This is a genomic window from Frankia sp. AgB1.9 (genome assembly GCF_016786355.1).
Classification (GTDB): Bacteria; Actinomycetota; Actinomycetes; order Frankiales; family Frankiaceae; genus Pseudofrankia.
Genome location: NZ_JADWYX010000053.1, coordinates 1 through 57,671, shown reverse-complemented (window position 1 = coordinate 57,671; position 57,671 = coordinate 1). Strand labels below are relative to the sequence as shown.

48 protein-coding genes and 1 pseudogene (1 of these 49 running past the window's edge) are annotated in these 57,671 nt (G+C 72.1%); 33 read left to right on the top strand and 16 right to left on the bottom strand.

Features of this window, described 5'->3' with window-relative positions:
• Together I6A60_RS21725 and I6A60_RS21720 are read left to right on the top strand one after the other, a co-directional pair.
• Window positions 1-627 carry the 3' portion of a TetR/AcrR family transcriptional regulator gene (locus I6A60_RS21725; RefSeq protein ID WP_203015834.1) on the top strand. It extends 90 nt beyond the left edge of the window, so the window shows 627 of its 717 coding nt (coding positions 91-717); the start codon falls outside the window, past its left edge; its stop codon occupies window positions 625-627.
• A 26-nt stretch (window positions 628-653) separates the two neighbouring features.
• Complete coding sequence (locus tag I6A60_RS21720) at window positions 654-1,880, top strand: amidohydrolase family protein (protein WP_203015836.1); 1,227 nt, start codon at window positions 654-656, stop codon at window positions 1,878-1,880.
• Between the two features lie 251 nt (window positions 1,881-2,131).
• Here the strand turns inward: I6A60_RS21720 and I6A60_RS21715 are convergent, their stop codons facing one another.
• Window positions 2,132-2,905, bottom strand: a complete 774-nt coding sequence (locus I6A60_RS21715) for a class I SAM-dependent methyltransferase (protein WP_203015838.1) — start codon at window positions 2,903-2,905, stop codon at window positions 2,132-2,134.
• 378 nt (window positions 2,906-3,283) lie between these two features.
• Between I6A60_RS21715 and I6A60_RS21710 the strand changes: the two genes are divergently transcribed.
• Window positions 3,284-3,697, top strand: coding sequence for a nuclear transport factor 2 family protein (locus I6A60_RS21710; RefSeq protein ID WP_203015840.1), 414 nt, complete (start codon window positions 3,284-3,286; stop codon window positions 3,695-3,697).
• Window positions 3,698-3,890: 193 nt separating this feature from the next.
• Window positions 3,891-4,766, top strand: a complete 876-nt coding sequence (locus I6A60_RS21705) for an SDR family NAD(P)-dependent oxidoreductase (protein WP_203015843.1) — start codon at window positions 3,891-3,893, stop codon at window positions 4,764-4,766.
• A 42-nt stretch (window positions 4,767-4,808) separates the two neighbouring features.
• On the opposite strand, the gene I6A60_RS21700 is transcribed toward I6A60_RS21705, so the two are convergent.
• Complete coding sequence (locus I6A60_RS21700; protein WP_203015845.1) at window positions 4,809-5,471, bottom strand: TetR/AcrR family transcriptional regulator; 663 nt, start codon at window positions 5,469-5,471, stop codon at window positions 4,809-4,811.
• A 374-nt stretch (window positions 5,472-5,845) separates the two neighbouring features.
• On the opposite strand from I6A60_RS21700, the gene I6A60_RS21695 reads away from it, so the two are divergent.
• A complete protein-coding gene (locus I6A60_RS21695; RefSeq protein WP_307873797.1) occupies window positions 5,846-7,948 on the top strand; it encodes a PKD domain-containing protein in 2,103 nt (700 codons plus the stop codon).
• A 69-nt stretch (window positions 7,949-8,017) separates the two neighbouring features.
• Here the strand turns inward: I6A60_RS21695 and I6A60_RS21690 are convergent, their stop codons facing one another.
• Window positions 8,018-8,545, bottom strand: coding sequence for a PadR family transcriptional regulator (locus I6A60_RS21690; protein WP_203015847.1), 528 nt, complete (start codon window positions 8,543-8,545; stop codon window positions 8,018-8,020).
• A 113-nt stretch (window positions 8,546-8,658) separates the two neighbouring features.
• Here I6A60_RS21690 and I6A60_RS21685 point away from each other — a divergent pair, with 113 nt between their 5' ends.
• Window positions 8,659-9,495, top strand: coding sequence for an SDR family NAD(P)-dependent oxidoreductase (locus I6A60_RS21685; RefSeq protein ID WP_203015849.1), 837 nt, complete (start codon window positions 8,659-8,661; stop codon window positions 9,493-9,495).
• A gap of 59 nt (window positions 9,496-9,554) precedes the next feature.
• Here the strand turns inward: I6A60_RS21685 and I6A60_RS21680 are convergent, their stop codons facing one another.
• A complete protein-coding gene (locus I6A60_RS21680) occupies window positions 9,555-10,376 on the bottom strand; it encodes a hypothetical protein (protein ID WP_203015851.1) in 822 nt (273 codons plus the stop codon).
• Window positions 10,373-12,112, bottom strand: coding sequence for a bifunctional lysylphosphatidylglycerol flippase/synthetase MprF (locus I6A60_RS21675; protein ID WP_203015853.1), 1,740 nt, complete (start codon window positions 12,110-12,112; stop codon window positions 10,373-10,375). The genes I6A60_RS21680 and I6A60_RS21675 overlap by 4 nt, the downstream gene beginning before the upstream one ends.
• Before the next feature lie 215 nt (window positions 12,113-12,327).
• Between I6A60_RS21675 and I6A60_RS21670 the strand changes: the two genes are divergently transcribed.
• Entirely contained in the window at window positions 12,328-13,077 is a 750-nt protein-coding gene (locus I6A60_RS21670; RefSeq protein ID WP_203015855.1) for a hypothetical protein, read from the top strand.
• Window positions 13,078-13,083: 6 nt separating this feature from the next.
• Here I6A60_RS21670 and I6A60_RS21665 read toward each other — a convergent pair whose 3' ends face one another.
• From I6A60_RS21665 to I6A60_RS21650, 4 genes are all read right to left on the bottom strand, one after another.
• Complete coding sequence (locus tag I6A60_RS21665; RefSeq protein ID WP_203015857.1) at window positions 13,084-13,962, bottom strand: DNA-3-methyladenine glycosylase; 879 nt, start codon at window positions 13,960-13,962, stop codon at window positions 13,084-13,086.
• A complete protein-coding gene (locus I6A60_RS21660) occupies window positions 13,959-14,408 on the bottom strand; it encodes a MarR family winged helix-turn-helix transcriptional regulator (RefSeq protein ID WP_203015859.1) in 450 nt (149 codons plus the stop codon). The genes I6A60_RS21665 and I6A60_RS21660 overlap by 4 nt, the downstream gene beginning before the upstream one ends.
• 3 nt (window positions 14,409-14,411) lie before the next feature.
• Complete coding sequence (locus tag I6A60_RS21655) at window positions 14,412-14,828, bottom strand: SRPBCC family protein (RefSeq protein ID WP_203015861.1); 417 nt, start codon at window positions 14,826-14,828, stop codon at window positions 14,412-14,414.
• 139 nt (window positions 14,829-14,967) lie between these two features.
• Window positions 14,968-16,455 (bottom strand): ATP-binding protein, encoded by a 1,488-nt coding sequence (locus I6A60_RS21650; protein WP_374113382.1) that lies wholly within the window; start codon window positions 16,453-16,455, stop codon window positions 14,968-14,970.
• Between the two features lie 187 nt (window positions 16,456-16,642).
• Here I6A60_RS21650 and I6A60_RS21645 point away from each other — a divergent pair, with 187 nt between their 5' ends.
• The 5 genes from I6A60_RS21645 (at window position 16,643) to I6A60_RS21625 (ending at window position 22,311) form a co-directional block, all read left to right on the top strand.
• Window positions 16,643-17,749: a SpoIIE family protein phosphatase gene (locus I6A60_RS21645; RefSeq protein ID WP_203015865.1), complete on the top strand. Its 1,107-nt coding sequence runs from the start codon at window positions 16,643-16,645 to the stop codon at window positions 17,747-17,749.
• 258 nt (window positions 17,750-18,007) lie between these two features.
• The gene (locus I6A60_RS21640; RefSeq protein WP_203015867.1) at window positions 18,008-19,285 is read left to right on the top strand and encodes a cytochrome P450; all 1,278 of its coding nucleotides are present in this window, start codon (window positions 18,008-18,010) and stop codon (window positions 19,283-19,285) included.
• Window positions 19,285-19,506, top strand: a complete 222-nt coding sequence (locus I6A60_RS21635; protein WP_203015869.1) for a ferredoxin — start codon at window positions 19,285-19,287, stop codon at window positions 19,504-19,506. The genes I6A60_RS21640 and I6A60_RS21635 overlap by 1 nt, the downstream gene beginning before the upstream one ends.
• A gap of 220 nt (window positions 19,507-19,726) precedes the next feature.
• Window positions 19,727-20,869 (top strand): lipocalin family protein, encoded by a 1,143-nt coding sequence (locus tag I6A60_RS21630; RefSeq protein WP_203015871.1) that lies wholly within the window; start codon window positions 19,727-19,729, stop codon window positions 20,867-20,869.
• Between the two features lie 107 nt (window positions 20,870-20,976).
• Window positions 20,977-22,311 (top strand): hypothetical protein, encoded by a 1,335-nt coding sequence (locus I6A60_RS21625; RefSeq protein WP_203015873.1) that lies wholly within the window; start codon window positions 20,977-20,979, stop codon window positions 22,309-22,311.
• Window positions 22,312-22,348: 37 nt separating this feature from the next.
• On the opposite strand, the gene I6A60_RS21620 is transcribed toward I6A60_RS21625, so the two are convergent.
• From I6A60_RS21620 to I6A60_RS21610, 3 genes are all read right to left on the bottom strand, one after another.
• Window positions 22,349-23,581: a nucleotide disphospho-sugar-binding domain-containing protein gene (locus tag I6A60_RS21620; protein ID WP_203015874.1), complete on the bottom strand. Its 1,233-nt coding sequence runs from the start codon at window positions 23,579-23,581 to the stop codon at window positions 22,349-22,351.
• Window positions 23,582-24,023: 442 nt separating this feature from the next.
• A complete protein-coding gene (gene katG / locus I6A60_RS21615) occupies window positions 24,024-26,258 on the bottom strand; it encodes a catalase/peroxidase HPI (protein ID WP_203015875.1) in 2,235 nt (744 codons plus the stop codon).
• Window positions 26,259-26,284: 26 nt separating this feature from the next.
• Entirely contained in the window at window positions 26,285-26,698 is a 414-nt protein-coding gene (locus I6A60_RS21610) for a Fur family transcriptional regulator (protein WP_203015914.1), read from the bottom strand.
• A 267-nt stretch (window positions 26,699-26,965) separates the two neighbouring features.
• Here I6A60_RS21610 and I6A60_RS21605 point away from each other — a divergent pair, with 267 nt between their 5' ends.
• The 3 genes from I6A60_RS21605 to I6A60_RS21595 all read left to right on the top strand — a co-directional run bounded on the left by I6A60_RS21605 (window position 26,966) and on the right by I6A60_RS21595 (window position 29,813).
• Window positions 26,966-27,745, top strand: coding sequence for an SDR family oxidoreductase (locus I6A60_RS21605; protein ID WP_203015876.1), 780 nt, complete (start codon window positions 26,966-26,968; stop codon window positions 27,743-27,745).
• Between the two features lie 81 nt (window positions 27,746-27,826).
• Window positions 27,827-28,036 (top strand): hypothetical protein, encoded by a 210-nt coding sequence (locus tag I6A60_RS21600; protein WP_203015877.1) that lies wholly within the window; start codon window positions 27,827-27,829, stop codon window positions 28,034-28,036.
• Window positions 28,037-28,391: 355 nt separating this feature from the next.
• A complete protein-coding gene (locus I6A60_RS21595; protein ID WP_238435936.1) occupies window positions 28,392-29,813 on the top strand; it encodes a flotillin family protein in 1,422 nt (473 codons plus the stop codon).
• A gap of 82 nt (window positions 29,814-29,895) precedes the next feature.
• On the opposite strand, the gene I6A60_RS21590 is transcribed toward I6A60_RS21595, so the two are convergent.
• Window positions 29,896-30,750, bottom strand: coding sequence for a LysR family transcriptional regulator (locus I6A60_RS21590; RefSeq protein ID WP_203015879.1), 855 nt, complete (start codon window positions 30,748-30,750; stop codon window positions 29,896-29,898).
• A gap of 541 nt (window positions 30,751-31,291) precedes the next feature.
• Between I6A60_RS21590 and I6A60_RS21585 the strand changes: the two genes are divergently transcribed.
• From I6A60_RS21585 to I6A60_RS21520, 14 genes and pseudogenes are all read left to right on the top strand, one after another.
• Complete coding sequence (locus I6A60_RS21585) at window positions 31,292-32,056, top strand: alpha/beta hydrolase (protein ID WP_203015915.1); 765 nt, start codon at window positions 31,292-31,294, stop codon at window positions 32,054-32,056.
• Entirely contained in the window at window positions 32,049-33,959 is a 1,911-nt protein-coding gene (locus I6A60_RS21580; RefSeq protein WP_203015881.1) for a rhodanese-like domain-containing protein, read from the top strand. The genes I6A60_RS21585 and I6A60_RS21580 overlap by 8 nt, the downstream gene beginning before the upstream one ends.
• On the top strand, window positions 33,956-35,101 hold the full coding sequence (locus tag I6A60_RS21575) for an LLM class flavin-dependent oxidoreductase (protein WP_203015883.1): 1,146 nt from the start codon (window positions 33,956-33,958) through the stop codon (window positions 35,099-35,101). The genes I6A60_RS21580 and I6A60_RS21575 overlap by 4 nt, the downstream gene beginning before the upstream one ends.
• Window positions 35,102-35,193: 92 nt before the next feature.
• The gene (locus I6A60_RS21570) at window positions 35,194-36,411 is read left to right on the top strand and encodes an LLM class flavin-dependent oxidoreductase (RefSeq protein WP_203015885.1); all 1,218 of its coding nucleotides are present in this window, start codon (window positions 35,194-35,196) and stop codon (window positions 36,409-36,411) included.
• A complete protein-coding gene (locus I6A60_RS21565) occupies window positions 36,408-37,607 on the top strand; it encodes an acyl-CoA dehydrogenase family protein (protein WP_203015887.1) in 1,200 nt (399 codons plus the stop codon). The genes I6A60_RS21570 and I6A60_RS21565 overlap by 4 nt, the downstream gene beginning before the upstream one ends.
• 196 nt (window positions 37,608-37,803) lie before the next feature.
• Entirely contained in the window at window positions 37,804-39,501 is a 1,698-nt protein-coding gene (locus tag I6A60_RS21560) for an ABC transporter substrate-binding protein (protein ID WP_203015889.1), read from the top strand.
• Between the two features lie 86 nt (window positions 39,502-39,587).
• Entirely contained in the window at window positions 39,588-40,580 is a 993-nt protein-coding gene (locus I6A60_RS21555) for an ABC transporter permease (RefSeq protein ID WP_203015891.1), read from the top strand.
• Complete coding sequence (locus I6A60_RS21550) at window positions 40,577-41,581, top strand: ABC transporter permease (RefSeq protein ID WP_203015893.1); 1,005 nt, start codon at window positions 40,577-40,579, stop codon at window positions 41,579-41,581. The genes I6A60_RS21555 and I6A60_RS21550 overlap by 4 nt, the downstream gene beginning before the upstream one ends.
• Complete coding sequence (locus tag I6A60_RS21545; RefSeq protein WP_203015895.1) at window positions 41,578-43,362, top strand: ABC transporter ATP-binding protein; 1,785 nt, start codon at window positions 41,578-41,580, stop codon at window positions 43,360-43,362. Before I6A60_RS21550 ends, I6A60_RS21545 begins: the two co-directional genes overlap by 4 nt.
• On the top strand, window positions 43,352-45,208 hold the full coding sequence (locus I6A60_RS21540) for an ABC transporter ATP-binding protein (protein WP_203042362.1): 1,857 nt from the start codon (window positions 43,352-43,354) through the stop codon (window positions 45,206-45,208). The genes I6A60_RS21545 and I6A60_RS21540 overlap by 11 nt, the downstream gene beginning before the upstream one ends.
• On the top strand, window positions 45,186-47,063 hold the full coding sequence (locus tag I6A60_RS21535) for an ABC transporter ATP-binding protein (RefSeq protein WP_203015899.1): 1,878 nt from the start codon (window positions 45,186-45,188) through the stop codon (window positions 47,061-47,063). The genes I6A60_RS21540 and I6A60_RS21535 overlap by 23 nt, the downstream gene beginning before the upstream one ends.
• Window positions 47,060-47,803 (top strand): annotated as a pseudogene (locus I6A60_RS21530) (LLM class flavin-dependent oxidoreductase); the annotation flags it as partial. The gene I6A60_RS21535 and the pseudogene I6A60_RS21530, both read left to right, overlap by 4 nt.
• A 91-nt stretch (window positions 47,804-47,894) precedes the next feature.
• Window positions 47,895-49,499: an FAD-binding oxidoreductase gene (locus tag I6A60_RS21525; RefSeq protein WP_203020305.1), complete on the top strand. Its 1,605-nt coding sequence runs from the start codon at window positions 47,895-47,897 to the stop codon at window positions 49,497-49,499.
• A gap of 378 nt (window positions 49,500-49,877) precedes the next feature.
• Window positions 49,878-50,036: a hypothetical protein gene (locus tag I6A60_RS21520; protein WP_203042246.1), complete on the top strand. Its 159-nt coding sequence runs from the start codon at window positions 49,878-49,880 to the stop codon at window positions 50,034-50,036.
• Window positions 50,037-50,413: 377 nt separating this feature from the next.
• On the opposite strand, the gene I6A60_RS21515 is transcribed toward I6A60_RS21520, so the two are convergent.
• The 3 genes from I6A60_RS21515 to I6A60_RS21505 are packed head-to-tail and all read right to left on the bottom strand — an operon-like array spanning window position 50,414 to window position 52,456.
• Entirely contained in the window at window positions 50,414-51,409 is a 996-nt protein-coding gene (locus I6A60_RS21515) for a bifunctional lytic transglycosylase/C40 family peptidase (RefSeq protein WP_203021191.1), read from the bottom strand.
• Window positions 51,410-51,425: 16 nt separating this feature from the next.
• Window positions 51,426-52,175: a hypothetical protein gene (locus tag I6A60_RS21510; protein WP_203021194.1), complete on the bottom strand. Its 750-nt coding sequence runs from the start codon at window positions 52,173-52,175 to the stop codon at window positions 51,426-51,428.
• Complete coding sequence (locus tag I6A60_RS21505) at window positions 52,172-52,456, bottom strand: helix-turn-helix domain-containing protein (protein ID WP_013428217.1); 285 nt, start codon at window positions 52,454-52,456, stop codon at window positions 52,172-52,174. Before I6A60_RS21505 ends, I6A60_RS21510 begins: the two co-directional genes overlap by 4 nt.
• A gap of 292 nt (window positions 52,457-52,748) precedes the next feature.
• Between I6A60_RS21505 and I6A60_RS21500 the strand changes: the two genes are divergently transcribed.
• The 4 genes from I6A60_RS21500 to I6A60_RS21485 all read left to right on the top strand — a co-directional run bounded on the left by I6A60_RS21500 (window position 52,749) and on the right by I6A60_RS21485 (window position 57,536).
• Window positions 52,749-54,815, top strand: coding sequence for a hypothetical protein (locus I6A60_RS21500; protein WP_203021196.1), 2,067 nt, complete (start codon window positions 52,749-52,751; stop codon window positions 54,813-54,815).
• A gap of 61 nt (window positions 54,816-54,876) precedes the next feature.
• Window positions 54,877-55,299, top strand: a complete 423-nt coding sequence (locus tag I6A60_RS21495) for a DUF6112 family protein (RefSeq protein ID WP_203021198.1) — start codon at window positions 54,877-54,879, stop codon at window positions 55,297-55,299.
• A 120-nt stretch (window positions 55,300-55,419) separates the two neighbouring features.
• On the top strand, window positions 55,420-56,163 hold the full coding sequence (locus I6A60_RS21490; protein WP_307873794.1) for a hypothetical protein: 744 nt from the start codon (window positions 55,420-55,422) through the stop codon (window positions 56,161-56,163).
• 122 nt (window positions 56,164-56,285) lie between these two features.
• Complete coding sequence (locus I6A60_RS21485) at window positions 56,286-57,536, top strand: hypothetical protein (protein ID WP_238435929.1); 1,251 nt, start codon at window positions 56,286-56,288, stop codon at window positions 57,534-57,536.
• Window positions 57,537-57,671: the final 135 nt, after the last annotated feature.

Genomic DNA, 57,671 nt, shown 5'->3' with positions numbered 1-57,671 from the left:
GATCGCGGGGTGGACCGCGCGTCACTGGCCAGCATCGGTGACCGGGCCGGGGTGAGCCGCGGTCTGCCAACCCACCTCTTCGGCTCGAAGGACACCCTGGTGGCCCGGCTGGCCGCGCGGGCCCAGGAACGCATCGCGGCGCACTCGCTCGCCACGCTCGACAGGCAGTCGCGCCGGGCCGAGGAGTTGTCCGGGCTGGAAATGGTGCTGCTGACGGTCGACTGCTACCTCGAGCTGTTCGGGGAGCCGGGTTTCGACGAACGGGCCTTCCTCGTCATGTGGGGGTCGCTGTTCCCCGCCTCGTCGTCCGTGCAGGGGATGGCCGAGGCGGAACGGCACAGCCACGACTCGCTGTCCGGGGTGATCACCTCAGGCCAGCGGGACGGGTCGATCAGGGCGGACGTCGATCCGACCACCTCGGCGGTGCTGGTCCTCGGTCTGATGCGGGGCGTCGCGGGACTTCAGCTGGCCGGCACGGCGGTCGTCGACATGGCCCGCGTCCGCGACACCTGCGCCGGCTGGATCGTCTCGTCTCTGGCCACCGTCCAAGGCGCGGCAGCTGCGGGACGCGATCGCGCCCCGTCCTCGATCTTTCCGCCTCTCGGTGTGGTGCCCGACTCCCACTGAAGCCCTCGCAGAGCGAAGGAATCGCCATGACGCAACCCGCCGAGCAGATCAGCGTGTTCGACGTTGACAACCACTACTGGGAGACGAGCGACGCCTTCACCCGGCATCGCAACCCCAAATACGCCGACCGCGGCGTGCAGGTCAAGGAAGTCGACGGACAGATGCGCTACGTGGTCCGCGGCGAGCTGCATCCCTGGATCCCCGGTCCCGGCGACGTCAACCCGAGGCCTCGGCCCGGCGCGCTGTTCGACTACTTCGCCGGCAAGGGCACCAAGGCCGACGTCGCCGGCTCGCTGACCAGCGAGGACCCCGCCGACCACCCGGAGTGGTACGACCACGACGCCCGGATCAAGGTCATGGACCAGCAGGGCGTCGAAGCACTCTGGCTGTTCCCCTCTCAGGGCGTCTGCATGGAAGGCCCAATGCAGCCGGACATCGAAGCGTCGGTCGACATCTTCCGCGCCTTCAACCGCTGGATCGACGACGACTGGGGGTTCGCCTACCAGGACCGGATCTTCGCCGTGCCCTATCTGACGCTCTCGGACCTGCCCAGCGCGATCGCCGAACTCGAATGGGCCCTCGGCAGAGGAGCGCGGGTCGCGGCCCTGCGACCAGGGCCCGTGTTCACCGCGGATGGCTTCAAGTCGCCAGCGGACCCGCTCTTCGACCCGTTCTGGGCGCGCGTGGCCGAAGCCGGTCTCGTCATGACGGCCCACGCCGGTTTCGATGACGGCTACCGCGACGTCGAGGACGCGGTCGCCCGCGCCTGGGGCTACCAGAGCCGCCGTCGCCAGGGCTCGGTGTCCTCGCTGGCGTTCTACGAGCCCTTCGTGGACGCGATCATGCATCATCGCCTGATTCACGACTTCCTCGCCGCCGTCATCACGCACGGCCTCTTCGAGCGGCATCCCACCCTCCGACTGGCCAGCATCGAGAACGGCGCCACCTGGGTGCCCGAACTGGTCAGGGTGCTGCGACGGCTTCACAGCCAGAACCCGGGCATGTTCACCAGGAACCCGGTCGATCAACTCCACGAGAACGTCTGGATCGCACCCTTCGTTGAGGACAACGTCCTCGAGCTCGCGCAGCACATTCCGGTCGAACGCATCCTGTTCGGCTCCGACTGGCCGCACGCCGAAGGTGTCGCCAATCCCCGCGACTTCTTCGGGCATCTGACGGGATTCTCCCCATCGGACCAGATCAAGATCATGCGCGACAACGCGCGCGAGCTGGTTCCCACCAGCCGCCGGTGACCGCGAAGGCCCCCGTCATCTTGATCGCCGTTTTGGCCCTCGGGTGGCTGTGGAACAGACCCGGTAACGACCACCGGAGGGCCGAGACGGCGATCACCGGGACGCGGCGGTCAGGATGGCCGACCTCCAGCCGAGGGCGCTGCTGATCGGACGGCAGATTCCTCGGCGGAGCGCGAAAGATCCGGGACGGCGCGGCGGCGAAGACGTTGGCGTCGCTGGGAATCTCTCGTGGTGATGTGCGGCAACGCCACCTACAGCCGGTGGGTGCGCAATACGCCGGTCAGCATCGGGAGGGTGAACTCGCCCTGGGCCGTGTCCGGTGTGCTGGCGAGGAAGGCGCGGATCCGGTCGAGCGTGGCCTGTTGTTCCTGTGCTGGCATGACCAGCAACCCCGCGTGGGTCGCGATTTTCGAGACCAGGGATTCGGCGGTGCGGCGCTGGCCGTGTGAGAACTCGGCCTGCTCCGGCGAGCCGAACCGGGCGGCCACGCCGGTGCGCGGAAGGTAGAGGTCCGCCGTCGCCGTGCGCCAGGTGCTGAGCCTGTCACGCCGGCCAAGAGCGGCGCTCCCGCCGACCCGCGCGAGCCCGGCGACCCAGTCGACCCGGTCGTCGGTGACGTTCCACAGGCCGGCCAGGATGCCGCCGGGCGCGAGGACCCTGGCTATCTCCGGTCCCGCGACGGCCATGTCGAACCAGTGCAGGGAGTGGCCGGCCAGCACGGCGTCGACGGATCCGTCGGGCAGCGGTATCGCCTCGGCGCTGCCCGGCAGGGCGCGGACGGCCGGCAGCGCGCGGCGTAGCTCGGCCAGCATCGCCGGGTCGGGCTCGACCGCGATGACGTCGGCGCCCAGCGCGACCAGCGCGGCGGTCAGCTTGCCGGTTCCGGCGCCGAGGTCGAGCACCCGGGGGCCGGGCGCGGGCGCGAGCGCCCAACGCACCGCGTCGTGCGCGTAGTCCGGGCGGTGCTCGGCGTACGCGGTCGCGGCCGAGCCGAACGACGAGGCGAGCCGGATGTCCTGGTCCACGAGGTCATCCTATTTGCACCAGGTGTACCTCCGCAGCCAGAACGCCAGCCGCGGGTCGGGCCGGAATTCCACGGCGTTCCGACGACAGCGGCGCTGGGCGCGCGCGCCGCCCGGCCTGCGTGCGTCGCCCGCCTGCGTGCGTCGAAGTCCGCCGACTTTGACTTGCCTGTCACCTGGCAGGTAAGTTGAGCCTGCGTGATCAACATCGCGGTGGCGTCGCCGGTCCTGGCCGGCGCTGTCGCCGTCGGCGGGTGCCCGCCGGCGAGATCGTCGCCTCGCTCCCGGGGTGGTCGTGGATCGGCTTCGACAGCGACCGTCCGGGGGGCGAAACGGCGATCATGCGCGCTGGCTTCGACGAGAATAGCGGAGTGATTACCTGTGGATGACATCGAGGCGATCAAGCAGCTCAAGGCCAGGTACTGCCGATTACTCGACACGAAGGACTGGGCAGGTTATCGCCAGGTCCTCACGGATGACGTCGTCATGGACACCACGGATTCCGGCGGCGACGTCATCGCCGGCGGGGATCCCTTTCTGGACTTCCTTCGGGTCGCGCTCGCGGGCACTGTGACGGTTCACCAGTGCCATACCCCGGAGATCACCCTCACCTCGCCGTCGTCGGCCGACGGTATCTGGGCGATGGAGGATCGCGTTCGTTTCCCGGACGGGTCCGACCTGAACGGCTTCGGCCACTACCACGAGACGTATGAGAAGTCCGATGGCGCCTGGCGAATCAAATCCTCCAGGCTGACCCGGCTGCGGATGGACTTCAGCAAGCCGGAGAGCGGCTGATCCTCGCGCGCCGCCCGCGATCGTCGTCCCGGATTCCTCGACCGCGCCCAGCCGGGCGCCGCGACGGGCCGCGACCGGGCGGCGCGCGCCCTTTTCTCGCCATGGCTGTCCTCACGACCTCGGCCGCCGCCTGCCCGTAACCAGGCGGTGGCCGGCATCAGACACAGCGGCATCCAACAGCAGGGAGAACGAGATGGAATCCGAGCGGCCGGCCGCGCAGGTAGCGGTTGTCACGGGTGGAGCGTCGGGGTTCGGCCGGGCCCTGGGTGGGAGATGCGCCGCGCGTGGCCTGCGGGTCGCGCTGCTCGACCGGGACGGGGAGCGCGTCGAGACCGAGGCGGCGGCGATCACCGCGGAGCACGGAGTGGAGGCGTTCGGCCTCGGTGTCGACGTCGCGAGCGGCGAGGCGGTGCGCGCGGCGGCGGGCGCCGTCGCCGACCGGTTCGGCCGCGCGGACGTCGTCGTGTCGAACGTGGGTGTCCAGCTGTTCGGCGCGGTCGAGCGGCTAACGGACGACGAGTGGCGCTGGGTCCTGGACGTGAACGTGCTCGGCGCGGCCCGCACGGCCCAGGCGTTCCTGCCCCTTCTTCGGGCCGCCCCGCACGGACGGCTGGCGTTCACGACCTCGTCGTCTGTCCTGTCGCCGGCCGCCCGGCTGGGTGCATACCAGGCCAGCAAGTTCGCCGTCTGGGGGCTGGCGGAGACGTTGCGGCTGGAGCTCGCGCCCGACGGCATCGCGGTGTCCGTCGTCTTCCCGTCCGGGATGGCCTCACGACACCTGGAGACCAGCGCCGAGGCCCAGCCCGACCATCTGCGCCGGGCGATCGGGGAGCAGGACGACTTCGTCGCCATGGTCGCCAGCAATCCCGAGATGGTGCAGAACCCGGTCTCGCCGGACGAGGCCGCGGGCAACGTCATCGAGGCCCTGCTCGCCGGTGAGCGGTACATCGTCACGCACGGAGACCTCGTCGACCCGGTCAGGGCCCGCGGCGTCGAGCTCGACCGGGCCGCCACCGCCGCCCGCGGTCCGGTGCCGGACGCCACCCGGTCCACGGCTGCCCCTGCCTGACCGGGTGGGCGGGCGGTCTCCGAGGCCGCCGGGGACCGCCGGTCAGATGCCGTTCGGAGGCTCGATCACGGCGCGAGCCGCCTCCATCCAGTTCTGACCGGAGAGCCGGCGAAACGCCTGGACGACCATCGTGCCCAGGTCGAAGTCGGGGGAGAGCAGCCACTGGGTCGCGAGGCCGTCCCAGGTGGCCACGAACTGCCGCGCGACCTCCACCGGATCCAGGCTCGGGTGCGCCTGACCGGTCTTCTGGCGCTCGGCGACGAGGCGGCCGTAGGTCTCGACGTTGGTTCGGTACTGCCGGGTGAAGTAGTCCTCCGCCGGGTGTCCTGGCGTCGCGGCGAGGCCGGTCAGGGCGACCCGAAGCCGCAGCAGCGGTTGCCGCCTGGTCGCCGAGCGCGCGGCGTCGGCCAGGGCGTCGATGTCGAGGCCGGCCAGCCCGTCGGCCGGGCGCACCCCGTCCTGCTCGGCGTGGCGGACGGCCAGCTCCTGATCCCGTTCGAGGGCGGCGAGCAGGAGATGGTCCTTGCTCGGGTAGTGGTACAGGACCGTCGCCTCGCTGGTGGCTGCCCGTCGCGCGACCTCGGCCGTGGTCACGTTCGGGTGCCCCTTCTCGAGGACCAGGTCGAGGACCGCCTGGGCGATCTCACCGCGGCGGATGGCCGTCCGGGCGTACTGACCGCGCGGGCCGCGGGCCGTGGAAGCCATGGACCGACCCTACCGATCCTAAATCCGAGTATCTCTCAATGATCGCCAGAACTCGCCTCGTCCTCCCCTCATCCTGCGGCAGCATCCCGCCCATGGGGGGTCGAATCTAAAAGTTGACTCAGCTTTGAGGTGCGATCAGTATCGCCAGCGGGTCGACGGAGGTCGGTGGGGGCGCCTCCCAAGCTCTGGTCGGGGCCGAGGGCGGTCGTCGCCGCGCTCCCGGCCGGGCGTCCGGCGCCCCCACGTCGACCAGTGGCGATCGCGTACCAGGCCAGGCGAATGCGGGAGGAAACGTGAGACAAAGACCGGCGTTATCGGCTGGAAGCGGCAGGGGTCGCCGGGGCCGGCCCCTTCGCGCCGTTCCGGCGGCCGCGGTGCTCGTCGCGATCGCCGCGGCGACGTCCTGTTCGTCGAGCGCCGATGCCACCTCCACCTCGCCGACGACTCCCGCGCAGGTGTTGAAGAACGACGTCGGACGTCCGTTACGGATCAGCGCCGAGCCGACCGCCGGGGAGCCCTGCAAGACGGGGAGCAATGGAGGCCCCCTGGTCACCGCGTCGTGCGTCGACCCGGCGTTGGACAAGCCCTACGTGGACCTCGACGAACGCCGGACCATCACCGATCCGGCGACCAAGGTCACGGTGACCGTCCGCTACGTGCACGGCGGATTCACCGGGACGAAGGGAAAGTTCTCCTTCTACTTCCCGGACCGGTACGCCGGCCGGTTCTTCGAGTCGACCTACCCCTTGGTGACCAAGGAGGACGCCGACGCGGAGACGGTCGTCTTCGCCATCTCGACCAACTCCTACGTCGTGTCGGACAACAACGCCGGCGGACTGCCCGGCGGCGGCGCGATCGCGGGCTACGAGCTGAACGCGGCGTCCGCGAAGTTCTCCAGGCTGGTCGCGGCGCAGGTCTACGACGACACCGCCCGGCCGCGCGGCTACCTCTACGGGGCGAGCGGTGGCGCGTACCAGACCCTGGCCGCGATGGAGAACACCGACGGTGTCTATGACGGCGCCGTGCCGATGGTCCCGGGCACCTCGAACTCGCTTCCGAGCAACCTGACCGTCGAGTCGCTGGGGCTGCGGGTGCTGAAGGACAAGCTTCCCCAGATCGACGACGCGATGGAGCCAGGCGGCAGCGGCGATCCGTATGCCGGCCTCAGCGCGGAGCAGCAGGCGGTCCTGCGCGAGACGGCCCGGCTCGGCTTCCCGCTGGGCGGCTGGTGGGACTACGCGAACATGAGCCCCAACGAGGTCGCCGCCATCGGCGCTGGGGTCCGGATCATCGACCCGACCTACGTGGATGACTTCTGGACGAAGCCGGGGTACGCGGGCACCGACCCGGCGTCGTCGGTCGCGGCCGCCCGGGTCCAGGCCACCGCGACCGTGACCGGAGTCGTCGGCTCGCCGCCGACCGGTCTGGAGCTCTCCGGACTGCCGACCGGCGACCTGACCGGGGCCGACATCGACCTCACGAGCGGTGCGGCCGCCGGCAAGTCGGTCGCGCTCGGCACCGCGAGCGGCAACACCGTCACCTTTGCCCCGGACACGGACGCCACCGTGACCAGCGCGATCAAGGCCGGGGACCAGGTGCGTCTCGACAACTCCTGGTACCTCGCCCTGCAGTACTACGAGCGCTACCAGGTCCCCCCGGCCGACCAGGGCCTGTCCGCCTGGAACCAGTACGTCGACGCGAGCGGGAAGCCGCTCTACCCGCAGCGGGCGAGCCTGACCGGGCCGATCTTCGCCCAGCAGGGCAGCGGCGGCGTGCCCACCGGTAGGTTCCACGGAAAGATGATCATGTTGGCGTCGACCCTCGACGTCCTGGCCTTCCCGTGGTCCGCCGACTGGTACCGCCAGCAGGTCAAGGCCTTCCTCGGCTCGGACGCGGATGCCAGCTACCGCCTGTGGTACATGGACAACGCCGCGCACACCCCGCCGGAGACGAAGGCCGCCGGCGCGCACATCGTCAGCTACGACGGTGAGCTCCAGCAGGCGCTGCTCGACCTCGACGCCTGGGTCACGCGGGGGACCGCGCCGCCCGCGACGACCGGCTACACGATCGACAAGGACACCCAGATCCACGTCGCGGCCACCGCCGCCGAGCGCGGGGGCGTCCAGCCCGTCGTCAGCCTGACCGTCACCAAGGTCGGGAAGAACAAGGTCAAGCCGGCTGTCCGCGCGGACGCCAAGGCCGGCGAGGCCGTCACCCTCACCGTGGCCGCGCAGGAACCACCGGGCGGCGGGAAGATCACCAGGGTCGAGTGGGACTTCGGCGGCACCGGCGACTTCGCCGACAGCTCCCGGCTGGACAAGGCCGACAGCACCGTGCGGCTGACCGTCAGCCACGCCTTCACCAAACCCGGGACCTATTTCGCCGTCGTCCGCGTCACCTCGCAGCAGCAGGGCGACGCCAAGGCGGCCTACACCCTGGTCCAGAACCTCGGCCGCGTCCGAGTCGTCGTCAGGTAGGTACGCCCTGACCTGACGAGAAGGACCGCGCGACGTCGCGGTTCGTGGCACCGAGCCGCGAACCGCGACTCACGCGGTTGGACTGGACTCCCCGACCCAGGTCGACCACTCGGCGAGGGTGTCGTTGAGGCGGATGCCGGCCTCGGCGGCGATGCGCAGCGACCGCACCTGCGGGCTGTCGCCGAACTCGCCGCGGTCCTTCGCCGCGGCCAGCTGGCGCAGCCGGTCGGCGAGGGAACGGTAGTAGGCCGCCTCCCGCTCGAGGTGGGCGGCGAGCTCGTCGGGGTTCATCAGCCAGAAGAAGACCGACCGCAGCAGCGGCTCCAGACGCAGGGTGTGGTCCACCTCCACCTCGGTGAGCCAGCGGCGCACCTCGGCCACGCCGGCCTCGGTGGCACGGTACGCCTTGCGGCCGCGTGGCCCCTGCGACTCGACCTCGATCAGGCCGTCCCCTTCGAGCCGCCGCAGCTCGCTGTAGATCTGCGGGTGTCCCGCCGGCCACACCGAGCCGAGCAGCTCCTCGAAGCGCCTCGTCAGGTCCCACCCGCTGGCGGGCTGTTCGGCCAGCAACCCGATCAGTGCGTGTCTCAGTGACATGGCGCGACTTCCTGTCTGAATTGACATGTCGTTCTTGACAGGTCGATCGTCGTCCGCCACGCTCGAAGCACATGTTGATTGTGACATGTCGAGGCTAGAAGGGATGGATGGGAATGAGCGACGTCGGCGCACGCAACGTCTTCCTCACCGGTGCCGCCTCCGGCATCGGGGCGGCCACGACCCGGCAGCTGGCTGCTGCCGGCTATCGCGTCTTCGCGGGCGTCCACCAGGACCCCGGTGGCCTGGCCGAGATCGCCGGGGTGGTGCCCGTCCCACTCGATGTCACGGATCCCGTGAGCGTCGCCGCGGCGGCTGACCAGGTCGCGCGGGCGGTCGGCGAGGAAGGTGTCCAGGCGGTCGTCAACAACGCCGGCGTGATCGTGCAGGGTCCGCTGGAACTGGTTCCACCGGCCGAGCTGCGCCGCCAGTTCGAGGTCAACACCTTCGGCCCGGCCTACGTCATCCAGATGTTCCTGCCGCTGGTCCGCGCGGGCCACGGGCGGATCGTCAACATCATCGCTCCGACCGCCCGGGTTCCGGTGCCGTTCCTGGCTCCTATCGGCGCGAGCAAGGCCGCGCTGGCGTCACTGTCCGACGCGCTGCGCGGCGAGCTGGCCACCTGGGGGATTCCGGTGTGCGTGGTGGATCCCGGCGGGACGGACACGCCGATCTTCGCCAGAGCCGCGGCCGCGTCGCAGACCACCCTCGCCGCGACCGACCCGGCCCGGGCCGGTCTCTACCGGCCCCAGCTGGCGGCCACCGAACAGGCATTCGCGAAGCAGCGGCTCGGCCCGCCCGACCGGATTGCCCAGGCCGTGGTCAAGGCCGTCACGACGTCCCGGCCGCGGCGCACTTACCACGTCGGCACCGGTGTCGCGCTGTTCGGAGTTCTGGCCCACCTTCCGGCGGGGCTCCGCGACCGGATCGTGCGCGCCGCGTTCGGCCTTTAGCGCCCGTGCCGGGGCATCCTCGATCCCGTCGCCGGGCCGGGAGTGCCGCACCGACGGTGCTACGGGGTGACGCTCAGCGGGGTTTCCACGGTGTCGGTTCTGGACAGCAGGAGGGTCGCGCTGAGCACGGCGAGCAGTGACAGCACCAGGGCGGGCCACCAGCCTGGGCGCACCGTGTCGCCCAGCACCGACAGGCCGACGACGGCGGGGACGACGACCTCGACCGACCAGAGCGTCGCGGTCACGGCGGTGACCTCGCCCCGCTCCAGCGCCTGGGCATACGCGTAGGTTCCCGCCACGCCATACAGCAGGACGGCGTAGGCCAGCGGTTGCTCCAGCAATTGGGGGAATCCTGTCGAGTGGCCCTGCAGGGCGCGGGCACCGAGGGCCGCGCCGGAGTAGGCCAGCCCGGCCAGGAGCGCCAGGCCCACGGGTCTGGCGTTCCTGGCCAGGAACGCCAGCACCAGCAGCGCCACCGCGGCGACGAGAAGGCCCAGGCGGACAGCTCCGCTCGTCGTCGGGGCCGGCTGATGACCACCGCAACCGGCCAGCACGACCAGCGCCACGACGAGCACCCCGACCGAGACGGCGGCCGAGCGCCGCAGCGGCACCCGCAGCACGACGTGGCCCAGCACAGCGGTGACGGCGAGCGAGCCGGCCAGGACAGACTGGACGACGAACAGCGGCAGGTGCCGCAACGCCAGCAACGACAGCAGCCAGGCGATGCCGTCGAAGGCCAGCCCGACGAGGTAGGCCGGGCGTCGCAGCAGATCGGTGACCGCCGCGCCGCGGCCGGCCGCCTGGGCCTGCAGCACGCTGCTGGTGCCGTAGAGGACGGCCGCCGCGCAGGCGGCGGCCAGCGACCAGACGAATCCGATCACGAACCGCTGCCGCCGGACAGGAAACGGCCGATGACGGGAATCTCGTCGACTCCTTCGGCTTCGGCGATGGTGAGGCCCTGGATGGCAGAATGCTCCACCGCGTCGAGCAGGACGTAGCGGGGTCGCCATTCGGGCCGGTATTTCTCGTTGAAGTGCCAGAGTGACTCGATCTGGGCGTGTTCGGACAGCCGGTGCAGCGCGTTCTGCAGCAGGGCCGTGCCCCGCCCCGGGCTCTCGTCGGCCAGGATGGCCCGCAGGATCGCGAAGTTGAGGCCCAGGCCGTGCTCGCCCCGCTCACGCAGGTGGATCGCGGTGGCGATCACCATGAAGTCGGTGACGCCGTTCGGGGTGTCGGGATCCGCCGAGCGGCGCATCACGTCCAGCGACCAGCCGTCGATGTCGCTCGACGGCACCCACTGGATGAATCCCAGCGCGGCGCCCGCCGGGTCGTGCGCGACGGTCAGCAGCAGCCCGGTGTCGAGCGGGTCGAACAGCCGGGACAGGGTCATCGAGAACCCGCGTTCGGCTTCGCCGTGCCGGGTGTCGCCGGCCAGGCCGGTCAGCGCCGCGGCGAGTTCCGGGCCGAGCCGCGCGGGGTCGTGGAAGCTGACCGTGCAGCCGGCCTTCGTGAGCCGGTTGTGCGCGCCGCGCAGGCTCTTCATCGTCCGGCCTTCGAGGGTGAACGCCTCGCAGTCCAGGATCGCCTCGTCGCCCAGGTAGACCGGCCGCAGGCCGATCTCCTCGTAGCGGGGCAGCCAGTCACGGGAGGCGCCGACGACCGCCAGCGACCAGCCGTTCCGCTCGGCGTAGTCGCTGAAGTCCGCCCAGACCTGCTCCCGGTCCCCGACCGGGCCGATCGGGTCGGGGGAGACCAGACAGACCCCGTTGCGCACCGCGAACGCGACCACGCTGCCGCCGCTGAACATCCACTGCTTGTCGTCCCGCAGAGCGAAATACGCCAGGGTGTCGCCCCCGTGGGCGGCGACGACCGCCCGGGCCCGCTCCCGGTCGGCCAGGTGCGCGGACTGGCTGCGCGACACCGGCAGCCGGGGGGAGAGGACCAGCCAGCCGACGATGATCAGAATCGCCAGCCCGGCGCTGGTGAGCGCCGGGGTCACGAACGTTCCGGCCGGCAGCGGCGCGTGGTCGTCGCCGGCCAGCCGCTCGACGACCGCGCGTGCCGACTCACCCGCGTGCTGATGGCCGCCGACCGCCCAGACGAAGCCGATGGCGGCGACGATGGTCACGACCGCGCCGGAACCGGCCAGCACGAGGGCCCGGCGCACCGTGGCGGCGTTGGGCCGGACCGGGAAGGCCGCGCGTTGCCACCACAGCAGGCCGGCGACCAGGAGGTTCACGACGGCCACCTCGACCTGGAGGCCGCGCAGCAGGTGCAGCGCAGCCGACCCCACCAGAGCGGCCTCCGCACCGAGGAGCGCGAGGCGCTGGCCACGGCGCAGACCGCGCCCGAGCAGGCACAGCGCGGCGGCGACCAGGACCAGCGCCGCCCCGGCGGTCTGCGGCAGCTCGACGGGGACCACGTCGACGAGGGCGACGAGCCGACCCTGGGGAGCGGGCAGCAGCGCGGTCGCGACGTCCAGCGCGGCGACCGCCACGGCCCCCAGCGCGGCCAGCCGCCGGACCCGCTCGCGCTGCCGGCGTCCGGCGGCCAGGGTGCTGCCCCCCTGGAGCCGGGGCAGCGTCGCGCCCGGAAGGTGCGTGTCGACGTCGACCACTCCGTCCGCCCCCTGCCTTTCGAAAGAGGCCTTGGACCGGGTCCCTGGAGTCACATGAATATCGACCGTCCGCCCTGATCGCAAACGCGCGCCCGAGGGTGAACCGGCAAACTCCGCGCCTGGCAGAATGCGTGCCTGACAGACTGTGCGCCTGACAGACCGCGCGCCTGGGAGACTGTGTGCCTGGGAGACTGTGTGCCTGACAGAATGCGCGCATGGACTGGTCCTGGCTCGCCGGCTCCTATCATGACCAGATAATCAGAACCGGGCGCCAGCCGTTGTTGCTCCTGCTCGTCGGCCTGGTCGGCGGATTCCTGTTCATCAGGACATCGGCCCGGCTTATCCGGGCGAATGTCCGCTGGTGGCCCGGAAACATCTCGGCCGGTGGCGTACACGTGCATCATGAGTTCTTCGGTGTGCTCATGATGCTGGTGGCCGGCACGGTCGGTTTCGGGACGAGTGGGGCCGGTCCGTGGCGGGACATCCTGGCGCTCGTCTTCGGGATCGGCGCCGGTCTCGTTCTCGACGAGTTCGCGCTGCTGCTGCACCTGCAGGACGTCTACTGGACCAAGGAGGGACGGTCCTCCGTCGACGCCGTCATCGTCGCCACAGCGCTGACCGGGCTCTTCCTGGTCCGCGCGGCGCCTTTCGGCCTGGCCGACATCAGTGGCGACGAGCGCTCCGCCCGCTGGTCGCTGGTCGGGCTCGTGCTGTTCAACCTTTCCCTCACCGTACTGACCGCGATCAAGGGGAAACCCTGGATGGCGATGTTCAGCGTCTTCGTGACCGTCCTGGGGATCTGGGGCGCCACCCGACTCGCCGCTCCGCGCAGCCCGTGGGCGCGGCGTCGCTACGACCCGCCGAAGCTCGCCCGGGCCACCCGGCGGGCCGAGCGCTGGAACAGCCGACGGGAGCGCGCGTTCTCCCTCATCGCCGGCGCCGAAGGCCCCGATGCCCCCTCGTAGCGGCGGTCAGGCGAGCTCGGCGGTGGCGTGTGCGCGCAACAGCAGGGTGACCCAGCTGCGGAACGGCGCCCACCGCTGGGCCAGCTGGCTGAGCTGGTCGAGCTCCGGGCTGTCGAGGCGGTAGGCGTTCGCCATCGCCTGGTGCAGCCGGCGCTCGTGGCCGGGGAAGACATCGGGATGGCCGGCGCCGCGGATGAGGACCAGCTCGGCGGAGAAGGGCCCGATCCCGGGCAGCGCCTGCAGGTGCCGCAACGCCTCCTCGGTCGGCAGCGCCCGCAGCGTGGCGGCGTCGAGCTCACCGTCGAGCGCGGCCTGCGCGACGGCGCGCAGCCGGCCCACCTTCAGCTCGGACAGGCCGGGCAGCCCGTCGACGGTCCGCAGCGTGGCGGGGGTGGGGAAGGCCGCGATCGGCTGCCCGGCGACGGTGATCGTGTCACCGTGCTCGCGGGCGATGGACGCCTTGAGCCGAGCGGCCTGGGCCATCCGGATCCGGTGGCCGATGATCGTCCAGCAGGCCGCCTCGTAGGGCGAGGGGAAACAGACCGGGCGCAGCCCGAAATGACGGGTGGCCAGGCCGGCGGCCACCGGGTCGGCGGCCACGCAGTCGGGAAAGGCGGCGCCGTCGACGTCCAGGGACAGGATGCGGGCCACCTGCGCCCGGACGGCGGCCCGGTCAGCGTCGCCGGTGAGGTCGGCGTGGACGGTGCCGTCCGGAGCCTGGCGGATCGCGGCGCCGGCGCTGGTGTGGCCGTCGTCGGCCGGGAAGGCCAGCCGGAGCACGTCGTCGGGCGCCGCGTCGTAGCTGGCAGGCGTGAATCCCTCCAGGAACCGGGTACCGGCCGCCAGCGAGAACGGCCCCCGGGGGGTGATCGTGATCGTGGTCATCGCGTCGTGTCTCCTCGGTCGTCGCGGCGGGCGAGCTGATGCAGCGTCGTGAGCAGCCCGGCGGGGTCGGGCACGGTCCGGAAGAACTCGGCGTCGACCTGCTCCACGGCGGCGATCGCCCGCTGGGCCAGGTCGGCGCCGCGCTCGGTGACCCGCAGCTTTCGGGCCCGGGTGTCGGTCGGGTCGACCTCGCGCACCAGCAGGGCCTTGGCTTCGAGCTTGCGCAGCACCTGTGAGGTCATCTTCACGTCGGTGCCGGCCTGGACCGCCACGCTGAGCTGGTTCGGCTCCCCGCCATGGGAGTTCATCCACCAGGTCGTCGCGAGCAGCACGAACTGCACGTGGGTGAGGTCCAGCGGAGCCAGCGCGGCGGCGATCTCACGCTGCCAGCGCAGCGTGACGTGCCACAGCAGGAATCCGGGGCTGTCGTCCGGGTTTGCCGGCACGGCCTAGCGCTCCGCGCGGGCCACCAGCGCGGCGACCACCTCTGGGAAGTCGGCCGTGATCGCCGGGCCGAGCTGCGGGCCCACCTGGTCGGCGGCCGCACCGGTGATCTCGGTCCGGTAGACCACCCGGGTCCGGCCGCCGTCGACCCGCTCCAGCCGGTGCTCGGTACGCACGACGAAGTCGCCGGCGTCCATCTCGTCGGTGAACAGCTCGCCCCGCACGATCTCGACGAGGCGCATCTCGATGGGGTCGTCACCGGGCGGGGTCATCGTGAAGCGCGTACCGACGGCGAACGGGCCACCGACCTCGATCTTCTCGATGCCCTCGTTCCACTCCGGCCACGCCGCCATGTCGGACCAGTGACGCCAGAGCGCCTCCGGCGTGGCGGTGGTCTCGACGCTGTGCTCGTACTCCCACATGGCGCTTTCCCTTCGGTCAGATGCTCTGCGAGAAGATTATCTGCGCGAAGACTATCTGGCAAGACCTCGCCCCGGACAAATCCACGACGAGACCCGGGCCGAGCTCGACCACGCTCGCTGCTGGTCGCCCGGCCGCTGGTCAGACTGCCTCGTAGAGGTCCGCCGGACCTACCAGTGTGAGGTCGGGCACGTCATCGGAGGCTCTGACCAGCTGGTCACTGAAGCCGGCCGCGCTGAAGCAGGCTAGCCGGGCCGTCGTGGCGCCGGGGCGGCCCTGGGCGCTCAGCAGCTCGCGGATCCGCCGAAGCCGGTCGAGGTGGGCGAGGCCCATCGTGTCGCCCCATTTGGCCTCGCCGATCATCAGCAGGCGCTCCTGTGCGTGGTCGTCGTCGTAGCCGAAGGCGACGACGTCGAGTTGGTGGCTCGTCCGGGCGGACGGGTCGTTCACGACCCCCGAGGTGACCCGGCTGACGAGCGCGGCGCCGAACTGTTCCGGCGTGGCATGGCGCGCAGTCCAGTCTCGGCAGACCTGCTCGAAATGGGGGCCCAGGACGTTGCCCACGAACCGCCGTTGGCCGATCCGCCACAGCTGGGCGACGCGGCGGTCGCCGCGTGCGTGCTCCAGATCAGACCACATGGGCCGCATCACGGCGTGGTAAAAGGTCACCAGCGGCTCGGCGATCCGGAACTGGGTGCGGTTGTCGCGAAACGCGTCGGGCTCGCGGGTGATCAGTCCACAGTCGGACAGCACGGTCAGCGGGTGCGCGAGGTCGCCTGACTTCCGACCGAGGTAGGACGCGATCCCACCGCGTGACGCGTTCCCCTCCGCGATCGCCGCGAGAACCGAGTGGTACAGCGCGGTGTCCCGGAGGTCTGGCTCGTCGGCGAGCAGATACCGACCCTCACGAAAGAGCGCGCTGGTGGGCGAGAGCACCGTGCGGGTCACCCAGGCGTCGAAGTCGTCCGGACCGGCCGGAATGTCGTCCCGCACGAACTCGCGGCGGTAGGCCGGAGTCCCGCCCACGATCGCGTGAACCTTCAGGGCTGTGACGGGGTCGTCGACGCCCCAGAACTGGGCTGCGTGCTGGTAGTCCAGCGTCGGGACGATGAGTTCGAGACCGGCTCGCCCGCGCAGGGGCGCGCTGCCCGCGAGCAGGCCGCCCATAAATGACATCGCGGACCCGCACAGCAGAAGCCGGGTCCGGCTGTCGTCCCGCTCGGCACGCCGTGGCGCCAGCACATTCTGGACGATGGACGGCAGCCGCGGGTTGGCCCGGACAAGGTACGGGAACTCGTCGATGACGACCGGGACCGGGCGATCATGGCCCAGGGCGAGCAGCGAGTCGAGCACTGGGTACCAGTCGTCGAACACCAGTGGTGCCGGTGCGCCCAACCAGTCGGCCAGCGCGGAGCCGATCCGGCGCAGCGACTCGCCGTCTGTCGCCTCGTCCGCCCCGAAGAAGAACCCGCCGGCGGCCTCACAGAGCGCGCGCAGCAAGAACGTCTTGCCCTGCCGACGTCGCCCGGACACGACTCCCAGGGTCGCGCCGGCGGCTTCGTCGGTGGTGAACCGGGTCAGCGCGTTCCACTCGAACTCTCGGTCGAACATGTCCAGCGGCCGGGTCAACGTGCTCAAGCGGTTACTCCATCCCTGTTTACATAGGCGTAGTTACCATAACTGTACTTACAACAGGCGCCGCCTCGTCTGCCGCGCTCGGCCTGCCCTGTCCGCCAGACGGTGACTTTCGGTTACCGCTGGTTACGCCCTGGCGCGTCGCACGACCTAGGCTGTGGCGCGGAGAGAGGCGGGGACGATGGCGAACCGGTTCGAGGCGATGGGGCCGGGGACCGGCTGGGAGCTTGCGCAGGCCGGTGATCTCGCGCAGGACGACGCCGAAGTCGGGATCTGGGACCGTGACGTGCTCGGCGGGCGGCTGACCTGGGACAGGCGCACCGCCGAGCTGCACGGCGTCCGGCTGGAGGACTTCGGCGGCACGATGGACGACTTCTACGCCACCATCCACCCCGACGATCTCCCGAAGGTCCAGGAGGCCGTGGAGACGGCGATCGCGGAGCACGGCTCCTACCTGTCGGAGTACCGGGTGGCCCGCCCGGACGGGTCCCAGGCGTGGATCCAGGGGATCGGGCGGGTCGTGGCCAACACGGGCGGCCGATCCGCCCGGGTGATCGGCCTCGTCGTCGACGTGACCTGGCGGCGCGCGATGGTCGACATCCTGCAGCGCGCCATCCTGCCGCAGACCCTGCCGCAGCTGTTCGGCATCGACCTGGTCGCCCGCTACCTGCCGGCCGCCCGCGATGCCGGGATCGGCGGCGACTGGTACGACGCCAACGTCCTCCCGGACGGCGCGATCCTGCTGGTGGTCGGCGACGTCGCCGGCCATGGCCTGCCTGCGGTCGCCGCGATGGCCGAGCTACGCCACGCCGCCCGTGCCTACGCGCTCGCGGGCTACTCGCCGGCGGGCATCACCACCCAGCTGTCGGCGAACCTCGCGCCCGACCCGGACGCCACCACGGCGACCGCCGTCGTCGCCCACCTGGACCCGGCCACCCATCGGCTCACCTGGTCCTGCGCGGGGCACCCGCCGCCGCTGCTGGTGACCGGCTCGGACGTCCACTACCTCGACGACGTCCACGGCCCCCTGCTCGGCGTCGACCCGACGCTCTCCTACGGGCAGACCGCGCTCAGCGTGCCGCCCGACGCCCGGCTCCTGCTCTACACCGACGGGCTGGTCGAACGACGGGACGCCTCCCTCACCGACCGGCTGGACATCCTCGCCGACGTCGCCGCCGACCACGCTCGCCTGGGGCTCGGCGATCTCTGTGACGGCATCCTGGCCGACGTCGCCGGCGACGTGGACCGGGAGGACGACGTCTGTCTCCTCGCCGTCCAGGCGCCCTGAGGTCGTCCGCGCTGACCGGCCGTCGGCGGATCCCCGTCAGGTCTTGAAACCTGAGGACATCCTCATCTATCTTCCCTGACGGGGAGGAGGCGCTGTCTACAGCGAACAGTCGGGGACGCTCGCCGGGCAGGCACCCGCCCCCTGAGAACCAGGTTCTCGCTGCTGAGTGGTGAACGAGGGCCGCGGACTGGCGCGCCGTCAGCGACCGCCCGTCTCGCGGCCGAGCGTGATATCCAAACGACTTCCAGGGGGAAGAGCATGACTCCCGCCACCGTCGCCGGCCGGGTCGAGATCGACCTGTCGGTGTACAACCCGTTCGACGTCGAGTCGGTCCGGGACCCCTACCCGTCCGTCGAGCGGCTCCTGGCGGACTATCCGGTCGCCTTCCATAAGGACCTCAACGCCTGGCTGGTGTCGCCACACGACCTCGTGGCCGAGATCCTGCGCGACCCCCGTTACAGCACCCGGTTCGCCGACTGGAAGGACGCTCCGGCGCCCAAGGCCGAGGCGGAGTGGAACCTCTACGACAAGCTGCAGTCGCTCGCGCTGCCGGTCGTCGCGCCGGCCGAGCACATGCGCCTGCGCCGGCTGACCGCGCCGGCCTTCTCCCGCCGGGTGATGGACCGGATCGAGGAAAGGATTCGCGACGCCGTCGTCGGGATCTTCGACGAGATCGAGAACCCGGCCGAGTTCAACGTCGCCACCGAGATCGCGGCGAAGGTTCCGATCCGCGCGATCGCCCGGATGGTCGGGGTGCCGCCGGAGGCCGAGACGCTCTTCGAGCACGGGCTCGGCTGGAACCTGGTCCGTGCCCAGAACCCGATGTACGCGGCGCAGGACCGCCAGCGCTACATCGAGGGCACCCTGCCCGGCCTGCAGTACCTGCTCGACATCGTCGCCGAGCGCCGTGCCGCCGCCGGCGTGGCGGGCACGGACGACGCCGACGCCGACTTCATCGGCACGCTGCTCGCGACCGAGATCGACGGCGAGCGGCTGACCGACTGGGAGATCGTCACACTGATCACCGCGTTGGTGACGGCCGGCGCCGACACCGCCGTCGACCTGCACACGACCGTGATCCGTGCCCTGCTCCTGCACCCCGACCAGCGCGCGATCCTGCGGGCCCGCCCCGAGCTGACGGAGGGCGCGATCCTGGAGGTGCTGCGCTGGTCCGGGCACGGGAAGTTCGGCGGCTTCCCCCGATTCCCGCTGGAGGACATCGAGGTCGGCGGGCAACTGCTCGAAAAGGGCTCGTTCGTGATGCCCATGTTTGCGCCCGCGTGGCTGGACCCGGCGAAATGGCCCGAGCCGCGCCGGTTCGACGTCACCCGCAACCACGCCGGGAACATCATCTTCGGCGCCGGCCCGCACCTGTGCATCGGCCTGAACCTGGTGAAGGCCCAGGGCCGGCTGGTGATCGAGGAGTTCGAGCGCCGTTTCGGCGAGCGGGCCGAGATCGTCGGGGACGTCGAGTACGACCCGACCCATTTCAACGCCCGGCGGATGACCAACCTGACCGTCCGGACGGCCGCGTGATGACCGGCTCGCGCGACGCCACCAGGGAATGGCGGGTCGAGGTCGACCGCAGCCGGTGCCTGGGCACCGGAGCGTGCGTCTACGCGGCGCCCTCGATCTTCGACCTCGTCGACGGGGTCGCGACGGTGATCGGACCGGTCGACGGGACCGACGAGGCCCTGGCCGACATCGTGGCCGAATGCCCGACCGAGGCGTTGCGCCTCGTACCCGGTGATGGCTGAGGCCGTCGCGAGACGGGCCGCCGGTCTGACCAGCGCGTAACGCGGCGACCCGCTGGGCGGGTTGGCAGGTTCGCCGCGACACAACAGGTTTCCGCGACGTCGACCTGGGCGGCGCGGATAAGCCGGCCGACGCGGTTCTGGGCGTTCAGCCGGTCCTCTCAGGCCGCGGGGCCGAGTCGTGCCGCGCGGTCTCGGCCCACTGTTGCCAGGAGGCAGCACCATGCAACTGATCCGCCGTTCACACGTCGACAGGCGTCGACACAGACGACTCGCGACGTTCTTAGGCGCGTTGTGTGTCCCGTTCCTTCTTGTCTTAGCGTCGACGGGGGCCTCGGCAGCCGCGCCGGTGTCGCTGCCGGCCGATGAGGTGCCGCATCCGTCGTCACCCATGGAATGGTGGTACTTCACCGGCCACCTCCAGGGAACCGACGCCTTCGGCGGGCACCACGAGTACGGGTTCGAAGAGACGATCATTCGCCTGGACGCGCTGGGCACCGCCCCGACGGCGACGGCCTACGACGGTCAGCTCGCGATCAGTGACATCACTCGGGGCACCTTCAAGCAGAACATGTCGATGTTCTCGCTCCAGCCCGACGTCATCCCGTCCGGCGGCGGCTTCAACAACACGGTCGGCACGATCCACATGGACGGCAAGAACGGGGTCAACCACCTCTCCGGTGGCTTCGCAGACCTCAGCTACTCGTCCATCAACCTGACGTTGAGCCAGTCCACTCCGACCGCCCTGCACGGTAACGCCGGCATCATCCCCTACGGTCCCTTCGGGCAGTCCGCCTACTATTCGCAGACGAATCTCAAGGCCAAGGGCACGCTGTTCGACCACGGCCTGCTGGTCAACGTGACCGGTATTGCCTGGCAGGACCACCAGTGGGGCCAGTTCGCCCCCGGCACCGGCGGCTGGGACTGGTACAGCATCCAGCTGTCGAACAACACGCAGTACATGCTCTACTTCATCAAGGACGCGAACCAGCAGATCGTCCAGACGGTCGGCACCCTGGTCCATGCTGACGGCAGCACGACCAACCTCGACCCGACCTTGATCAGCGAGACGGCGCTTGGCACCTGGACCAGCCCGCATACCGGACACGTGTTCGACCAGAAATGGAAGGTCAACCTGCCCGGCGGCTCGTTGACAATCACTCCGCAGCTCGCTGACCAGGAACTCTACGTGCCAGTCGTGGCGAACTCGACGACCGGCTCGTACTGGGAAGGCTCCTCCAACGTCACCGGCACCATTGACGGCCAGGCTGTGACCGGACAGTCCTACGTCGAGCTCACGCCGACGTTCGCCATGTTCACGAAGGGCTTCATCTTCGACGCGATCAAGCAGGCGCTCGGACTGTAGCCCCTGTCCGCTCCGGACCTTCACGCCACACAGGCCGACGGTTCCCGAACGACGGCGGCGCGGCGACCCAGCCCCGGTCCCGCGCCGCCGTCACCGGAAGGAAAGACATGTCGCGGGACGACTTCTCGGGCCGGTTCGACCCAGCTTTCACGCTCGCCGCGCTCAGCCGGCGGGCGTTGTGCGTGCTAGGCCGTGAATGGCTGCTACACGGGCACATGCAGGACCGGGTCGGCATGCCCCTGGTGCTGGAACGCTCGGACCGGGAGACGATGGAGCAGGCGGCGATCGTCGAGTGGATGGCGGCGAGCCCGGTCTACTCCCGCCGCGCGCAGCGCGCTCTGGGCTTCGCCGGTGACAGCGTGGAGACGATCTTCAAGAACATCCAGCTCGACATCGGCGCGCCGCACCAGTTCCTCGACTTCCGCTACCGGCTCCAGGACGCGCGCAACGGCGACTTCTCCCTTGCCTCCTGCGGAGCGCTGCTGGACGTCGAACCGATGGGCGAGGAGTTCGTCCACGGCATGTGCCACACGATCGAGGACCCGACGTTCGACGCGACCGCCGGTGCCACCAACCCCCGCGCGGCCGTGCGCCCGGTGCACCGCCCGCCGCGCCGGCCCGAGCTGATCGGGGCCAGGCCTGGTGGTCCGGGCAGCCGCGAGCCGCACTGCCAGTGGACCGTCCGGATCGGCGACGACGCCGCGCCGGTCGCGGCGCACCCGAACGAGGCCGTCGTCGCCGGCTCGAACGCGGCGACCATCAACCTGCCTGTCAGGGCGGTGCGCCCGGACGCCGAGCCCGGCGGCTGGGACGACTACAGCGGCCCGTTCGACCCGGACTTCCAGCTGGAGGACCTGTCGCTGCCCGCGCTGCTGGTGGCGCTGGACGAGGTCGCGCTGCAGAGCCATCTGCTCGTCTACAGCTACCTGCTGCTCGTCCAGCAGCGGTTCGGGGCTGACGCGGCCCGCGTGCTGCTCCCACGGGTCTTCACCGGCCTCGCCGGGCTGACCTCCCAGCGGCTGCGCCGCGCGCTGCGCCTCGCGGGGGGCCTCGACGGCGTCGCCTGGCTGCTGCGGACCCACCCGATGTTCGCCCCGGCCGGCTACGTCGACCTGGAAATCGAGCTCGCTGGCGACCGGGTGCGGTTCGCCCTGCGCGACTGCCCCGCGCTCGACGAGGTGGCCGGCCGCACCTGGTTCGCCGCGCTGGAGGGCGACGACCCCGCCGGGCTCGCGGCGCTCGCGACGTTGGTGCACGGGGTCGAGCCCCAGGCGCGGGTCAGCCCGGTGCGCACCCGGCCCGGTGAGCGGTTCGCCTACGAGGCGACCGTCGACGCCGTCGCGACGCCCGCCGTCGACCCGCCCGAGGTCGAGCTCGCCAAGATCAGCACCGGCGCGAGCTTCCTGTTCCGCCAGCGTCGCCCGGTGCGCACGACGAACTGACGGCTGGCTGGCCGTTGACAGCCAGCCGGTCAGCCGGTCAGTCCGCGACCAGGTCGAAGATGCGCGTCGCGATCTCGGCCGGGGTCGGCATGGCGCGGATCTCGGCCTGGACCTCGCGGGCACCCGCGCGCAGGTGCTCGTCGCGCACCAGCGCGTCCAGGAGGCCGGCCGGCAGCTCGGGCTCGGCCACGAGGTCCAGCGCCATGCCGGCGCCGCGCTTCACCACCACGTCCGCGGTGTGCTGGTGGTCGAACAGGTGCGGAACGACGAGCTGCGGGATGCCGGCGTCCAGCGCGCCCATGCTGGTGCCGGCGCCCCCGTGGTGGATGACCGCGGAGCAGGTCGGCAGCAGCTGGGTCAGCGGCATGTAGCCGACGGCCCGGACGTTCGACGGGAGCCCGCCGAGGCCGCTCGGGTCCACGGCGCCCAGCGCGAGCACGAACTCGGCGTCGACCGTGGCCGCCTGCTGCAGGATCCGCCCGACCAGGTTGTGCCCGCTCGACCCCGACAGCTGCGGGATGAGGTTGCCCAGCGTGACGAGCACCCGGGGCCGGGCCGGCTGCTCGTTCAGCCAGTCGGGCACCACCGCGCCGCCGTTGTAGGGGACGTACCGCATCGACCAGCCCTGCGGGTCGCTTTCCAGCATGCTCGGCGGCGCCACGTCGATGCCGTACCGCTGGGTCGGCAGGTCCACGCCGTGCCGGTCGAACACCTCGCCGGCCAGCGCGCGCAGCAGCGGGTCGAGGCCCGCGGTGCGCAGGAAGCCGAAGCCGTGCTCGACGGCGGGGATGTCCAGCTTGGCGGCGGCGGCCAGCGCGCCGACGGTCATCGGGCCGTAGACGATCACGTCGGGCCGCCACCGCTCGGCGACCTCGACGAAGCCGTTCATCATCTCCATGAGCTCGGCGACGTCCGCCTCGGGCAGGATCTCGCTCACGTGCGGCAGGAAGCCCGCGTACTCCGGCGCCTCGCTCAGCGCCTCCGACACCGATGGCTGTGCGGGCGCGGCGGGCTCCGGCTGACTGGACGGGCTCTCGGCCGGGCCGTCGCTCGACGTGGACAGTGCGGCCACGTCGAAGGCGTTGAGGAACTGGGCGATACCCCGGCCGGGCAGCAGGTCGACCACCGGCAGGCCGGCGCCCGCGATCTTGACCACGTCGCCGCCGCTCGCGACGAGCACCTCGGCGCCGGCCGCCCGCAGCGCCCAGCACACCGGCACCGTCGGCAGGGCGTGGCTCAGCTCGGGGAGTGTCGCCAACAGCACTCGCATGGTCTGCCTACCACCCATTCAGTGTCATTTACGGCCGTAGAGGGTCTTGCGGTCCGCAGCCACGAGCGCCGGCTCGTGCCGCTTCCTGCGTCGACCCTACGAGCGGCCACCTGATCTCCGGCACAGACCCCCATGGATGGCGCGGAACGGGTGAGGCGCGCCAGTGGGGCGTATCCGTGCTGCTCCCGGGGCCCGCGACCCTCGCGGGCCGGGCAGCCGCGCGCCCGGACGGGGGGCCGGCGGGCAGCCGCTGTCGGAAGGCCGTCAATGTGATGGGAAACGCCCCGGGTGAAGCGGCCTCGACCCCCACTTTGGGTGATCGTGCTCTCACGTAGTGGGACTACGTGTCGCGCTTGGCGGCACTTTGGGGGCATTCGTGCGGGACCGCGCGGGTGAAGGGGTGGTTCGGCACGCCTACGGCGGTGCGGCAGCCCGGTCACGATCAGCCGAGGTCGTACCGGCCGAGGTTCATGACCTTGGACCAGGCCGCGACGAAGTCGTGGACGAACTTCTCCTTCGCGTCGTCGCTCGCGTAGACCTCGGCGAGCGCCCGCAGCTCGGAGTTCGAGCCGAAGACGAGGTCCGCGCGGCTGCCGGTCCACCGGACCCGGCCGCCTTCGTCGTGGCTCTCGAAGACGGTCGCGTCCTGCGCCGTCGGCGTCCAGGTCGTGCCCAGGTCGAGCAGGTTGACGAAGAAGTCGTTCGTCAGGGCTCCCGGGGTCGCGGTGAAGGCGCCCAGCGGCGACTGCCGGTAGTTCGCGCCGAGGACCCGCAGGCCGCCGACGAGGACCGTCATCTCCGGAGCCGAGAGCGTCAGCAGGTTCGCCCGGTCCACCAGCAGGAACTCCGCCGGCAGGCGCTGGCCCTTCCCCACGTAGTTGCGGAACCCGTCCGCGCTCGGCTCCAGCGCGGCGAACGACTCGACGTCGGTCTGCTCCTGCGACGCGTCGGTGCGGCCCGGAACGAACGGGATCTCGACCTCGACGCCGGCGTTCTTCGCGGCCCACTCGACGGCGGCGTCGCCGGCGAGCACGACCAGGTCGGCCAGCGAGACCTGCTTGCCACCGGACTGGGCGCCGAACGCCTCCTGGATCCCGGTCAGGGTGCGCAGGACGGTCGCGAGCTGGTCGGGCTCGTTGACCTCCCAGTCACGCTGCGGCTCCAGGCGGATGCGCCCGCCGTTGGTGCCACCCCGCTTGTCGCTGCCGCGGAACGTCGAGGCGGCGGCCCACGCGGCCGAGACCAGGTGCGGGACCGACAGGCCCGACGCCAGCACCTGGGCCTTGAGCGTGGCCACGTCCGCCGCGTCGACGAGCGCGCCGGTCACCGGGGGAACCGGGTCCTGCCAGAGCAGCTCCTCGGTCGGGACCTCGGGCCCGAGGTAACGCACGACCGGCCCCATGTCGCGGTGGGTGAGCTTGAACCAGGCCCGCGCGAACGCGTCCGCGAACGCGTCCGGGTTGTCCTTGAAGCGCCGCGAGATCGGCTCGTAGACCGGGTCGAAACGCAGCGCGAGGTCCGTCGTCAGCATCGTCGGGGCGTGGCGCCTCGTCGGGTCGTGCGCGTCGGGGACGGCGTCCGCGCCGGCGCCGTCCTTCGGGCGCCACTGGTGCGCGCCCGCGGGGCTGTCGAACAGCTCCCACTCGTAGCCGAACAGGGTCTCGAAGAAGCTGTTGTCCCACATGGTCGGCGTGGGGGTCCAGGTGCCCTCGAGGCCGCTGGTGATCGCGTCCCCGCCCTTGCCGGTGCCGTACGCGTTCTTCCAGCCGAGGCCCTGCTGCTCGATCGGCGCGCCCTCGGGCTCGGGGCCGACATTGTCGTCCGCCGGGCCGGCGCCGTGCGTCTTGCCGAAGGTGTGGCCGCCGGCGATCAGCGCGACGGTCTCCTCGTCGTCCATCGCCATCCGGCGGAACGTCTCGCGGATGTCGCGCGCCGAGGCGAGCGGGTCCGGGGTGCCGTTCGGGCCCTGCGGGTTGACGTAGATCAGGCCCATCTGGACGGCGCCGAGCGGGTTCTCCAGCTCCCGGTCGCCGGTGTAGCGCTCGTCGCCGAGCCAGGTCGTCTCGGGGCCCCAGTACACGTCCTCCTCGGGCTCCCAGACGTCCGGGCGCCCGCCGCCGAAGCCGAAGGTCTGGAAGCCCATCGACTCCAGGGCGACGTTGCCGGCGAGGACCATCAGGTCGGCCCAGGAGATCTTCTGGCCGTACTTCTTCTTGACCGGCCAGAGCAGCCGGCGGGCCTTGTCGAGGTTGCCGTTGTCCGGCCAGCTGTTCAGCGGGGCGAACCGCTGCTGGCCGGCGCCGGCGCCGCCACGGCCATCGCTGATCCGGTACGTGCCGGCGCTGTGCCAGGCCATCCGGATCATGAGCGGGCCGTAGTTGGCGAAGTCAGCGGGCCACCAGTCCTGCGACGTCACCAGGACCTCGGTGATGTCCTGCTTGACGGCGGCGAGGTCGAGGGTCCCGAACGCCGCGGCGTAGTCGAAGCCCGCGCCGAGCGGGTTGGCGACGTCCGGGTTCTTGGCGAGGATCCTGAGGTTGAGCTGGCCGGGCCACCAACCGCCGTTCCCACCGCCCTGGGTGGGGTGCGGGGCGCGCGTGTGCGCGACCGGGCAGCCTTCTTCGGTGTTCATGGCGTCGTTCATGTCACCAACGACGGCATCGTGGTTCTCGGACACTGGACTTCCCTCCGAGCGTCGGCGGATCAGAGTCGGTCCGGACTCCTGGCGGCGGAACAGTCGGGGCACAGGCCCCAGTAGGTGACCTCCGCCTCGTCGACCGCGTAGCCACGGTCGTCGGACGCGGTCAGGCACGGCGCGTCGCCGACAGCGCAGTCGACGTCCGCGATGGCACCGCAGGACCGGCACACCACGTGGTGATGGTTGTCCCCGACCCGCGACTCGTAACGGGCCACCGACCCCGACGGCTGGATGCGCCGGACCAGGCCCGCGGACGTCAGCGCGCGCAGCGCGTCGTACACGGTCTGGTGGGACACCTCGGGGAGGTCTCTGCGCGCGGCCCCGATGATCGAGTCCGTGTCGGCGTGCGGATGCGTGTACACCGCGCCGAGCACAGCCACCCGAGGGCGGGTGACCCGCAGGGCGGCCCCGCGCAACATCCGCTCACAGTCCGAGGTCGTGACCACGTCCTGCACTCTGGCCCCCTTTTCTGGAATCTGTCAAGAATGGACTCGCGATCAATCTCGGTTCGATCTTCGTCGTGACGCAGCGTGTTCCTCCGGTTCGACTGTGTATTCGATCGGACCGATGGGATGAACGGAGCAAATCGGGCATCGACCGTCAGTTTCCAATGCGGCGGCCGCGGCGAAGGTCGCGACCTACACTGACGTCCGCTCGGCGGACCCGATCAAGGGAGAGATCACACCATGTTGTTGCAGGCGAAGACCGCCGTCATTACCGGAGTCGGCAGCGGCCTGGGCCGGGAGATGGCCGTTTCCATGCTTGCGGCGGGCGCGAACGTGGTCATCGCCGCTCGGTCCGCGGACGGATTACGCGAGACGGCCGGGGAAATCGACCCTGCGGGGGAGCGGGTGCTCGCGCACCCGGCCGACATCAACGACGAGGAAAGCTGCCGGTCGTTGGTTTCCGCGGCCGTCGACCGCTTCGGCTCGGTCGACGCGGTCGTGCAGGTCGCCGCGTTCGAGGACGCGTTCGGTGGGCTGTTCGACGCCGACCTCGACAAGTGGGCCCGGGCCTTCGACACGAACGTCCTCGGCAGCCTCAGGCTGCTGCGGGCCGTCGTGCCGGTGATGAAGGAGCACGGCGGCGGTTCGGTCGTTCTGGTCGGCAGTCAGTCCGCGTTCAAGGTCGCGCTTCCCCAGGGCGGTTACGCGGCCTCAAAGGGAGCGCTCCTTTCGGCGATGTACTACCTCGCCGATGAGCTCGGCCCGGACGGAATCCGGGTCAACACCGTCGTGCCCAGCTGGATGTGGGGGCCGAACGTGCAGTTGTACGTCGACTTCCGCGCCCAGTCCGAGGGGAAGACGACCGACGAGATCCTCGACGAGATCACCAGAGGGTTCCCGCTGCGGCGCATGACGCAGGACCGGGAGGTGGCCGACGCCGCCGTGTTCTTCTGCTCGGACCTGTCCCGGGCCGTCACCGGCCAGTACCTGCTGGTCAACAGCGGCGAGCTGATGCGTTAGCCCCGGTTAGGCACGGCAGTGGCTGGCACGGCAGCGGCTGGCATGGTGGGACCGAGGAGTGGCTGTCACGCGGAGGGGCATATGGCCGACCAGGCAGTGATCGGCAAATCGGGTCGAGTGACCGGGAAGATCGCCCCGGGTCTGGTCGGCGAGGTCATGCTGGCGGTCCGCGGCGGGTCGGAGGCCTTCCACGCCTATGCCGAGGACGGCGAGGCGACGATCACGGTCGGCTCCCGGGTGCTCGTCGTCGAGTACTACCCGCCGAGGTCGGTGGTGGTAGTCCGGGTGTGAGAGGCCAGGCCCGGTCGGCCGGACGTGCCGCGGCTCGTGCCCAGGCGGCACCGGGCCCGGGTCCCGGGTGATCCGGGCTGCCCCTACAAGATCTCCTGGAGAGTCGCCAATCTGACACGCACGGCGTCGGCCAGCTGCCACAATTCCGCCCTGGAAGCGACTTCTCAGCTCCTGGGCGGAAAAATCACGACTCCCGTCCACCTGTCCCAGAAGCCACTTTCGCGCTATCCCGAGAACCGTCCGGGTAAGTGCGAGCCGGCGGTCCGGGTTCGGTTGGCCAACTGGAGGGGTCGTGCTCTACGTAATCATCGGTGCGGCGGCTGTCGGCGTACTGGTGGCGGTCGGGCTGTTCAGAATGATGTGGCGGGTCGCCGAGCCGAACGAGGCCCTGCTCATCTCGGGTCTGCGGGCCCGCCGGGGCCAGCATGACGCCGTGGCCGAAAGCCTCGGTTTCAAGATCGTGACGGGCAAGGGTGTGCTCGTCACCCCGGCCGTACAGAAGGTCAGGCGCATGTCGCTTGATCTACGGGCCGCGCAGCTCGGCCTCGAGTGTGTCACCCAGCAGGGCATTCCGGTGGGCATCCGGGGCGTCGTCATCTTCAAGGTCGGGGATGACTTCGCCTCGATCGCGAACGCAGCCCGCCGTTTCCTCGACCAGCAGGACGCGATGGAGACGCGGGTCCACAACGTGTTCGCCGGCCACCTGCGGGCCATCGTCGGCCAGCTCACCGTCGAGGACCTCATCCGGGACCGGGAGAAGCTGACCCAGCTCACGCGGGCCAGCTCCGGCACCGAGATGGAGAAGCTGGGGCTGATCGTCGACTCGCTGCAGATCCAGGAGATCGACGACCCGACCGGCTACATCGCCAACCTCGGCCGCCCACACGTCGCGGCTCTCGCCGCCCAGGCCAGGATCGCCGAGGCGGAGGCCGACCGGCAGGCCGCCGAACAGGAACAGATCTCCCTGGCGCTCAAGTCCGAGGCGAGCCGCAACAGCTCGATCAAGCGGTCCGGATTCCAGGCCGAGATCGACGAGGCGGCCGCGCGGGCGACCCAGTCGGGGCCGCTCGCCGAGGCGGTCGCACACCAGCAGGTCGTGGTCGAACAGACCAGGGTCGCCGAGCTGGAGGCGAACCGCGAGGAGCAGCGGCTGCAGGCCGCCGTCCGCAAGCCCGCCGACGCCCGCGCGTACGAGCAGATCACGCTCGCCCGCGCGCTGCGCGACGCGAACATCAGCTCCGCCGAGGCGGACGCCCGGAAGATGGAGCTGGCCGCTCAGTCCAACGCGGTCCGGGTCCGCACGGAGGCCGACGCCCGGGCCCGGCAGATCGAGGTGCTCGCGACCGCCGAGGCGGAGTCGACCCGCAAGACCGGCGACGCGAGCGCCCACGCCAAGCGGTCGGTCGGCACGGCCGAGGCGGAGGCGCTGCGGGCCAAGGGCCTCGCCGAGGCCGAGGCGATCAAGGCGAGGGCCGAGGCGCTGGCCGCCAACCAGGACGCCGTGATCGGCCAGCAGCTCGCCGAGCAGTGGCCGGCCATCGTCGAGGCCGCGGCCAAGCCGTTCGGCGCGATCGACCAGCTGATCGTGCTGAACGGCGCGGCCGGCCTGGGTGACGCGCTCGCCCAGGCTCTCTCCCAGGGGGCGAGCGCACTGCAGCTGGCTCGCAACATGATCGGCGGGTTGGGCGGCGCGGGCGGCCCCGGGTCGGGCCTGACCAAGGCGGCTTCGCCGAACGGCTCGGCGCGGACCGCGCAGGACAGCGGGCCGACCGCGTAGGTGCGCACTCGTTGACGGCGTTTTGCCCGCTCGCGGTCGTGGGAAGGCTCTGGCTACGACCGCGAGCGGGCCGAAACGGCGATCAGGTCGCGTGGAGCAGGCCGCTCGCGGCCTCGGCGACTGCGGTCACCAGTGCCGCCGGTGCCCCGCGCCGACCCCGGACATGCAGGGGCTCGGGCTCGACGGGGGGAAGGTCGTGTCGCTGTTCCAGGCCCTCCGGGGCGGTGCCGACGTGGGCGAGCAGCGCTACCCCGAGGCCGGCGCGGGCGGCGTGCAGCACCCCGGCCAGATGACCGGCCTCGCAGACGACGGAACCGGCCTGGCCGCTGTCACCGAGAACCTTCAGGGCTCTGCGGCGAATCGTGCAGGGCTCGTCGATCGCGACCAGCGGGATGTCGCCGCGGTCCTCCGGCAGGGCCCACCCGGGCGCCGCGTACCAGGCGAGCGGAAGCGCGCCGGCCGGGCTGACGTCGCGGCCCCGGACGTCGCCCATGAACAGGGAGGCGTCGAGCGCGCCCTCGTCGAGGCGGTCGTTGAGCTGCTTGCCGCGGTCGATCCGGAACCGGACCGAGCAGTCCGGGAAGCTCGTCCGCAGCCGCGCGGTGATTGACGGAAGCAGCAGGTCGGCCGCGTGCTCGGTCGCGCCGATCACCAGCGTGCGCCCGGAGTCGGCCGCCTGCAGGCGGCCGAGGGCGTCGTCGTGGGCCGCGAGGATCTTGCGGGCCTCCGCGACGAGCAGCTCGCCCTCGGGGGTGAACTGCGCGCGGTTGCCGCCCCGGCGCACCAGCGGACGGCCGCACACCTGCTCGAGGCGCCGGACGTGCTGGCTGACGGCGGACTGCGACAGGTGCAGGCTGTCGGCCGCCCGACGGAAGCCGCCGGAGTCGGCGATCGACGTCAGGCTGCGGAGTGCGACTATGTCCAGCACGCCCGCCATGTCGACAGGGTAGCTGGGCTTTTGTGGCGCGATCGGCGGATGCGTCGATTCGTCCGGCCCGGCTGCGGGCGGCGCTCGCCCTGGTCGCCGGGCCGCACGGGTGATAAGCAGCCGCGATCGGCCCGATCGCGAATCGTCGTTGGCCAGGGGCGGACGATTCCACTATCTTCACGGACATGGTCGAGATTGGTCCCGAGGACCGCGCGCCGCGGTCGGTCGCCGGACGCTCGGCTGTCCCCCCGCGCCTGTCCGGCCGGAACCTCACCCGGCGACGCGTGATCGACTTCATGCGCCGCGGCGCCACCTGCTGTCGCTGACCAGCTGACGCCGTAACTTCCGCCGCGCCGGCGCGCGGCACCTCCACTCCCTGTCGCTCGACCGCCTGGTCTCTGTCGCCCGACCGCCTGGCCACCTGGCCCGGCGGCCCGCGCCTGCGCCCATGCCGCCGGCCAGCCGCCGGCGGTTGTCTCCTGCCCTGCCCGAGGCCGCCCAGCGCGGCGCGCTGGCGCCTGCCCTCGGCATCCCCGACGAAAGGTCGGTCATGACTCTCGCCCATGAGGCCACCGTTCTGAGCTGGCCCGAGCCCGCCGGCCCGGCGCTGCGCGGCACCCTCGTCGTGCTGCCAGGACGGGGCGAGTCCCCGCAGGTGTACGAGCGCTTCGGCCGCCGGCTGGCCACCGACGCCTACCGGGTGCACGCCGTCACCGCGCCCACCGACGATCCCGGCCGCGCCCGCGACGAGCTGTCCGCCGTGCTGGCCTCGGCCGACCCGGGCGTGCCGCGGATCGTGGTCGGCTCGGACGCGGGCGCGGCGTTCGCCGGCTACCTGGCCGCGAACGGCGAGCTGCCCACGGCCTCGGCGCTCGTGCTGGCCGGACTGCCGACCAGCGCTCCCGTGGCGCCGGCCAGGGAATGGGACGAGGAGCTCGGTATCCGCACCGCCTGCCCGACCCACCAGGCCCGGATCACCGCGGGTGGCGTGCGCCGGGCGGCGCTGTTCGCCGAACTGCCGGACGCGTGGCTCGACCCGGCCATCCCCGGCCGGCTGGACCTGCCGGTGCTGGGAGTCCACGGCCGCGACGACGCCGTGAGCCCGCTCGACGCGGCCCGCCGCTGGTATGCCGCCGCGCCGCGCGCCGAGCTGGTCACGATCGCCGGCGGCCGCCACGACGCCCTGAACGACCAGACCCACCGCACGGTCGCCGCGGCCGTCGTGCAGTTCCTCGAACGGCTGCGCGCCGGCGCTGAGCTCGCCCCGATCGCGGTGACCGAGCCGCTGCGCGCCCCGGTGGGCACCGATGCCTAGGTATGTGATCGTCGGCGCCGGCGCGGTCGGGGTGACCCTCGCCGCCGAGCTGCGCCGCGCCGGCCGGGAGGTCGTCCTCGTCGGGCGCGGCCGGCAGCTGGAGCTGCTGCGCGCCGGCGGCGTCCGCTACTTCAACCCCGACGACTCCTGGGCCCTCGACGTGCCCGCGGCCGGTGGCCCGGACGAGGTCGGCCTGGACTCCGGCGACGTGCTGGTGCTGGCGACCAAGACGCAGCAGGCCGAGGAGGCGCTCGCCGTCTGGGCGCGCCAGCCGGTCGGTGGCGGGCGGTGGCGGGCCGGCGAGGTGCTGCCCGTCCTCACCGTGCAGAACGGGCTGGAGGTGGAGCGCGCGGCGCTGCGCCGGTTCGCGACCGTCGTCGGCTCGGTCGTGTGGGTCCCGTCGACCTACGTCGCGGACGGCGAGGTCGCCAACCCGGCCGGTCCGGCGCGCGGGGTGTTCTGGCTCGGCACCTACCCGGACGGCCCGGCGTCGCCGGCCGCGCGGGCGATCACCGACGACCTGGTCGCGGCCGGTTTCGAGGCGCAGCTGGTCACCGACCTGTCCCGCTGGAAGGCCTCGAAGCTGCTCGGCAGCGCGACCTTCGCGCTCGACGCCCTCTACGCCCCCGGCCCGGACCGCGACCGGGCCGCCCGGCTCGCCGCGGCCGAGGCTCGCGCGGTGCTGACCGCCGCCGGCTACGACCCGGCGGACACCCGTGCGGAGACCACGGTCCGGCTGGACCGCTTCGGGCTCCAGCCGATCGACGGGCACGAGCGCGGTGGCAGCTCCACCTGGCAGAGCCTGGCCCGCGCCCGCGACGCCGAGACCGACTTCCTCAACGGCGAGATCGCGCTGCTCGCCCGGCTGGCCGGCCGGCGCGCGCCCGTCAACGCGGCCCTGGCCGCCCGGGTGCAGCGCGCGGTGACCGAGCAGACGCCGCCGGGCTCGCTGCCGTCCGACGACCTGGCCGGGCTGCTCGCCGCGGCGACCGTCCTCGTCGACGCCGAGACGCTGCGGGCCGAGCTCGCCGGATCGGTGGCGCCCGCGTTGCTCGACGTGCGCTGGGCGCTCGGCGACGCCGACGGCGAGAAGCACTACCTGGACGGACATCTGCCCGGCGCGGTCTACGTCGACCTGGAGACGGAGCTCGCCGCGCCCGCCTCCGCCGCAGGCGGGCGCCACCCGTTGCCGGCACTCGCGGACCTGGAGCGGTCGGCTCGTCGCTGGGGACTGAACGACGGCCAGCCCGTCGTCGTGTACGACGACAACGGTGGGCAGAGCGCCGCGCGCGCCTGGTGGCTGCTGCGCTGGGCCGGCGTGGCCGACGTGCGGCTCCTCGACGGCGGCCTCGGCGCCTGGACCGCCGCCGGCGCACCGGTCGTGCCCGGGGCGCAGCGGCCCGAGCCTGGCGACATCTCGCTGAGCGAGGGGCACCTGCCGGTCCTCGACGCCGACGCGGCCTCGTCACTCGCGGACAGTGGGGTACCGGGCGACGGGGTGTCGGGCAGCGCGGTACCGGGCGACGGGGTTCTGCGCCACGGCGTGCTCGTCGACGCCCGCGCCGCGCAGCGCTACCGCGGCGAGGTCGAGCCGGTCGACTCCCAGGCCGGCCACATCCCCGGCGCCGTCAGCCTGCCGACCGCGGACAACGTCGGCGCCGACGGCCGGTTCCTGCCGATGGCGGCGCTGCGGGCGCGGTTCGCGGGCCTCACGACGGCCGGGACCGGCCCCGAGGTCGGCGTCTACTGCGGCTCCGGCGTGACCGCGGCCCACGAGATCGCCGCGCTGGCCGTCGCGGGCATCGACGCGGCGCTCTACCCGGGCTCGTGGTCCGCCTGGTCGGCCGACCCCGCCCGCCCGGTCGCCACCGGCCCCGACCCGAAAGAGCGGAAGCCAGCATGACCGTCGAGTTCATCAGCGCCGTCAACATCAACCCGAGCAACGAGCTGAACCGGCTCGGCCAGCCCGGCGTCGACGTCGCGTTCTTCACCCGGTACGTCAACGCGCTGGAGGACGCCGGCTTCGACCACACCCTCTGCGCCTACGCGTCCCCGTTCCAGGACCCGTTCGCGATCGCCAACCAGATCGTGGCCCGCAGCGAGCGCGTCACCCCGATCGTGGCGCTGCGGCCGAACACGGTCTACCCGACCGTCGCGGCCAAGGCGCTCGCGACCCTCGACCAGTTCGGCGCCGGCCGGGCGATCGTGCACTTCATCTCCGGTGGCAGCGACGCCGAGCAGGCCAGGGAGGGCGACTACCTCCCCAAGGAGAAGCGCTACGCCCGCACGGCCGAGTACATCGACATCTGCCGCAAGGTGTGGACCTCGACGGAGCCGTTCAGCCACGAGGGCGAGTTCTACAAGTTCGACGGCTTCGTCAGCACCGTGCGCCCGACGAACGGCACCATCCCGGTGTCGGTCGGCGGCTCGTCGGCCGACGCCTACCGGGTCGGCGGCGCGCTGGGCGACATCTTCGGCCTGTGGGGTGAGCCGCTCAAGGACACCCGGGACCAGATCGACGCGGTCAACGCCGAGGCCGCGAAGGCCGGGCGCACCGACCGGCCGCGGATCTGGGTGACCTTCCGGCCGATCATCGCGCAGACCGAGGAGCTCGCCTGGGAGAAGGCGCACCGGATTCTGGCGGTGCTCGCCGGCGCCCAGGCCGAGCAGAGCGCGTTCCGCAGGATCCTCGGCGGCGACGCCCCGCAGAACGTCGGCTCCCAGCGGCTGCTGGAGATCGCCGCCCGCCAGGACGTGCACGACCGGGCGCTGTGGACGCCGACCGCGAGCGCCACCGGCGCGGCGGGAGCCTCGACCGCGCTGGTCGGCACGCCCGAGACCGTCGCCGCCGCGATCCTCGACTACGTCGATCTCGGCGCCGACCTGGTCTCGATCCGCGGCTACGACAACCTCAACGACCTCATCGACTACGGCCGCTACATCCTGCCGCTGGTCCGTCAGGAGCTCGCCCACCGGGAGGCCACCGGGCAGCGCGGCTCCCTCCAGGACGACCACCCCGGCGCCTTCGCGACGGCCGCCCGCTGATCCCGTCGCCGCCAGCCCAAGCCGCCACCGCCCTGGCCCGCTACCGCCCTGGCCCGTCACTGCTCAGCGCCTGCCGCCGAGAGGAGCCCCGCGTGACCACCGAGCCCGTGTTCGACGCCGCCATCCCCGAGACCGCCTCGCCCGAGGTCGAGTTCATCAGCCTCTCGCACCTGAACCCGTCGACCGAGCTGAACCCGGTTCCCAGCCGCGGCATCGACCTGAAGTACTTCCGCCGCTACGTCCGCTCGCTGGAGGAGGGCGGCTACGACTACACGCTGCTGCCCTACGGCTCGAACAGCGCCGACTCGTTCGTCGTGGCCAGCGCCGTCGGCCAGCTCACCGAGCGGCTGCGCCCGATCGTCGCGCTGCGGCCGAACACCACGTTCCCGACGGTGGGGGCGCAGAAGCTGGCGACCCTCGACCAGCTGACCGAGGGCCGCGCGGTCGTCCACCTCATCTCGGGCGGTGCCGACGCGGAGCAGGCCCGGCAGGGCGACTACCTGCCCAAGGAGAAGCGCTACGCGCGGACGTCGGAGTACATCGACGTGCTGCGCCGCTCCTGGACCGAGGCCGCGCCGTTCAGCCACGAGGGCGAGTTCTACAAGTTCGACGACTTCGGCCCCGGCTTCGCGCCCTATGCGGCGCCGGTCCCGATCTCGATCGGCGGCCAGTCCGACGAGGCGTTCCAGGTCGGCGGCGAGAAGGCCGACATCTTCTCCTTCTGGGGCGAGCCCCTGGATGACCTGCGCTCGGAGATCGAGCGGGTCAACGGGATCGCCCGCGCCGCCGGCCGGACCACGCGGCCGCGGATCTGGGTGACCTTCCGCCCGATCATCGCGCAGACCGACGAGCTCGCCTGGGAGAAGGCGCACGAGTACGTCGCCAAGGTCGCCGCCACGTTCGCGCAGGCCGGCTCCGCCGCGAGGCGGTTCGTCGGGACCACCCCGCAGAACGTCGGCTCGCAGCGCGCGCTCGCGTTCGCGAACCGGTCCGAGCTCTACGACCGGGCGCTGTGGACGAAGACCGCCGCCGTCACCAACGCCGCCGGCGCGTCGACCGCGCTGGTCGGCTCGCCGGAGACGGTCGCCGCGGCGATCCTCGACTACGTCGACCGCGGCGCGTCGCTGGTGTCGATCCGCGGCTATGACACGCTCGCCGACGCGGTCGACTACGGCCGCTACGTGCTGCCGCTGGTCCGGCAGGAGATCGCGCATCGCAAGGCCACCGGGCAGCGTGGCACCCTGCAGGCCGAGAACCTCGGCAACTACGCGCCCGAGTACGGCCAGTACGCGACGGCGGGCCAGCCGTGACCGCCGCGCTCGACACCGCCAAGGCGACGTACTCGTTCCCGGTCCCGGACCTCTCGGACGAGGCCCTCGCTGCTGTCACCGCCGAGATCGCCTCGACGGCGGCCGAATACGACCGGACCGGCGAGACGCCGTGGGACGGCCTGTGGGCGGCGCACCGCGCGGGGCTGCTCACCGCCTCGGTCGGCAAGCAGTTCGGCGGTCCCGGGGTCAGCCAGCGTGAGCTGGTCCGGATCCTGGTCGCGATCGGCCAGGGTGACGCCTCCGTCGGCCTGCTCGCGTCCAACCTGCTGATGACCCAGGCTGGCCAGGCGGCGCACCCGCACTGGCCGGCCGGCTACTACGACGACCTGCTGCGCCGCTCGCTCGACGGCCCTGCGCTGGTCAACGCGATCCGGGCCGAGCCCGAGCTGGGCGCGCCGGCCCGCGGCGGCATCCCGAAGACGACGGCGACCCGCACCGCCGACGGCTGGCTGCTCAACGGTCACAAGGCCTACGGCAGCGGCGGCCCGGCGCTGGCCTACCACACCGTGTGGGTGGTCGCCGACGAGCCGGGCGGGGACCAGGGCCAGCCCAGGGTCGGGCACCTCATCGTCCCAGGCGACCTGCCCGGGATCCGCTGGGTGTCGACCTGGGACCACCTGGGCCTGCGGGCCACCCACACCGACGACGTGATCTACGAGAACGTCGAGCTGCCCGCCGACGCGTTCGTCGAGATCCCCCGCGGCCCCGACGGGGTCTACCGGGACCCGGCCGCGATGGCCGGCCCGGGCGGCTGGGGCCATCCGGCGCTCTACGTCGGCGTCGCCCGCGCGGCCCGGTCGGCGTTCGCCGAGTTCGCCCGCTCCCGGGTGCCGTCGGCGCTCGGCAAGCCGATCGCCCAGACCGAGCGCATCCAGTCCGTCGCCGGCGAGATCGACCTGCAGATCACCCAGGCCGAGACGCTGCTCTACGGCGCGCTGCTGCGGATCGAGGCCGGCGACACCTCGGTCCTGCCCCAGCTGTCCAACGTCAAGGTGTCCATCGCCCGCGCGGTGATCGCCGCGACCCAGACCGCGGTCGCGGCGCTGGGCAACCCCGGCCTGTCCCGCCACCAGCCGCTCGAACGGCATCTGCGCGACGCCCTCTGTATCAGGGTGCACCCGCCGCAGGAGGACACCGTCCTGCTCGCCAGCGGCCGGCGCGTTCTCGGGGTCTGACTCCGGCGGCGCGCCCGGCCCTCCCCGATCGGCCAGCCGCGTCCCCGCCGGCCCCGCACCCCTCAGCGGCCAATCAACCTCCGCCGGCCGGTCGACCGCCTCCCGCGGCGACCGACCACCTCTGAGCCGTCCGACCAGCCCCGCCCTGGACGTCCGGCAACCCCTGTTTCGTCTCCCGTCCTGAAAGGGCACCCGTATGTCCATCCTCAGACGCCTCGCCCGAGATTCCCGGGCCTGGCGCCACACCTCCGTCGCGGCCGCGGCCACTGCCGGGCTGCTCGCCCTGGCCGCCTGCGGCGGCGGGAACTCCCCGGCCGCCTCGTCGGCGGTCACGGGCGCACCCAAGGCCGGCGGCACGCTGAAGGTCTCGTTCTTCCCGGACAACCCGTCCCTGTCCTGCATCGACCCGTTCCAGGTCTACTGGATCGAGCACCGCACGATCATCCGCAACTTCGCCGACTCGCTGACCGACCAGGACCCGGCGAACGGCAAGATCGTGCCCTGGCTCGCCAAGAGCTGGGACATCAGCTCCGACGGCCTGAACTACACGTTCCACCTGCGTGACGGCGTCACCTTCTCCAACGGGAAGAAGGTCGACGCCCAGGCCGTCGCCGACGACGCGGCCGGCTGGATCGCGACCGTGAAGGCGACCAACGGCGCCTCGTACGGCTCGTCCTACGTGCAGGGCCTGACCGGCGCCACTGTGGTCGACCCGCTGACCGTCAAGCTCACGCTGTCCCAGCCGAACTCGTCGTTCCTACAGGCGACGTCGACGACGAACCTGGCGATCACCGACCCGGCGGAGTACACCGAGACGCCGACCCAGCGCTGCCTCGGCCAGGGCGTCATCGGCTCCGGGGCGTTCGTGCTCGACCACTACACGCCGAAGGTCGAGACGGTCCTCACCAAGCGGCCGACGCCGTACAGCTGGGCGTCGAGCCTGGAGAAGAACCAGGGCAGCGCCTACCTCGACAAGGTGATCTTCAATTACGTCGCCGAGGACAGCGTCCGCACCGGCAACCTGGTCTCCGGCGCGATCGACATCGCCTGGCCGCGCAACCCCTTCACCGTCCAGGACCAGAAGCTGATCACGGCGTCGGGTGACACCGTCCAGAAGCGGTCGCTGCCCGGTGTCTCGTACACCCAGTTCGCCAACACGGCCCCCGGTCGCGTCCTGAGCGACCCGCAGGTCCGTAAGGCGCTGTACAAGGCCATCGACATCAAGACGTATGCGGCCACCGTCTTCGGGCCGGACTACCCGGTCGTCCAGGGCGTCTTCAACTCGACCACGCCGGGCTTCAAGTCGGAGGCGGCGAAGCTGGCCTACGACCCGGCCGGCGCCGGGAAGATCCTCGACGCCGACGGCTGGACGCTGGGCTCGGACGGGTTCCGGCACAAGGACGGCAAGGAGCTGACGATCGAGTACCCGGTCAGCCAGTTCTCCGCCGGGCCTGAGCTGCTCCAGTCGCAGCTGAAGAAGGTCGGCATCAACGTGAACCTGCGCACGCTGACCCCGGCCGAGCTGACGACGTATCTGCCGAACGGTGACTACGACCTGACGCAGACCTACTTCACCCGGGCCAGCATCGGCGCCCTGCAGTACATCCTCAACCCGGACGTCGCGAACTCGAAGGCGCTGGCGAACCGCTCCGCGTCGCCGGAGGTCACGGCCCACATCAAGGAACTGTTCGCGCAGGGCCTGCAGACCACCGACGCGAGCCAGACCTCGAAGGCCTACGCCGACCTGCAGGACTACCTGATCGACCAGGGCGTCTCGTTCCCGCTGTTCGAGCGGGTGCAGGAGGCCGGCGTGTCCAGCCACATCCACGGGTTCGCCTTCACGTCCGAGAGCTTCCTGAAGCTCAACGACGTCTGGAAGGACAACGGCTCCTGACGAAGCCCCATCGCTAGTCGGCAGCGCCGTCCGCCCCGTGGCCCGGGCGGGCGGCGACCCGCCACCTCCGTGAGAAAGCCAGGCCCATGACTCGATACATCGTGGGACGCGTGCTCCAGGCGATCGTCGTGCTCTGGGCCGCGTTCACGCTGACCTTCGCGATCCTCTATCTGCTGCCCAGCGACCCGATGCAGCTGCAGCTCGGCGCCGCCGGCATCGAGGAGGACAGCCTCACCCCGGCCCAGCTGGCCGACGAGAAGCACAAGTTCGGCCTCGACCAGTCGATCTGGGCGCAGTACTGGCACCACCTGTCCGGCGCGGTCCACGGCGACTTCGGCCAGTCGATCGCCCAGGGCATCCCGGTCACGCACATCCTGGGCCAGCGGATCGGCCAGACCCTGCTGCTGTCGGTGGCCGCCGCCGTCGTGTCGCTCCTCGTCGGGGCGGCCCTCGCCTATGTCGCGACGTTCGTGCGGTGGAACCCGCTGCGGGTGTTCCTTACCCGCCTCCCCGCGCTCGGCGCGTCGTTCCCGCAGTTCTTCGTCGCGCTGCTCCTCATCGACTTCTTCTCCTTCCAGCTCGGCTGGTTCCCGGCGACCGGGACGCAGGGGGTCGGCTCCCTGGTGATGCCGGTCGTGACGATCTCGGTCCTCACGTCGTCGGTGCTCGCCCAGGTGCTGATCAAGAGCTTCGAGGAGACGCTGCGCCAGCCGTACATCGTCACCGCTCGCGCGAAGGGGCTGTCCCGCTCGGCCGTCCACCTCAAGCACGCGTTCCGCAACGCGGCGCTGCCGGCGGTCACCATCCTCGGCGTTCTCGTCGGCCTCACCGTCACCAGCTCGATCGTCGTCGAGTCGGTGTTCACCCGAGAGGGCGTCGGCCGGCTCGCCCAGGAGTCGGTGCTGTCGCAGGACGTGCCGGTCGTCCTGGCCGTGGTCACCGTCGCCGCGGCCATGTTCGTCTTCGTCAACCTCGTCGTCGACCTGCTCTACCCGCTGCTCGACCCGCGGATCGCGCGGTCGGGTGGCCGGAAGGTGACGGCGCCGAGCACACCCGTGGTGGAGGTCAGCGGACTATGACCGAGCATGTCCTGCTGGCCCCCGGCCAGCCGGCCCCGAAGGCCCCGGCCGGGGACCCGGCAGCACCGATCGAGGCGCCCGCCGTGACCAAGGCCGAGCACACGGCCGTGACCACGGCTGAGCGCCGGCCCGCGTCGCCGGCCGTGACGACCCGTTCCGACGAGCCGACCGGGCGCTGGGGCGCCGCGCGGGCTCGCCTCGCGCAGCTGGCCCGCAAGCCGGTGTTCCTGGTGGCCGTCCTCTACGTGCTGTTCGTGGTCGCGTCGGCCTTCGCGCCGGGCCTGTTCACCTCGTACGGGCCCTACGACACGCATCCCGAGGCGGTCGTGCAGGCGCCGAGCATCCACCATCTGTTCGGCACCGACACCTACGGCCGCGATCTGTTCAGCCGGGTGCTGCACGGCTCCGCGCTCACCATCAAGGCCACGCTGATCGCCCTGGGCATCGCAGTCGTCGCCGGCCTCGCGCTCGGCGTCGTCTCGGGCTTCGTCGGCGGCCTCGTCGACGCGGTGCTCATGCGGCTCGTCGACGTGCTGCTCGCGATCCCCAGCCTGCTGCTCGCGCTGTCGATCGTCACGGCGCTCGGCTACGGCACCGTGCCGGTCGCGGTCGCCGTCGGCGTCAGCATAATCCCCGGGTTCGCCAGGACCACCCGGGCCGAGGTGCTGCGGGTCAAGACGCTGCCCTACGTGGAGGCGGCCCGCGCCGGCGGCGCCTCCTGGGGCCGGGTGCTGCTGCGGCACATCCTGCCGAACTCGTGGGGCCCGGTCGCCGTGCTCACCGTCCTCGACGGCGGCATCGCGATCATCGCGATCGCCTCGCTGAGCTTCCTCGGGTTCGGCGCCAAGCCGCCGGCCGCCGAGTGGGGAACCCTGATCGCGACCGGCCGCAACTACCTGCTGACCGCCTCGTGGATCAGCCTGCTGCCCGGCCTGTTCGTGGCGCTGCTGGTGCTGTCCCTCAACCACATCTCCAAGACCATGCAGGAGCTGGAACGGTGACGGCGACCCTTCCCGAGACCGCGGGCCCCGAGACCGCGGGCCCCGAGGCCACACCGTCCAAGGCCGCGCCGGCGGCCGACCCGTCGGGCCGCCCGCTGGTCGAGATCCGTGGCCTCGACGTCGGCTACGTCCGCCGTCGCGAGGTCCGCCCGGCCGTCGTCGGGCTGGACCTGACGGTCCGGTCCGGCGAGGTCGTCGCCGTCGTCGGTGAGTCCGGCTCAGGCAAGACCACCACCGCCAACGCCGTCATCGGCCTGTTGCCGGCCAACGGACGGATCACAGCGGGCTCGGCCGTCATCGACGGCGTCGAGACCGCCGGAGCCTCCGAGGGCACCCTGCGGACGCTGCGGGGTTCCGTCGTCGGGCTCGTCCCGCAGGACCCGATGGTCGGCCTCAACCCGACCCGGCGGATCGGCGCGCAGATCGCCGAGGCGGTCCGGCTGCGCGGGATCCGCGGCCCACAGGTGGACGCCGAGGTGCTGGAGTTCCTCGACCAGGCAGGTGTCCCGGACCCCGCTTCGCGGGCCAGGCAGTACCCGCACGAGCTGTCCGGCGGACTGCGCCAGCGGGTGCTGATCGCGATCGCGCTGGCCGGCCGGCCCAAGCTGATCATCGCGGACGAGCCGACCAGCGCCCTCGACGTCACCGTCGAGCGGAAGATCCTCGACCACCTGACCGGTCTCGTCCGGGAACAGGGCATCGCCCTGCTGCTCATCACCCACGACCTGGCCGTCGCCGCGGACCGGGCCGACCGGGTGATCGTCATGCGGGACGGCCGGATCGTCGAGCAGGGCGAGCCGCGGACCATCCTCGTCACCCCGCGCGAGGAGTACACCCGCGCGCTCATCGCCGCCGCGCCAGGGCTCGCGCACGGCGGGCGGGTCGTGCCGCGCTTCGACGTGCGCGGTCAGCCGGCCCCGGAGCCCATCCTGGTCCTGACTGAGGTCAGCAAGACGTTCCCGGCCCGGGAGACCCGGCGCGGCCAGCGCGGCTTCAACGCGCTGGACGGCGTGTCGATCCAGGTGCCGCGCGGTCAGACCCACGCGCTGGTCGGCGAGTCCGGCTGCGGGAAGACCACGACGCTGCGGATCGCGCTCGGTCTCGAGGCGCCGACCAGCGGCTCGATCGTGCTGGACGGCGCCGAGCTCGGCGGCCTGTCATGGGGAAAGCAGCGTCCGCTGCGGCGCAAGGCCCAGCTCGTGCACCAGAACCCGTTCGCCGCGCTCGACCCGAAGTTCACGATCCGCCAGTCGATCACCGAGCCGCTGGTGGCGATGAGGATCGGCGACCGGCGCAGCAGGGACGCGCGGGCCAGGGAGCTGCTGGACCAGGTGGCGCTGCCGGCGGCGTACCTCGACCGGCTGCCCACCGAGCTGTCCGGCGGCCAGCGCCAGCGGGTCGCGATCGCCCGGGCGCTCGCGCCGAGCCCCGACCTGCTCATGCTCGACGAGCCGGTCAGCGCGCTCGACGTCTCCGTGCAGGGGCAGATCCTGCGGCTGCTCACCGAGCTGCAGGCCGAGCTCGGCCTGTCCTACCTGTTCGTCTCCCACGACCTGGCCGTCGTCGCGGAGATCTCCCACACGGTGTCGGTGATGAGCGGCGGCCGGGTCGTGGAGGAGGGCCCCGTCGCAGAGGTGTTCACCAACCCGCGCAGCCCGCACACCCGTGAGCTCATCGACGCCATCCCCGGCCAGCGCACGGCAACCCTGGCCCGGAAGACCCTGGCCCCGAAGGAGACAGCGCCGGGCGCTGAACCGGTGCCGGCGACCGATGGCTCCTGACGGCCGGGCGCTGCCACCGGAGCCAGGCTCCGGCGGCCGGCGCCCGTCCGCGCTGGCCGCGCAGTTCGCCGGCGCTCGGGCCAACCCGGGGCCCGCGTGGGTCGCGACCGTCAGCGGCCTGCTCAACGGGGCCACCATGGTCGTCGGCGCGAGCGCCGTCGGCTGGTCGACCGACCACCTCGTCGTCCCGGCGCTCACCGGCGGGCGGGTGCCGGCGAGCGCCTGGTGGGACAGCGCGCTGTTCATCGCCGGCGTCTCGGCCGTCCGGTGGAGCACGATCTTCGTGCGTGGCGTCGCGACCGGCCGGGTGCAGCACCGGGCGGCGGCCCACACCCGCCGCGCCGTGGTCCGGCGCTACCTGGAGCTGGACCTCGGCTGGCACCGGCGCCATCCGCCCGGCCAGCTGCTAGCGCACGCCGTCTCCGACGTCGACGCGCTGTGGTCGCCGATGCAGTTCGCGTACTTCGCGGTCGGCATGGTCTTCATGCTGCTGCTGGCGCTGGCCGAGCTGTTCTGGCGCGACCTCACGCTCGGCCTCGTCGGGCTCGCGCTCGTCGCCGGGGTGCTCGGCCTCAACCTGCTCTACCAGCGGCTGCTCGCGCCCCGGGCCCGCGAGGCGCAGGCCGCCCGCGGCATGGTCGGCTCGGTGGCGCTGGAGTCCATCGAGGGCGGCCCGGTGGTCCGCAGCCTCGGGCTCGCCGGCATCGAGGACGACCGGTTCGCTCCCGGCGTCGAGGCGCTGCGCCTGGCAGACGCCCGGATGGCGAAGGTCAGCTCGGCGTTCGACCCGATGCTGGAGCTGCTGCCGAGCGTCGCGGTGCTGGCGGTGCTCGCCGTCGGCGCCCCCCGGGTGGCGCGCGGCGACCTCACCGTCGGCGACCTGGTCGGCGTCGTGTACCTGCTGCTGACGATCTCGATCCCGCTCAACGTGATCAGCCGCTTCCTGTCGATGCTGCCGATGTCCAGCGCGGGCCGGGAGCGGGTCGACGGCGTGCTGGGCGACCCGGACGTCGTCCGGTTCGGCGAGCGGCGGCTGACCCGGCGCCGGGGGCTGCGGGTTGAGCTGCGCGGCGTCGGCGTCGTCCGGGACGGCCACCGGCTGCTCGATGGCGTCGACCTGACCCTGGAGCCGGGCACCATCACCGCCGTCGTCGGTTCCGTCGGCGCGGGCAAGACCACCCTGCTCGACGTCGCCGGCGGGCAGAGCCACCCGTCGGTCGGCATGGCGCTGTTCGACGGCCTCGACGTGCGCGAGCTGGCGGAGGGCGCGGTCGCGGCCAGCGTCGCCGTCGTCTCGCAGAGCCCGTTCCTGTTCGCCGAGTCGATCCGCGAGAACCTCGCGCTGTCCGGCCACCCCAGGGAGAACCGCGAGTACGACGAGGACGAGCTGTGGCGCGCCCTGCGGACCGCCGCTGCCGACGAGATCATCCGCGGGCTGCCCGACGGGCTGGACACCGTGGTGGGCGAGCGCGGCGCGACGCTGTCGGGCGGCCAGCGCCAGCGGGTCTGCGTGGCCCGGGCCCTGGTCCGCCAGCCCAGGCTGCTCGTCCTCGACGACGCCACCTCGGCGCTGGACCCACGGGTCGAGCGCCAGGTCCTCGCGGGCCTGGCCGAGCTGGTCTCGGCCGGCGGCCCGACGGTGCTGATCGTCGCCAACCGGCCGGCCACCGTGGCGCTCGCCGACCGGGTGGTCTTCCTGCGGGCTGGGCGGATTGCGGCCACCGGCACGCATGAGCGGCTGCTGGCGATCGAGGAGTACCGCCGCATCGTGACCGCCTACGACCATGCCTCAGCTATCGAGGACGCGGGGGAGGTGGCCGACGATGAGCTCTGGCGCGTCTCCTGAGCCGCCGCCAGCCGTCTCGGCGGCGCCCGGCCCGGCACTGGACCGGTACGGGCTCGCGGACCTGTCGGGTGTGGGGCCGGCGCGGCTCGTCGCCGTCGCGCTGGGTGCCTCGCCGGTGCTGCGGGAGGGACTGGCCCTTACCGGCCTGCTCGCGCTGCTCGCGGGCGCCGGCCGGATCGTCGCGCCTCTCACCGTGCAGCACGTGCTGGACGCGGGTCTGCGGCCGGGCTCGGTCACCCCGGCGGTCCTCGTCGGGTCGGGTGCGCTGCTCGTGGCCGGAGTGTCGTCCGTGCTGCTGAACCGGCGGCTGCAGTTCCAGGTCGAGCGGGCGCTCGCCGGGCTGCGCCGGGCCGGGCTGCGCCGCGTCCACGACATGGCCGCGACGACCGCCGACCGGGTGCCCAGCGCCGACCTGGTGACCCGGCTGACCAGCGACCTCGACCAGGTCACGACCTTCCTGCAGGGCGGCGGCATCCAGTTCGTCACCAACGCCGCCCAGCTGGTGATCGCGATGGTGATCATGCTGATCTACAGCTGGGTGCTGTCCCTGCCGGTGCTGCTGCTGGCCGTGGCGCTGGTCGTGACGATGGTGACGGTGCAGCGGGTGATCGCCCGCCGGTTCGACCAGGCGCGGCGCGACCTGTCCCGGATGCAGAGCGCCGTCGCCGAGTCGGTGACCGGAGCGCCGGTGATCCGCTCGACCGGCACCGGGCGCCGTACCAGGGCCAAGCTGGACGAGGCCGTCGACCGGGCCCGCGACAGCCTGGTGCGCACCCTCTGGCCGCTGCACGGGAACACCGCGTTCGGGGAGCTCGCGATCTCCACGATGACCATCGCGGTCATCCTCGGCGGGGTCTGGTGGGCGCGGGTCGGCGGCCCGGGCCAGCCCCGGCTGACGGCCGGCGACCTGGTCGCGATGGTGTTCCTGGTGACGTTCTTCGTCCGGCCGCTGCAGTTCCTCGTGCAGAGCCTCGGCGAGGCGCAGAACGCGCTCACCGGCTGGCGGCGCGCGCTGGAGCTGGTCACCACCCCGAGCGTCGCGGTGCGCCACGGCGCGGGCCTGCCGGCCGGCCCGGTCGGCGTCGCGCTGGACCAGGTGTCGGCGCGGTACGGCGACGGGCCACTGGTGCTGCGCGAGCTGACCGTCCGGATCGCCCCCGGCGAGCATGTCGCCGTCGTCGGGCGCACCGGCTCGGGCAAGTCGACGTTCGCGAAGCTGCTCACCCGCCGGGTCGAGCCGGCGACGGGGACGGTGGTCCTGTCCGGCGTTCCGCTCGGGCGGATCGACGATGCCGCGCTGCCCGGCCGGGTGGTCATCGTCCCGCAGGACCCGTTCCTGTTCGACGGGACGCTCGGGGCGAACATCGCGCTCGGCTCGCCGGAGGCCGCGGAGGCCGCGGTGCTGGCCGCGCTCGGCGAGCTTGGGCTCACCGCCTGGTTCGCGACGCTGCCCGACGGCCTCGCGACACCGGTCGGGGCGCGGGGCGACCGGCTGTCCGTCGGCGAACGCCAGCTCGTGGCGCTGGCGAGGACCGCGCTCGCCGACCCCGATCTCGTCGTCCTCGACGAGGCGACCTCGGGCGTCGACCCGGCGACCGACGTCGCCGTGCAGGCCGCGCTCGCCGCGCTGACCCGCGGCCGTACCACCGTCTCGATCGCCCACCGCATGATCACCGCGGCGAGCGCCGACCGGGTGCTCGTCTTCGCGGACGGCCGGATCGTCCAGTCCGGCGCGCACCGCGAGCTGCTCGCCCAGGAGGGGCCCTACCTGGGCCTCGTCGCCGCGTGGAACCGGCCGGCGGCCGGCCTGCCGGTGGCCGGCCTTGATGACCCCGACCGGAGGAACGTCAGATGACCACGCTCGCCAGTGTCGAGCCCACCGAGGCCGCGGCCCCGCGACGGAAGAAGCGGCTCGGGTTCAACACCCGGGTCTCGTTCCCGACGGGCGAGGCGGCCCGCGGCCTGCGCGAGGGCATCGAGCTGTTCCAGGCCGCCGAGGCGCTCGGCTACCAGTCGGGCTGGGCCTACCAGCGGCACTTCGACAACTACCTGTCCTCGCCGCTGCCGTTCTTCGCCGCCGCCGGCCAGCACACGACCACCATCACCCTCGGCAGCGCCGTCATCCCGATGCGCTACCAGGACCCGATCCTGCTGGCCGAGGCGGCCGGCACCGCCGACCTGCTGACCGGCGGCCGGCTGCAGCTGGCGTTCTCCAGCGGCACCGACCTCTGGGACGGCGTCTTCGGCGGTGTCGCCACGGATGCCCGCACCGAGGGCCAGCGGCGGCTGGCCCGGTTCCTCGCCGGCGTCGGGGGCGAGACCATCCACACCGTCACCGAGCAGAGGGGCCCCGCCGGCCCGCCTGCCGGCACCGAGCTGACGGTGACTCCGCACAGCCCGGGCCTGCGTGGCCGGATCTGGTACGGCTCGGGCCACATCGCCTCCGCGGTCCAGGCCGCCCGCCAGGGGCTTCGCCTGATCACCGGCACGATCCTGCACGAGGTGACCGACGAGTCGTTCCCCGAATACCAGGCGCGGCTGATCGGCGAGTACCGGGGGGGCGGGGCGGCCGCCCCCCGCCCCCCCCCCCCCCCCGGGGGGGGGGCCCCGCGGGGCCCCCCCCGGGCGCACGGACCGTCACTCCGAACGGTCCTGACCTGGGACTTCACCCGCGTAGGGTCCGGACATGGGCGTCGTGACGGACCGTCGGACAGTGTTACGGGCCGGGCTGGCCATGCTGGGCGGCGCGGCCGGCACCGTCGCGGCCGGCTGCTCCCCGGGCCGGTCCCACGGGCCGACCGGCCCGGCGGCCTCGGGCTCGACCGCCACCGTCGGCGGGACCCCGACGCTCGGCCCGGCGCAAAGCTGGGACGCGTTCGCCGGGCGGCTCGCCGGCCAGCTGGTCCGTCCCACGGATTCCGACTACGACCGGGCCAGGGCCCTGTTCGACCCGGCCTTCGACACCGTCCGCCCGCAGGGCATCGCGTACGCGGCCAACCCCGCGGATGTGGCCGAGGCGGTCCGGTTCGCGCAGGCGACCGGGGTAGGGCTGGCCGCCCGCTGCGGTGGCCACAGCTACGCCGGCTACTCGACGTCCGACGGGCTGGTCATCGACGTCACCCGGATGAACCAGGTGAGCGTCGCCGGCAACGGCATCGCGACGGTCGGCGGCGGCACTCGCCTGATCAAGCTCTACACCGATCTCGCCGGCGCTGGCCGGTCGATGGGGGGAGGTTCCTGCCCCACGGTCGGTATCGCGGGGCTGACGCTCGGCGGTGGGATCGGGGTGCTCGGCCGGCTTTACGGCCTGACCTGCGACCAGCTGACTGGCGCCGACGTCGTGCTCGCCTCCGGTGAGCGGCTCAACGTCGACGAGAACCATGACGCCGACCTGTTCTGGGCGCTGCGCGGTGGTGGCGGCGGCAACGTCGGGATCGTCACGGCGTTCCGGTTCGCGACCCGCCCCACCCGGTCACTCACGCTGTTCTCGGTGCGGTGGCCCTGGTCGGCCGCGGCCGACGTGATCACCACCTGGCAGCAGTGGATCACCGGCAAGCTGGGGGTCATGCCGGACACGCTCTGGTCGACGGTCGTCGCCGGATCGGTACCCGGCGGCTCGGCGCCGACCTTGCGGATCAGCGGGGTGTTCGCCGGCGACCGGGCCGGCCTCAACGGCCCCCTGGCCGACCTGCGCGCGGCACTGCGCTCGGTCACGCCGGTCAGCGCCTCGATCGTCGACCACGACTACCTGACCGCGATGCGGCTCGAAGGCGGCTGCTCGGCGAGCGGCGACATCTGCGGCAGCACCGCGGGCATCAGCGCCGGCGCCCGCCGGCCCGGCCAGAAGGCGGCGTCGGCGATCCTGCTCACCCCGATCGCCCCAGCCGGCGTCGACGTCCTCGCCCGCCAGGTCGAAGAGCGCCAACGCGACCCGCTGGCCAAGGCGAGTGGCGGGATCATCCTGGACTCCTGGGGCGGCGCGATCAGCAGGGTCAGCCCGTCGGATACCGCGTTCGTGCACCGGAACGCGATCGCCAGCGTCCAGTACTTCGCCAGCTACCCGGCGGGCGCGCCGGCCGAGAACGTCCAGGCGGCCCACGGCTGGGTGCGCGACACCGCGGCCGCCGCCGCGCCCTACGTCTCGGACCAGGCCTACCAGAACTACATCGACCCAGATCTGGCCAACTGGGCCCAGGCCTACTACGGAGCGAACCTTCCGCGGTTGACGGCCGTCAAGCGCCACTACGACCCGGACAACCTGTTCCGTTTCGCGCAGAGCATCCCCAGCTGACCTCACGGTGGGCGGGAAGCGCCTCGAGCAGGGAGTCGACGTCAACCGGCTCGAGGCGCCTGCCGCCAGTACAACGCGGAACGGCCTCAGATCGCCACCGTCAGCACCCGGTCGGTCCGTGCCTGCGGGTTGTCCCGATCGCCCCTGCCCGCGACACGCCGACGCGACTCCCACCATATGCGTTCAGTCGATCACGCTACGCGGCGAGTCGGCTTGCGATATGCACTGAGCGTAAGTACAAACTCGATTCTGGTGATGCAGCACGGCCGGTCGAGGTGGCGGCCCGAACCGTCCGAACCGCTCGGCTTCGGGGGGCGTCGCCGGCTCCTCGTCGTCAGCCGACCGGTCGTCGGTCGCCAGGTCATTGAGAGGTCGGGCGTGAAGAAGATTCTGTGGCCATGGGGTTTCTGGATCTTCGTGACCTTCTATGTGGTGACCGCGCCCAACGACGCGGCCAACTTCGTCCACACCGCGTTCGGCTGGCTCGGCAGCATGGCCGACGGTTTCTCCAGCTTCGTCAGCGACGCAACGGCTTGACGGCCGGAACGGGCGCGGAGCGCCCGGCCGGCCGTCAAGCCAGGGCCGGGGCGGGGCGCCCGCGCGGACGGGGATCTGGGGTGGTGTGGGTGGCCGCGGTGGGCGCCGGGGCAGGGGGGCGCGGGGCGGGGGCGCCGCGCCCGGGGGCGTGCTAGCCAGCTCGGGCGCTGAGCGCCCTCGCTAACGTGAATCTGGGTTGGTGAGGATGACCGAGGTGGACGCCTGTCCAGGGTCGGGATCTTGGTCAAGTTCCGCTTAGTCGGGATCTTGGCTTGGTTTCGCTTGAGCAGGTGACGGCTCGTGGCGGCTCGCTCGGTCCCGCTGGGCGAGGTCTGACCGAGTTTCGGATGGTCAAGGTTCGGACCGGTCCGGCCGGGCTAGGTCTTGGCGGCTAGGGGTCTGGTTACGGCTACGACGGTGGTCCAGGCTGAGATGTCGGAGACGACTACGCCCCAGCGGGCGCCCTTCGCGTCGATCACCTGGCCGTCGCCGACGTACATGCCCACGTGGCCCGGAGCGGCGACCGTGCCGTCGCTGCCCGGGGTGAACAGCAGGTCCCCAGGCTGGATGTCGGCGCCGGAGACCTGCGGGCCGGCCGCCAGCTGCTCGGTCGTGACCCGAGGCAGCTGCACGCCGATCGCCCGATAGGCCGCCTGCACCAGCGACGAGCAGTCCCACGTGTCCGGGCCGACCGCACCCCAGACGTACGCCTTGCCGACCTGGGAGCGCATGAACGCGACCACCGGTCCGACCGCCTCGGCCGACACGACCGCCCCCGCGGCGAGGTCGTCGCCGTACTCGCGCGCCTTCGCCAGGATCGTGCGGACGTAGTTGCGGGTCTCCGGGAACGGCGGGAGGCCGGAGAACGCCAGCACCGCGCCCGGGCCCGCGTTGTAGGCGGCCAGCATCTTCTCCTGGCCGGAGCCGGGCACCGCCGCCACCGAGGCCGCGACCGCGCAGTCGTACCGCGCCGCGGCCGGGATCGCGTCGGCCGGGTTCCACACGTCACCGCCCCCGCCGTGCGTGGCCCAGGTGGCCGGCATGAACTGGGCGATACCCATGGCCCCGACCGGTGACGAGGCCCGCGGGTTGAAGCCGGACTCCTGGTAGAGCTGGGCGGCCAGCAGCGCCGGGGTCACCTCGGGGCAGCCCGCGTTGTTCGCCGCCGAGACGATGAGGTCCAGGTACTCGGCCGGGATGCCCTTGGAGTTGACGATCGTGTGCGGCCCGTTGTTGTCGCTACTACCCAGGAACGGCCCGGCGATCAGCAGCACGACGAGGCAGATGAAAAGGATCATCCCGCCGAACGCCACGACGGTCCCGCCGCCGAGCCACATCATCCAGCGGCGCCCGCCCAGCCGCCCCCGTGCCACGTTCCGTTCGCCTCCTCTAGCGCCCGGGCGCGTCGCCGGCGCTGGCGGACAGGTCGGCGCCGGCGATCCGCCAGCGGCTCGTGGTGTCGCGCAACAGCGTCACCGTCGGAGTAGAGACGGTTTGGGTCGCCGTGGCGTTGTCGGTCACGTACGCGCTGCGGGCGTTGAGCAGGTACACGACCCGGCCGGTCGCGGCGGTGTCGCCGAGCGGGGTCGCGGCGAGCACCGTCACCGTCGAGCGGGCGCCGTGGGCGCGTAGGTCATCCCAGGCCGGACCGGCACCCGCGTCCGGGGTCGGGGCGCCGGTTCCAGTGCCGCTGGTCAGCTGGCCGAGGAAGTCGGGGGTGAAGCACTGGTCGGCCGCGGCACGCTGGACACCGGCGCCGAGGCTGACGTCGGTGCGCGCGTCGAAGGACTGCCAGCGGGCGAAGCAGTAGGTGGCGACGGCGGCCGGGTCGGAGCCGTCCGGCGGCGTGGACGCGTCCGGCGCGGCCGAAGCGGTGGACAGCGGCGGGCCGGGAGCCTGACTCGCGCCGGGCGGCGGCCCCGTCGTGGCCGGAGACGCCGAGGGCGTCGGCTTCGACGTCGAGTTGCCCGGCAACGAGCAGCCGGCCCCCATTATCGCCACGGCGGCGGCCGCGACCAGGATCTTCGGGACCGGCCCGGTTCCCCGGCTCCACAGGCTTGCCACGCGACCGGCCCAGATGGCGCCGGGCGCCGCTTCCGTCGGCAGCGGCGCGCTGACCCGAGCCAGGCCCGGGGTCACTCGCGGCCGTCCAGCCAGTCCCGGACCCGGCCGCGGCGGACCCGCCACTGATGCCCGACCTTGCGGGCCGGAATGGCGCGCTCGGACAGGAGCCGCAGCACGGTGCTCTCGGACAGCCGCAGCCAGACGACCAGCTCGTCGACGGTCAGGACGTCGTCATCGTCCTGACGCTGGGGCGGCTCATGACGACCGGACGGGTCGAGCCGCCGTTTGGGCTCCAGGCGGTGGGGAGGCGGGACGGCCGATACGCCCTCGTGCGCCGTCGGGACACCCTCCTGCATAGCGGCTGCCCCTTTCGCGCGGGTCAGTCGGTCGCGGATTCCGCTTGCATGGTCGCGCGTCCCCTCATGAGCCCGGCAACGCCCCCGGCATCAGGGCGGCAACAACGTGGTCGACGCCCATTGATGGTGACGGACGGTGTACCACCCCAGGTAACCATGGTTAGGCTCTGTGGGAGCTTGTCATACTTCTACGTCCCGGGTTATCCGAATCTGGTGGCGGCCCGCCGCAAGTGACGGTAAGTAATCCCAACTGGGGCCAACCGGCCTGAACCAGCCAGGAGGGCGACGGCACGTGAGCAATGTGCCACCGACACCGTACGGCGACGAGGGCGACGCGCGGCCGGTATCCCTTATCGGCGCGCAGTTCTCCACGACTGGGCCGCCGGCCGACGAGGACGACGCTGACCCGCGCCTCGACCGGGACGACGACTCACGTGCCAGCCGCGGCCGGCGCCACCGGCGTCGGCGCGCCGAGGATGCGGCCGCCCCGGAGGGCGACGAGGCATTTCACCTCGACGACCGGCCGACCGTCCCGCTGCCGCCGGCCCGCGACCCAAGGCCTCACGTCGTCGCCGGTCGGCCCACGGACACTGTCAGCGACCGTGCTTCCCGCCGCCCGGACCGGCCGACGGACGAGCGAGGGCCAGCCGGCCCAGACGCACCGGCCGGGCCCAACCCGTCGCTTCGGGTCGAGGGGCCGACCCAGCCCCTCCCGCCCGCCAGCCACCCCGCGTCGCCTCACTCTGCGTCGCCACCGCCGGCCCAGCCGCCCGGGCCCGCCCGGCCGGCCCCCCCTCGCCCGGCGCCCGGCCCGTCCCCAGCCCGCCAGCCCCGGACCGGCTGGCTGCCGGCTACGCCGCACGCCGCCGCGCCGGGCGACCCAGCCGATCTGGACGACGAGCCCGCCACGCCGCCGATCGGCCGACGGGTGCCTCCCCGGCCTCCGGCCACGCCGCCGCCGGTGCTGGCGCCGCCCAGCCGGTTCGGCGATCGGGCCGCGCCCGGCACCGCTGCGCCGGCCCACACGCCGCAGGTACCCGAGCCGCCGAAGCCGGCGGCGCGCAGCCAGCCCGGCCGTCCGGCCGAGCCACCGCCCGCTCCCGGCCCGTGGACCATCCCGCCGCCGGCTCGGGCGCGCCCGGCCGCGACGGCTGCACCGGCCGAGCCATCACTTCCCACCGAGCCACCTGGGAACGCTGAGCCAGGCGCACTCGGTCAGGCCGACGCCTGGGAAACGGGTCCGGCGCCCTCGACGGAGCCGGCGCGCCCGGACGAGCCGGCGCGGCCGACACCGCCGACCGGCGCGGCCGTCGCCTCCCGACGGTTCGCCCTGCCCGCGGTCACCGACGACGAGTGGGGCTGGGACGACGAGGACGGCCTCGCGGACTGGGACGAGATCCCACTGCGGGAGTCGCTGCCCGACCGGGCCGCGGTCGACCTCCCCGGCTCGTGGCGGATCGGGATCACCTCCGCCTTCCCGTACTCGGGGACGACGACCCTCGTCGGGATCCTCGGGCTCGTGCTGGCCGGCGCCCGCGGCGAGTCGGTGCTCGCGATCGACCTGTGCCCAGCCGTCTGGCCCGATGAGGAGCCGGAGGAACCCCGCGGAGATCCGCTGTGCCCGCGGGTCGGACTGGCCGGCGACGTCACGGTCGCCGACGTCGCCCGCAGACGCGACAGCGCGGCCGCCGGGCTGCGCGCGCTGCTGCACGCCTCCGGCGACACCACCCCGGCGCTGGAGGTGGTGCCGTTGAGCCGGAGCCAGGCGCCCGCCGCCGACGGCGGGGCCGCGATGGTCCCGGCGGATGACACCGTGACGCCCGGGATGCTGCGCACGGCGCTTGGTCAGCTGACCCGCGCCTACCCATTGGTGTTGGTCGACGCTCCGGTCGCCGCGCCACTGTCGCCGACGGCGATGCGGGCGGCCGACCTCATCGTGGTCGTGAGCCTCGCCGCGCCGGCCGACCTGGACCGCACCGCCGCCGCGCTGCGCGACCCGGCCGCCCCGCTGCTCCCCGTCGACAAGGACGGCCGGCGGCCTCCGGTGATCGTCGCGGTCGTCTCACCGCGACGGGGCCGCTGGTCACCGCGTACTCGAGCGGCCGCCGGCAGGCTGGCCAGGCACGTGGACACCATCGTTCGGATTCCGTACGAAAGCCGACTGGACCCGAGCAAGCGTGCGCCAATACGCATCCCAAGACTGCGCGGGAGTACCCGCCGGTCGTATCTGCGGCTCGGCGTGGCGGTGGTCGAGTCGTTGCTTCGGCTCGCCGCCGAAGAAACGGTCAAGACACACGCAACGGCAGCCGACTCGGCTCGGGGGAGCACTCCGGAAACGCTCCGGACGCCCGTCGTATGATTTGCCAGACCTGCGGTCCCCGGGCCGTAGTAGGGCGAAGTGCCCGCGGGAAGGGACAACGATGATCGTCGACGCCGCGGCCGCGCGGGCGACAGGACTGCTGCTCGCGTCGGTTCAGGTCAAGCCAGATGAGACGAAGGCACCAGGAATCAATGCGCTGAAGGACCTGGTCAACGGCCTGGCGGCCTATGCCATCATCGCCGCGGTGGCGGCCGTACTGCTCGGCGGCATCGCCTGGGCGCTCGGCGAACGGATGGGGCTCGACCGAGCCTCGTCCATGGGCAAGAGCGGGGTGCTCGCCGGGTTCGGCCTGGCATTCCTGGTCGGCGCGGCCGCCGCGTTCGTCAACTTCTTCCTCGCGACCGGCAGCACCGCCTCCTCGGGGACCAAGGCTGACAGCACCAGCGGCATGCGCCCGCCGGCCATCGTCCGAACCGTGGACGATCCCGCCGTGGTCCATGACGAACCTTCCGCATCCTCCTGAGATGTTCTCCGGGTACCGGCGGGCCGGTATTGGGATGATGTCCCTGCCGTCAGGGAGGGGGAGTGCGTGTCGGACAGCCTCACAAGGTGGGCGACCAAGCGCCTTGCTCTGATAATCGCGGTGGCGATCACCGCGACAGCCGGTGTGTCGGGGACGCTGGGCGTCTTCATCGGACGCGAGGCCCTCGGCCACTCGTCCGGCAGTCAGAACCGGGAGAGCAGCGCCCTGCCAACTGCCACCTCCCAGCCGACGCCACCGGCGACCGCCGTGACCGTGGTACCCTCGGCGACTTCTGACGGCGCCGACAATACCGCCGAACCCGCCGGCGCCCTGCCAGGCGCGCCGAGCCACGTCAACGAGTTCGGCATCCCCGTCGGCTACCCCCACACCGAGCCCGGCGCCATCAGCGCCTGCGGCAACTACGTCTCGGCCTACATGACGACAGGAAATCGCGAGCCTACCCGAATACGCAAAATTCTTAATTCAATTTCCACTACGGGCGTCGCCGACAGACTCGCAAAAGCAATCACCGATACAGACACGCAGACAGCCAAGAATTTTAGCGTCCCTTCAATTAATTCGCCACAAGCCGCATTCAACCTCCGAGTAGTCGGCTATCACACCCAGACCTTCACCACTACAAAGGCTTCCGTTAAAATCTGGGCAAACTCGAGCGTTGGCGTTTATGACAGTACGACCGGCCTCAACCCGGTCGAAAGCTGGGGCACCGACATATGCACAGTCGCCTGGAGCGGGGGCGATTGGAAGCTCGTTGATGCTGGAAACGGACCAGATGGCCCAGCACCAACCGATCGAGCTTCCGAACAGTTTCAGCGCTTCGTCTTGCAAGGAGCACCTGCGTGACGTCGTCCGATACACTCGCCATTGGCATTGACCCGCTAAGCGGCCTCAAGGACGCCGTTACCGGCACAGTCTCCGGCGCTGCGGATTCTTTTCTTAGTTCTATTGGGACTGCGTTCTGTAACATGGCGGCGGATCTTTCGTCGTCGGTGTTCAGCTTCGCGGCGCAGAAGACGGCCGTTGACCTGCGGGCCGACTACGTGGTGAAGAACTACAACATCGTGTTCGGCGTCTCGGTGCTGGTCGTCACGGGGCTGTTCCTGTGCGCCTGCATCATGGGCGCGGTGCGCGGCGACCCACACATCTTCGCCAGGGCGGCCGCGGCCACCGGAACTGCGATTCTGGGCTCGTTCGTCGCGCTGACCCTGCTGCAGATGGTGCTTACCGCGTCCGACGGCCTGGCAGACGCGTTCGGGGACGGGCAACCGCTCGGCGCGAGCCTGGTTGGACAGCTGAGGTCCCTGCCAGAACAGGGAAACTTCGCGCTGGACATGGTGCTGTCGCTGCTGGTCGCGTTGTTCTCATTCGCCCTGTTCGTCGTGCTTTACATCCGTAAGGTCGCGATCATCGCCATGGCGGTGTTCATCCCGCTCTACCTTGCGGGTCAGCCGTCCATGTCGACCAGCGCCTGGATGAAGCGCGCCACCGAGTTCCTGATCGCGCTGATCTTCGCCAAGCCGGTGATCTATGCGATCTTCACACTGGGCGCGGGAATGGCCAGCGACAGCACCGGCTCGGCGGCCGACCAGACCCTGACGATTCTCGGCGGCGTGGTCGTGATGATCGCCGCCGTCTTCTCGCCGTTCCTTCTGGTGCAGTTGTTCGGCTTCGCCGACGTGCACCTGATGCGCTCGGTCGGCAGTGCGGGCCGGCGCGGCGCCGCCTCGTTCGGCCAGGGGGCCGGCGCCCTGCTCGGCTCCACCTCCCGGGACACGTTCCGCGGCATCGGCGCCCGCCTGCAGACCCGCAACCGCGGCGTCCTCGGGGACGCCATGCCGGCCGGCGTGTCGGCCGGCGGCGGCTCGGCCCGGCCGGCGATCCGCGCCGGGCGGCCCGGAGCCGTTCGGACCGGCGGCAGCGTGCGCCCGGGGGTCGGCGGCCGGCCGCGCGTCGGTCGTCCCGCCATCGCGGCCAGCGCGGGGGGTGGTTCGGTCGGCGCGGGCACCAGCGCCGTGCGCGGCCGCACCGCGCTTCCCGCGCGGGCTCCTGCGGCGCGGGTGTCGGCGCGCGTCAATGCGCCGCGCGCAACTACCCAGGCCGCTGTCACGTCCCACAGTGCGGCACCCGCGGCCCGTGCGACCCCGGCCGCCCGCCCGCCGGTGGCACCGCCGACCCGGCCACGGGTACCCGGCGGAACCAGCCATGGCGGCGGCTGACCGTCACGCGCCCGCCGGGCACCGGCCGACGAGCGCGACAGTGCGCGTCCGGCCGGCCAGCCCCGCGGCCGCGGGGGCGGGCCCGCGCCGCCCGGCCCCCCGGTGCGCGCCCCCCGCGGTGGGGGGCCGGCGGTG

What these genes read in the sequence shown, in the direction of transcription:
- I6A60_RS21505 (WP_013428217.1), bottom strand. Translation starts at nt 52,456, where the DNA reads ATGCAGGAGGGTGTCCCGACGGCGCACGAGGGCGTATCGGCCGTCCCG.
- I6A60_RS21645 (WP_203015865.1), top strand. Translation starts at nt 16,643, where the DNA reads ATGGCGAACCGGTTCGAGGCGATGGGGCCGGGGACCGGCTGGGAGCTT.
- I6A60_RS21525 (WP_203020305.1), top strand. Translation starts at nt 47,895, where the DNA reads ATGGGCGTCGTGACGGACCGTCGGACAGTGTTACGGGCCGGGCTGGCC.
- I6A60_RS21640 (WP_203015867.1), top strand. Translation starts at nt 18,008, where the DNA reads ATGACTCCCGCCACCGTCGCCGGCCGGGTCGAGATCGACCTGTCGGTG.
- I6A60_RS21560 (WP_203015889.1), top strand. Translation starts at nt 37,804, where the DNA reads ATGTCCATCCTCAGACGCCTCGCCCGAGATTCCCGGGCCTGGCGCCAC.
- I6A60_RS21590 (WP_203015879.1), bottom strand. Translation starts at nt 30,750, where the DNA reads ATGGCGGGCGTGCTGGACATAGTCGCACTCCGCAGCCTGACGTCGATC.
- I6A60_RS21635 (WP_203015869.1), top strand. Translation starts at nt 19,285, where the DNA reads ATGACCGGCTCGCGCGACGCCACCAGGGAATGGCGGGTCGAGGTCGAC.
- I6A60_RS21580 (WP_203015881.1), top strand. Translation starts at nt 32,049, where the DNA reads ATGCCTAGGTATGTGATCGTCGGCGCCGGCGCGGTCGGGGTGACCCTC.
- I6A60_RS21720 (WP_203015836.1), top strand. Translation starts at nt 654, where the DNA reads ATGACGCAACCCGCCGAGCAGATCAGCGTGTTCGACGTTGACAACCAC.
- I6A60_RS21495 (WP_203021198.1), top strand. Translation starts at nt 54,877, where the DNA reads ATGATCGTCGACGCCGCGGCCGCGCGGGCGACAGGACTGCTGCTCGCG.
- I6A60_RS21540 (WP_203042362.1), top strand. Translation starts at nt 43,352, where the DNA reads ATGGCTCCTGACGGCCGGGCGCTGCCACCGGAGCCAGGCTCCGGCGGC.
- I6A60_RS21630 (WP_203015871.1), top strand. Translation starts at nt 19,727, where the DNA reads ATGCAACTGATCCGCCGTTCACACGTCGACAGGCGTCGACACAGACGA.
- I6A60_RS21705 (WP_203015843.1), top strand. Translation starts at nt 3,891, where the DNA reads ATGGAATCCGAGCGGCCGGCCGCGCAGGTAGCGGTTGTCACGGGTGGA.
- I6A60_RS21665 (WP_203015857.1), bottom strand. Translation starts at nt 13,962, where the DNA reads ATGACCACGATCACGATCACCCCCCGGGGGCCGTTCTCGCTGGCGGCC.
- I6A60_RS21625 (WP_203015873.1), top strand. Translation starts at nt 20,977, where the DNA reads ATGTCGCGGGACGACTTCTCGGGCCGGTTCGACCCAGCTTTCACGCTC.
- I6A60_RS21685 (WP_203015849.1), top strand. Translation starts at nt 8,659, where the DNA reads ATGAGCGACGTCGGCGCACGCAACGTCTTCCTCACCGGTGCCGCCTCC.
- I6A60_RS21610 (WP_203015914.1), bottom strand. Translation starts at nt 26,698, where the DNA reads ATGTTGCGCGGGGCCGCCCTGCGGGTCACCCGCCCTCGGGTGGCTGTG.
- I6A60_RS21575 (WP_203015883.1), top strand. Translation starts at nt 33,956, where the DNA reads ATGACCGTCGAGTTCATCAGCGCCGTCAACATCAACCCGAGCAACGAG.
- I6A60_RS21550 (WP_203015893.1), top strand. Translation starts at nt 40,577, where the DNA reads ATGACCGAGCATGTCCTGCTGGCCCCCGGCCAGCCGGCCCCGAAGGCC.
- I6A60_RS21485 (WP_238435929.1), top strand. Translation starts at nt 56,286, where the DNA reads ATGGCGGCGGATCTTTCGTCGTCGGTGTTCAGCTTCGCGGCGCAGAAG.
- I6A60_RS21555 (WP_203015891.1), top strand. Translation starts at nt 39,588, where the DNA reads ATGACTCGATACATCGTGGGACGCGTGCTCCAGGCGATCGTCGTGCTC.
- I6A60_RS21595 (WP_238435936.1), top strand. Translation starts at nt 28,392, where the DNA reads ATGATGTGGCGGGTCGCCGAGCCGAACGAGGCCCTGCTCATCTCGGGT.
- I6A60_RS21670 (WP_203015855.1), top strand. Translation starts at nt 12,328, where the DNA reads ATGGACTGGTCCTGGCTCGCCGGCTCCTATCATGACCAGATAATCAGA.
- I6A60_RS21655 (WP_203015861.1), bottom strand. Translation starts at nt 14,828, where the DNA reads ATGTGGGAGTACGAGCACAGCGTCGAGACCACCGCCACGCCGGAGGCG.
- I6A60_RS21600 (WP_203015877.1), top strand. Translation starts at nt 27,827, where the DNA reads ATGGCCGACCAGGCAGTGATCGGCAAATCGGGTCGAGTGACCGGGAAG.
- I6A60_RS21585 (WP_203015915.1), top strand. Translation starts at nt 31,292, where the DNA reads ATGACTCTCGCCCATGAGGCCACCGTTCTGAGCTGGCCCGAGCCCGCC.
- I6A60_RS21535 (WP_203015899.1), top strand. Translation starts at nt 45,186, where the DNA reads ATGAGCTCTGGCGCGTCTCCTGAGCCGCCGCCAGCCGTCTCGGCGGCG.
- I6A60_RS21620 (WP_203015874.1), bottom strand. Translation starts at nt 23,581, where the DNA reads ATGCGAGTGCTGTTGGCGACACTCCCCGAGCTGAGCCACGCCCTGCCG.
- I6A60_RS21700 (WP_203015845.1), bottom strand. Translation starts at nt 5,471, where the DNA reads ATGGCTTCCACGGCCCGCGGCCCGCGCGGTCAGTACGCCCGGACGGCC.
- I6A60_RS21605 (WP_203015876.1), top strand. Translation starts at nt 26,966, where the DNA reads ATGTTGTTGCAGGCGAAGACCGCCGTCATTACCGGAGTCGGCAGCGGC.
- I6A60_RS21690 (WP_203015847.1), bottom strand. Translation starts at nt 8,545, where the DNA reads ATGTCACTGAGACACGCACTGATCGGGTTGCTGGCCGAACAGCCCGCC.